At 40.7% G+C, this 57,671-nt stretch carries 59 protein-coding genes and 1 pseudogene (1 of these 60 running past the window's edge); 15 read left to right on the top strand and 45 right to left on the bottom strand.

The features are described from left to right. The 5 genes from treP to MHI53_RS09900 all read right to left on the bottom strand — a co-directional run. Nucleotides 1-1,364: the 5' portion of a PTS system trehalose-specific EIIBC component gene (treP, locus tag MHI53_RS09920; RefSeq protein ID WP_340373360.1), read on the bottom strand. Its footprint begins 88 nt before the window's first position; 1,364 of the gene's 1,452 nt are visible here — the first part of the coding sequence; it begins with the start codon at nucleotides 1,362-1,364; the stop codon falls past the left edge of the window. Between the two features lie 230 nt (nucleotides 1,365-1,594). Continuing rightward, complete coding sequence (locus MHI53_RS09915; protein ID WP_340373359.1) at nucleotides 1,595-2,704, bottom strand: DNA alkylation repair protein; 1,110 nt, start codon at nucleotides 2,702-2,704, stop codon at nucleotides 1,595-1,597. A gap of 333 nt (nucleotides 2,705-3,037) precedes the next feature. After that, nucleotides 3,038-3,733, bottom strand: coding sequence for a DUF4867 family protein (locus MHI53_RS09910; RefSeq protein WP_340373358.1), 696 nt, complete (start codon nucleotides 3,731-3,733; stop codon nucleotides 3,038-3,040). 78 nt (nucleotides 3,734-3,811) lie between these two features. Further along, nucleotides 3,812-4,492 carry a transaldolase family protein gene (locus tag MHI53_RS09905; protein WP_061141724.1) on the bottom strand — a complete coding sequence of 227 codons (681 nt, stop codon included), beginning with the start codon at nucleotides 4,490-4,492 and terminating at the stop codon, nucleotides 3,812-3,814. A gap of 243 nt (nucleotides 4,493-4,735) precedes the next feature. Then, nucleotides 4,736-6,133 (bottom strand): MFS transporter, encoded by a 1,398-nt coding sequence (locus MHI53_RS09900; RefSeq protein WP_061141725.1) that lies wholly within the window; start codon nucleotides 6,131-6,133, stop codon nucleotides 4,736-4,738. A gap of 580 nt (nucleotides 6,134-6,713) precedes the next feature. Between MHI53_RS09900 and MHI53_RS09895 the strand changes: the two genes are divergently transcribed. Next, entirely contained in the window at nucleotides 6,714-7,946 is a 1,233-nt protein-coding gene (locus tag MHI53_RS09895; RefSeq protein WP_340373357.1) for a Gfo/Idh/MocA family oxidoreductase, read from the top strand. Nucleotides 7,947-8,625: 679 nt separating this feature from the next. Here the strand turns inward: MHI53_RS09895 and MHI53_RS09890 are convergent. The 5 genes from MHI53_RS09890 to MHI53_RS09870 form a co-directional block, all read right to left on the bottom strand. After that, nucleotides 8,626-9,528 carry an AEC family transporter gene (locus MHI53_RS09890; protein ID WP_061141850.1) on the bottom strand — a complete coding sequence of 301 codons (903 nt, stop codon included), beginning with the start codon at nucleotides 9,526-9,528 and terminating at the stop codon, nucleotides 8,626-8,628. Between the two features lie 83 nt (nucleotides 9,529-9,611). After that, entirely contained in the window at nucleotides 9,612-11,045 is a 1,434-nt protein-coding gene (locus tag MHI53_RS09885) for an aldehyde dehydrogenase family protein (RefSeq protein ID WP_340373356.1), read from the bottom strand. A gap of 28 nt (nucleotides 11,046-11,073) precedes the next feature. Beyond that, the gene (locus tag MHI53_RS09880; RefSeq protein ID WP_061141728.1) at nucleotides 11,074-11,808 is read right to left on the bottom strand and encodes a GntR family transcriptional regulator; all 735 of its coding nucleotides are present in this window, start codon (nucleotides 11,806-11,808) and stop codon (nucleotides 11,074-11,076) included. A gap of 84 nt (nucleotides 11,809-11,892) precedes the next feature. Continuing rightward, entirely contained in the window at nucleotides 11,893-13,233 is a 1,341-nt protein-coding gene (locus tag MHI53_RS09875; protein WP_340373355.1) for a hypothetical protein, read from the bottom strand. A gap of 173 nt (nucleotides 13,234-13,406) precedes the next feature. Then, the gene (locus tag MHI53_RS09870) at nucleotides 13,407-13,760 is read right to left on the bottom strand and encodes a helix-turn-helix domain-containing protein (RefSeq protein WP_061141731.1); all 354 of its coding nucleotides are present in this window, start codon (nucleotides 13,758-13,760) and stop codon (nucleotides 13,407-13,409) included. A gap of 134 nt (nucleotides 13,761-13,894) precedes the next feature. Between MHI53_RS09870 and MHI53_RS09865 the strand changes: the two genes are divergently transcribed. Together MHI53_RS09865 and MHI53_RS09860 are read left to right on the top strand one after the other, a co-directional pair. Beyond that, nucleotides 13,895-14,536 carry an NAD(P)-dependent oxidoreductase gene (locus tag MHI53_RS09865; protein WP_340373354.1) on the top strand — a complete coding sequence of 214 codons (642 nt, stop codon included), beginning with the start codon at nucleotides 13,895-13,897 and terminating at the stop codon, nucleotides 14,534-14,536. A gap of 64 nt (nucleotides 14,537-14,600) precedes the next feature. Then, on the top strand, nucleotides 14,601-15,239 hold the full coding sequence (locus MHI53_RS09860) for an FMN-dependent NADH-azoreductase (RefSeq protein WP_061141733.1): 639 nt from the start codon (nucleotides 14,601-14,603) through the stop codon (nucleotides 15,237-15,239). A gap of 534 nt (nucleotides 15,240-15,773) precedes the next feature. On the opposite strand, the gene trxB is transcribed toward MHI53_RS09860, so the two are convergent. The 7 genes from trxB to MHI53_RS09825 all read right to left on the bottom strand — a co-directional run bounded on the left by trxB (nucleotide 15,774) and on the right by MHI53_RS09825 (nucleotide 22,919). Beyond that, nucleotides 15,774-16,721, bottom strand: a complete 948-nt coding sequence (trxB, locus tag MHI53_RS09855; protein WP_340373353.1) for a thioredoxin-disulfide reductase — start codon at nucleotides 16,719-16,721, stop codon at nucleotides 15,774-15,776. Between the two features lie 83 nt (nucleotides 16,722-16,804). Next, nucleotides 16,805-17,983, bottom strand: coding sequence for an NAD(P)/FAD-dependent oxidoreductase (locus MHI53_RS09850; protein WP_340373352.1), 1,179 nt, complete (start codon nucleotides 17,981-17,983; stop codon nucleotides 16,805-16,807). Nucleotides 17,984-18,086: 103 nt separating this feature from the next. Continuing rightward, nucleotides 18,087-19,064, bottom strand: coding sequence for an alpha-ketoacid dehydrogenase subunit beta (locus tag MHI53_RS09845; protein ID WP_340373351.1), 978 nt, complete (start codon nucleotides 19,062-19,064; stop codon nucleotides 18,087-18,089). Nucleotides 19,065-19,067: 3 nt separating this feature from the next. Further along, nucleotides 19,068-20,183, bottom strand: coding sequence for a pyruvate dehydrogenase (acetyl-transferring) E1 component subunit alpha (gene pdhA, locus MHI53_RS09840; RefSeq protein ID WP_100532583.1), 1,116 nt, complete (start codon nucleotides 20,181-20,183; stop codon nucleotides 19,068-19,070). Between the two features lie 157 nt (nucleotides 20,184-20,340). Then, on the bottom strand, nucleotides 20,341-20,844 hold the full coding sequence (locus MHI53_RS09835; protein ID WP_340373350.1) for an Rrf2 family transcriptional regulator: 504 nt from the start codon (nucleotides 20,842-20,844) through the stop codon (nucleotides 20,341-20,343). 472 nt (nucleotides 20,845-21,316) lie between these two features. After that, entirely contained in the window at nucleotides 21,317-21,943 is a 627-nt protein-coding gene (locus tag MHI53_RS09830) for a DUF1054 domain-containing protein (protein ID WP_340373349.1), read from the bottom strand. A 364-nt stretch (nucleotides 21,944-22,307) separates the two neighbouring features. Continuing rightward, nucleotides 22,308-22,919 carry an FMN-dependent NADH-azoreductase gene (locus MHI53_RS09825; protein WP_340373348.1) on the bottom strand — a complete coding sequence of 204 codons (612 nt, stop codon included), beginning with the start codon at nucleotides 22,917-22,919 and terminating at the stop codon, nucleotides 22,308-22,310. 422 nt (nucleotides 22,920-23,341) lie between these two features. On the opposite strand from MHI53_RS09825, the gene MHI53_RS09820 reads away from it, so the two are divergent. Continuing rightward, nucleotides 23,342-23,587: an IS3 family transposase gene (locus MHI53_RS09820; RefSeq protein WP_340373347.1), complete on the top strand. Its 246-nt coding sequence runs from the start codon at nucleotides 23,342-23,344 to the stop codon at nucleotides 23,585-23,587. Between the two features lie 74 nt (nucleotides 23,588-23,661). On the opposite strand, the gene MHI53_RS09815 is transcribed toward MHI53_RS09820, so the two are convergent. The 7 genes from MHI53_RS09815 to MHI53_RS09785 form a co-directional block, all read right to left on the bottom strand. Next, nucleotides 23,662-23,991: a PTS lactose/cellobiose transporter subunit IIA gene (locus MHI53_RS09815; RefSeq protein ID WP_061141740.1), complete on the bottom strand. Its 330-nt coding sequence runs from the start codon at nucleotides 23,989-23,991 to the stop codon at nucleotides 23,662-23,664. A 30-nt stretch (nucleotides 23,992-24,021) separates the two neighbouring features. Then, complete coding sequence (locus tag MHI53_RS09810) at nucleotides 24,022-24,360, bottom strand: PTS sugar transporter subunit IIB (RefSeq protein WP_260320170.1); 339 nt, start codon at nucleotides 24,358-24,360, stop codon at nucleotides 24,022-24,024. Nucleotides 24,361-24,387: 27 nt separating this feature from the next. Continuing rightward, a complete protein-coding gene (locus MHI53_RS09805) occupies nucleotides 24,388-25,470 on the bottom strand; it encodes a MupG family TIM beta-alpha barrel fold protein (protein WP_340373346.1) in 1,083 nt (360 codons plus the stop codon). 7 nt (nucleotides 25,471-25,477) lie between these two features. Then, nucleotides 25,478-25,756 carry a hypothetical protein gene (locus MHI53_RS09800; protein WP_340373345.1) on the bottom strand — a complete coding sequence of 93 codons (279 nt, stop codon included), beginning with the start codon at nucleotides 25,754-25,756 and terminating at the stop codon, nucleotides 25,478-25,480. After that, on the bottom strand, nucleotides 25,749-27,077 hold the full coding sequence (locus MHI53_RS09795; RefSeq protein WP_340373344.1) for a PTS sugar transporter subunit IIC: 1,329 nt from the start codon (nucleotides 27,075-27,077) through the stop codon (nucleotides 25,749-25,751). The genes MHI53_RS09800 and MHI53_RS09795 overlap by 8 nt, the downstream gene beginning before the upstream one ends. Before the next feature lie 324 nt (nucleotides 27,078-27,401). After that, nucleotides 27,402-27,728, bottom strand: a complete 327-nt coding sequence (locus MHI53_RS09790) for a VOC family protein (RefSeq protein ID WP_340373668.1) — start codon at nucleotides 27,726-27,728, stop codon at nucleotides 27,402-27,404. A gap of 9 nt (nucleotides 27,729-27,737) precedes the next feature. After that, nucleotides 27,738-27,827, bottom strand: coding sequence for a VOC family protein (locus MHI53_RS09785; protein ID WP_340373343.1), 90 nt, complete (start codon nucleotides 27,825-27,827; stop codon nucleotides 27,738-27,740). A 159-nt stretch (nucleotides 27,828-27,986) separates the two neighbouring features. Here MHI53_RS09785 and MHI53_RS09780 point away from each other — a divergent pair, with 159 nt between their 5' ends. After that, a complete protein-coding gene (locus MHI53_RS09780) occupies nucleotides 27,987-28,334 on the top strand; it encodes a potassium channel family protein (RefSeq protein WP_061141745.1) in 348 nt (115 codons plus the stop codon). Between the two features lie 211 nt (nucleotides 28,335-28,545). On the opposite strand, the gene MHI53_RS09775 is transcribed toward MHI53_RS09780, so the two are convergent. From MHI53_RS09775 to MHI53_RS09760, 4 genes and pseudogenes are all read right to left on the bottom strand, one after another. Further along, nucleotides 28,546-28,812: a CotD family spore coat protein gene (locus MHI53_RS09775; RefSeq protein WP_081092354.1), complete on the bottom strand. Its 267-nt coding sequence runs from the start codon at nucleotides 28,810-28,812 to the stop codon at nucleotides 28,546-28,548. Nucleotides 28,813-29,003: 191 nt separating this feature from the next. After that, nucleotides 29,004-29,873 (bottom strand): cation diffusion facilitator family transporter, encoded by an 870-nt coding sequence (locus MHI53_RS09770; RefSeq protein WP_340373342.1) that lies wholly within the window; start codon nucleotides 29,871-29,873, stop codon nucleotides 29,004-29,006. Nucleotides 29,874-30,094: 221 nt separating this feature from the next. After that, nucleotides 30,095-30,647 (bottom strand): annotated as a pseudogene (locus MHI53_RS09765) (dihydrofolate reductase family protein). A gap of 84 nt (nucleotides 30,648-30,731) precedes the next feature. Beyond that, complete coding sequence (locus MHI53_RS09760; protein ID WP_340373341.1) at nucleotides 30,732-31,532, bottom strand: nucleotidyltransferase domain-containing protein; 801 nt, start codon at nucleotides 31,530-31,532, stop codon at nucleotides 30,732-30,734. A 252-nt stretch (nucleotides 31,533-31,784) separates the two neighbouring features. Here MHI53_RS09760 and MHI53_RS09755 point away from each other — a divergent pair, with 252 nt between their 5' ends. Then, complete coding sequence (locus MHI53_RS09755) at nucleotides 31,785-32,114, top strand: antibiotic biosynthesis monooxygenase (protein ID WP_155645437.1); 330 nt, start codon at nucleotides 31,785-31,787, stop codon at nucleotides 32,112-32,114. A 90-nt stretch (nucleotides 32,115-32,204) separates the two neighbouring features. On the opposite strand, the gene MHI53_RS09750 is transcribed toward MHI53_RS09755, so the two are convergent. Beyond that, on the bottom strand, nucleotides 32,205-32,756 hold the full coding sequence (locus MHI53_RS09750; RefSeq protein WP_340373340.1) for a GNAT family protein: 552 nt from the start codon (nucleotides 32,754-32,756) through the stop codon (nucleotides 32,205-32,207). Between the two features lie 402 nt (nucleotides 32,757-33,158). Between MHI53_RS09750 and MHI53_RS09745 the strand changes: the two genes are divergently transcribed. Continuing rightward, nucleotides 33,159-34,958 carry a LamG-like jellyroll fold domain-containing protein gene (locus MHI53_RS09745; protein ID WP_061141751.1) on the top strand — a complete coding sequence of 600 codons (1,800 nt, stop codon included), beginning with the start codon at nucleotides 33,159-33,161 and terminating at the stop codon, nucleotides 34,956-34,958. A gap of 227 nt (nucleotides 34,959-35,185) precedes the next feature. Here MHI53_RS09745 and MHI53_RS09740 read toward each other — a convergent pair whose 3' ends face one another. Beyond that, a complete protein-coding gene (locus MHI53_RS09740; protein WP_061141852.1) occupies nucleotides 35,186-35,881 on the bottom strand; it encodes a DUF1796 family putative cysteine peptidase in 696 nt (231 codons plus the stop codon). A gap of 484 nt (nucleotides 35,882-36,365) precedes the next feature. Next, nucleotides 36,366-36,758, bottom strand: a complete 393-nt coding sequence (locus MHI53_RS09735) for a VOC family protein (RefSeq protein WP_061141752.1) — start codon at nucleotides 36,756-36,758, stop codon at nucleotides 36,366-36,368. 354 nt (nucleotides 36,759-37,112) lie between these two features. Between MHI53_RS09735 and MHI53_RS09730 the strand changes: the two genes are divergently transcribed. Both MHI53_RS09730 and MHI53_RS09725 read left to right on the top strand, forming a co-directional pair. Further along, nucleotides 37,113-37,640 (top strand): hypothetical protein, encoded by a 528-nt coding sequence (locus MHI53_RS09730; RefSeq protein ID WP_340373339.1) that lies wholly within the window; start codon nucleotides 37,113-37,115, stop codon nucleotides 37,638-37,640. A gap of 321 nt (nucleotides 37,641-37,961) precedes the next feature. Next, on the top strand, nucleotides 37,962-38,432 hold the full coding sequence (locus MHI53_RS09725; protein ID WP_340373338.1) for an NUDIX hydrolase: 471 nt from the start codon (nucleotides 37,962-37,964) through the stop codon (nucleotides 38,430-38,432). A 130-nt stretch (nucleotides 38,433-38,562) separates the two neighbouring features. Here MHI53_RS09725 and MHI53_RS09720 read toward each other — a convergent pair whose 3' ends face one another. Then, nucleotides 38,563-38,937 carry a MerR family transcriptional regulator gene (locus tag MHI53_RS09720; protein WP_340373667.1) on the bottom strand — a complete coding sequence of 125 codons (375 nt, stop codon included), beginning with the start codon at nucleotides 38,935-38,937 and terminating at the stop codon, nucleotides 38,563-38,565. 90 nt (nucleotides 38,938-39,027) lie between these two features. Between MHI53_RS09720 and MHI53_RS09715 the strand changes: the two genes are divergently transcribed. Next, nucleotides 39,028-39,798 carry an SDR family NAD(P)-dependent oxidoreductase gene (locus MHI53_RS09715; RefSeq protein WP_061141755.1) on the top strand — a complete coding sequence of 257 codons (771 nt, stop codon included), beginning with the start codon at nucleotides 39,028-39,030 and terminating at the stop codon, nucleotides 39,796-39,798. A 77-nt stretch (nucleotides 39,799-39,875) separates the two neighbouring features. On the opposite strand, the gene MHI53_RS09710 is transcribed toward MHI53_RS09715, so the two are convergent. The 5 genes from MHI53_RS09710 to MHI53_RS09690 all read right to left on the bottom strand — a co-directional run bounded on the left by MHI53_RS09710 (nucleotide 39,876) and on the right by MHI53_RS09690 (nucleotide 43,493). Then, nucleotides 39,876-40,361, bottom strand: a complete 486-nt coding sequence (locus MHI53_RS09710; protein WP_061141756.1) for a DMT family transporter — start codon at nucleotides 40,359-40,361, stop codon at nucleotides 39,876-39,878. A 17-nt stretch (nucleotides 40,362-40,378) separates the two neighbouring features. After that, entirely contained in the window at nucleotides 40,379-41,077 is a 699-nt protein-coding gene (locus tag MHI53_RS09705) for a cyclic nucleotide-binding domain-containing protein (RefSeq protein ID WP_061141757.1), read from the bottom strand. A 14-nt stretch (nucleotides 41,078-41,091) separates the two neighbouring features. After that, nucleotides 41,092-41,517: a DMT family transporter gene (locus MHI53_RS09700; RefSeq protein WP_061141758.1), complete on the bottom strand. Its 426-nt coding sequence runs from the start codon at nucleotides 41,515-41,517 to the stop codon at nucleotides 41,092-41,094. Nucleotides 41,518-41,944: 427 nt separating this feature from the next. Beyond that, on the bottom strand, nucleotides 41,945-42,688 hold the full coding sequence (locus MHI53_RS09695) for a glucose 1-dehydrogenase (protein WP_340373337.1): 744 nt from the start codon (nucleotides 42,686-42,688) through the stop codon (nucleotides 41,945-41,947). A 49-nt stretch (nucleotides 42,689-42,737) separates the two neighbouring features. Next, a complete protein-coding gene (locus tag MHI53_RS09690) occupies nucleotides 42,738-43,493 on the bottom strand; it encodes a glucose 1-dehydrogenase (protein ID WP_340373336.1) in 756 nt (251 codons plus the stop codon). Nucleotides 43,494-43,789: 296 nt separating this feature from the next. Between MHI53_RS09690 and MHI53_RS09685 the strand changes: the two genes are divergently transcribed. Then, complete coding sequence (locus MHI53_RS09685; RefSeq protein ID WP_340373335.1) at nucleotides 43,790-44,929, top strand: LuxR C-terminal-related transcriptional regulator; 1,140 nt, start codon at nucleotides 43,790-43,792, stop codon at nucleotides 44,927-44,929. Between the two features lie 557 nt (nucleotides 44,930-45,486). Here MHI53_RS09685 and MHI53_RS09680 read toward each other — a convergent pair. The 5 genes from MHI53_RS09680 to MHI53_RS09660 form a co-directional block, all read right to left on the bottom strand. Continuing rightward, complete coding sequence (locus tag MHI53_RS09680) at nucleotides 45,487-46,911, bottom strand: DHA2 family efflux MFS transporter permease subunit (RefSeq protein WP_061141762.1); 1,425 nt, start codon at nucleotides 46,909-46,911, stop codon at nucleotides 45,487-45,489. A 179-nt stretch (nucleotides 46,912-47,090) separates the two neighbouring features. Next, nucleotides 47,091-47,633: a GNAT family protein gene (locus tag MHI53_RS09675; RefSeq protein WP_340373334.1), complete on the bottom strand. Its 543-nt coding sequence runs from the start codon at nucleotides 47,631-47,633 to the stop codon at nucleotides 47,091-47,093. Nucleotides 47,634-47,791: 158 nt separating this feature from the next. Further along, complete coding sequence (locus tag MHI53_RS09670) at nucleotides 47,792-48,259, bottom strand: VOC family protein (protein ID WP_340373333.1); 468 nt, start codon at nucleotides 48,257-48,259, stop codon at nucleotides 47,792-47,794. A gap of 526 nt (nucleotides 48,260-48,785) precedes the next feature. Beyond that, nucleotides 48,786-49,532: a TerC family protein gene (locus MHI53_RS09665; protein ID WP_340373332.1), complete on the bottom strand. Its 747-nt coding sequence runs from the start codon at nucleotides 49,530-49,532 to the stop codon at nucleotides 48,786-48,788. Between the two features lie 202 nt (nucleotides 49,533-49,734). Beyond that, a complete protein-coding gene (locus MHI53_RS09660) occupies nucleotides 49,735-50,505 on the bottom strand; it encodes a GH25 family lysozyme (protein WP_061141765.1) in 771 nt (256 codons plus the stop codon). Nucleotides 50,506-50,808: 303 nt separating this feature from the next. Between MHI53_RS09660 and MHI53_RS09655 the strand changes: the two genes are divergently transcribed. The 3 genes from MHI53_RS09655 to MHI53_RS09645 all read left to right on the top strand — a co-directional run bounded on the left by MHI53_RS09655 (nucleotide 50,809) and on the right by MHI53_RS09645 (nucleotide 54,047). Continuing rightward, nucleotides 50,809-51,270 carry a general stress protein gene (locus MHI53_RS09655; RefSeq protein WP_061141766.1) on the top strand — a complete coding sequence of 154 codons (462 nt, stop codon included), beginning with the start codon at nucleotides 50,809-50,811 and terminating at the stop codon, nucleotides 51,268-51,270. A gap of 501 nt (nucleotides 51,271-51,771) precedes the next feature. Next, nucleotides 51,772-53,301, top strand: coding sequence for an MDR family MFS transporter (locus MHI53_RS09650; RefSeq protein WP_340373331.1), 1,530 nt, complete (start codon nucleotides 51,772-51,774; stop codon nucleotides 53,299-53,301). A 308-nt stretch (nucleotides 53,302-53,609) separates the two neighbouring features. Continuing rightward, nucleotides 53,610-54,047 (top strand): DUF2383 domain-containing protein, encoded by a 438-nt coding sequence (locus tag MHI53_RS09645; RefSeq protein WP_061141768.1) that lies wholly within the window; start codon nucleotides 53,610-53,612, stop codon nucleotides 54,045-54,047. A 156-nt stretch (nucleotides 54,048-54,203) separates the two neighbouring features. Here the strand turns inward: MHI53_RS09645 and MHI53_RS09640 are convergent, their stop codons facing one another. Further along, nucleotides 54,204-54,587 carry a nuclear transport factor 2 family protein gene (locus MHI53_RS09640; RefSeq protein ID WP_340373330.1) on the bottom strand — a complete coding sequence of 128 codons (384 nt, stop codon included), beginning with the start codon at nucleotides 54,585-54,587 and terminating at the stop codon, nucleotides 54,204-54,206. Between the two features lie 40 nt (nucleotides 54,588-54,627). After that, complete coding sequence (locus tag MHI53_RS09635) at nucleotides 54,628-55,107, bottom strand: Rrf2 family transcriptional regulator (RefSeq protein WP_100530394.1); 480 nt, start codon at nucleotides 55,105-55,107, stop codon at nucleotides 54,628-54,630. A gap of 378 nt (nucleotides 55,108-55,485) precedes the next feature. On the opposite strand from MHI53_RS09635, the gene MHI53_RS09630 reads away from it, so the two are divergent. Continuing rightward, nucleotides 55,486-56,406: a methyl-accepting chemotaxis protein gene (locus tag MHI53_RS09630; protein ID WP_061141771.1), complete on the top strand. Its 921-nt coding sequence runs from the start codon at nucleotides 55,486-55,488 to the stop codon at nucleotides 56,404-56,406. Between the two features lie 148 nt (nucleotides 56,407-56,554). On the opposite strand, the gene MHI53_RS09625 is transcribed toward MHI53_RS09630, so the two are convergent. After that, nucleotides 56,555-57,496, bottom strand: coding sequence for an AEC family transporter (locus MHI53_RS09625; RefSeq protein WP_340373329.1), 942 nt, complete (start codon nucleotides 57,494-57,496; stop codon nucleotides 56,555-56,557). Between the last annotated feature and the right edge of the window lie 175 nt (nucleotides 57,497-57,671).

Raw genomic sequence — 57,671 nt, 5'->3', positions numbered from 1 at the left:
ATGAAGGCAACCAGCATCGCCACTGCAAACATTCCCATATGTTTTGGCTGGATGGAAAGGATACCCGGTATCCCGCCTACGCCGATGGAGTTGGCCATCACACCAGATCCGACGGATACGATGCCAGCAAACATTGAACCAATCATACCTGCCAGGAACGGGAAGCCGTATTTCAAGTTAATCCCGAACATGGCCGGCTCGGTTACCCCGAGATAGCATGAAATCGTGGCTGGGATCGACACTTGTCTTTCCTCCTCGTCCTTTCTATTGATGTAAATCATCGCAAGTACAGCCGTTCCTTGAGCAATGTTCGATAAAGCGATCATCGGCCAAAGGTTCGTTCCGTGCAATTCACTCATAAGCTGCAAATCGATTGCGTTTGTCATGTGATGCAAACCGGTGATGACAAGCGGTGCATACGCAAAGCCGAAAACGGCAGCGAATAGCCAACCAAACGATGAAGTCAGACCAGAGTATACAACTGATGAAATGACTGTGCCGATTTTCCAGCCGATAGGCCCTAAAACGGTATGGGCAATGATCACGGTTGGAAGCAAAGCAAAAAATGGAACGACGATCATGGAAATGGAATTATGCACTCGATCTCTCAGGAACCGCTCTAAATAAGCTAAAACGAAGCCTGCCAGTATCGCCGGAATGACCTGGGCTTGATAGCCGATCATATCGACTTGGACGAAACCAAAATCCCAAAACGGGATGTCACTTGCTTTTGTCCCTGCCACTGCATATGCATTAAGAAGCTGCGGAGAAACGAGCGTCAAACCAAGGACAATTCCGAGAATTTGCGTGGTGCCCATTTTCTTCGAAATGGACCACGTGATCCCAACTGGAAGAAAATGAAATATAGCTTCGCCAATCAGCCAAAGGAAAGCATGGACCCCTGACCAAAATTGGGAAATCTCCACAAGCGTCTTCGTGCCATCATCGAACATTTTAATATCCCCGATGATATTGCGGAAACCAAGAATGAGGCCCCCGACGACTATGGCTGGAATCAGCGGTGTGAAAATATCCGCAAGATGGGCAACCAAGCGCTGCAGCCAGCTCATATTCTGTTTAGCTGCCGCTTTCACGTCTTCTTTCGATGCTTCCTGCAAGCCGGCTATCGAAACGAATTCATTATAAAAGGATGATACTTCATTGCCGATGATGACCTGGAACTGCCCGGCTTGTGTAAAGGTTCCTTTTACTAGTTTGATTGATTCAATATTCGTTACATCCGCCTTTGCTGTATCTTTCAGTACGAATCGCATTCTTGTCGCACAATGCGTAACCGTGGCGATATTCTCTTTCCCTCCGACATATTGGAGCAAATCCCCTGCTGGTTCTGTGTATTTACCCATTTGAGTACTTCCCTTCCTTAGAAAGTAAAATATATTAGTCCCCCAAACCTGTACGTACAAGATTTGGTTACGCTTTCATCTTATCCTGTACGTACAGGTGTGTCAACCACTTTTTTTTCAACCATCCTATATCCTTTGAAAAATAAAAAGCCTTTCCCCGAATTCCGCCGGGAAAAGGTTTGAAAATCATACGGTTTTCTTTCGCATTAGGGGCCATACAGCAGTTTTGCTCATGACAATGTAAGCGTGAGATTCGTTTCTGCAACTTCCACTCCATTCACAAGAAGCGAGATCTTGTGGAGGCCCCCATAATGACGGCGTGTGGTTAAATCCTTCCAATTGTGAATTTTCACTCTATCAACGCGCTCTCCAGCTGCAAAATTCCTATCTGCCAGCAGGAACAGTTTTCGGGACGTTTTTTGCTTGGCTTTCACAAAATCGATGGCGTACTCAATCCGAAGCTTCACTGTACTGATGGCTTCCACCTGAAAGCCAAAATGAAGTTCACTCGTCTCCCCGATCTTAATGGAAGCCGGCTCATTTTCAATAAAAGCCGCAGCTACCATCGTCGGGTCACTCCATACATCCGCATAACCAAACATCGCCAGCACCTCGGGATCCGCTTGTTTGACAAGTGATCTGCAGCCTCGCCGGATGATCCAATTCGTAAGGTCGTCCCCGCTCTCATGCCAGCGCTTGGCAATTTGAATGACGGCAGCCGGATGGTCCTTGGCAATATCATTTAAGTTATTGGCCACACTTTTACGAACATAGAGCGAGGGATCGTTTTTCAGGCTTTCCAGCAGTTCCAGAACCGGCTGCGGATCTGCCTTGAACATCGGTAAAAATTGTCCCCAAGGCAGCCTCGGCCGGCATCCTTCACTGGCTAGCCTGCGGACATGCTCATTCTCATTCTGTGCCCATTCCTTCATCTTCGCAATCATTAACACGGGCTCAAGCAGGATGAATGCACGCACAGCAAATTCAGAAGAAGACCTAACGGTGAAACGCTCCAAGGCTTCTAGCGACAGGGGCCAATTCTCCTTATTCAACCCATGCACCTCTACAAAATCCGGGAAAAATAAATATCTGAAGCCTTCACAATCTTTTTCCAATTGATATAAGATATTCAGGGCTTCCTGATAATCACTCGGAAGATGCCTTCCCAGTGTAAGCGAAATATGCCTGATTCGCTCTTTCAACTTCATCTCATCCCATTCCTCGTTCATCACATCTTCTCGAAAAGATTGAGCAGGAAAGGGGGGATGGACGCTTCTCACTTTTTCACTGAATTCACGGATGAAAGCAGCGCTATATAAATCCTTCAATGGTTCAGCCATTTATTTCACTTCTTTTCCTCATGTTTTCTTACCTCATCCATCCACCATAGCATTTTTCTCCATTGAGTAACAACCCTGCTGCCTTCGCAAGACTTGATCCTGTTCTGGAATATTCGGGTCGTCTTCGCCGCTATCTCGGTATTGCATGGAATAACTTTGTCCGTATTCGCCATTTTTCCGACCCCACTTGAATTAATTCGGCCTTCTTCTCCTTTTTTCCGACCAAACTGAAATTAATTAGGCCTACTTCCGGATTTTCCTTATAGAAAGCTTTGGAGAACATAAAAAAGGCGGGACATAAAGCTCCCACCTCTTTTGCAGCTATGAAGTTAGTCATTTGATTTTTATTTTATTTTTCCCATGGAAAATTGAAATATTATCACCATTTATTCCGGCATATGCACCTTTACTTGCCAATTGTTTGCTTTCAGGATGAGCAATCAGCCATTTATTTTTCATGAATAATAGTTTATCCTCTTCCGTTCTTTTTTTTATCTCCTGATTTAATGGCTCATTTGTGCCGGCCGGCAAAATAACGATTGTCTTGAACCCTTCTTCGTTTACTTTACACGGGGCAAAGTGCAAGGTTGTACTATATAACTCTATCGCCGTTCCTTTCGGGATAAAAAACGCCTCTACATTTGTAGAGTCATAACTATTGTCGTGAATATCCTGTACTTTTCCCAATAGAAGAACCATATCTGTCACCGCAATGTTGATTTCACTGCCTTTATGATATTCTAAACCATTCAGCGTTGAGCTCGGACCATTACAATATCCAATTTGAATCGGCATCTCTCCATAAAAGGCAGTTTGAATCCGTTCTTTCACGCTCGTATTTTCCATATCGGAAACTGAAGGAATATAGACATTATGATCTTGAGGAATCTCCATTTCTTTCATATATGTTTGCAGCTCTTGAAAATCATACCCAATGATTATTTTACCGTATGGTGCAAACCTGCTATCTTCAACATGGAAAATGGAAATATGTTTATTTAAACCTCTAATCACTTCATACTTTGACAAGGTCACCCCGCTCCTTTCTTCCATTTTAAAAGGCCCTCAAATTAACATCCATGAGGAACCTTTCAACGTTATTTATTATCATTTCAATACTGGTGCTTCCGTAATTGTGTTGTCCCAGGCATTGCGGAATTTATCCAATCCATAATCAGTAAATGCGTGATGGAAGCTTTCCTTGTAAACATCGAAGCCACAGGTCACGATATGGGCCCCTGCTTTAGCGGCATCAACGATTTGTTTGCCATTCCGCAAAGCGGCCACGATAATTTCAGTTTCGAAATGATACGTTTTATAGATATTTGCGATATCTTGAATGTATTGAGTCGTGTCATCCCCGCTATTTTCCTTCCATCCAACGAAAGGCGATACGAAACTAGCCTTGATTCTTCCAGCTTGCAAGGCTTGGGAAGGAGAAAAAACAAGCGTGACATTCGTAGGGATGCCTTCTTTTTCAAATTCCCTCGCCGCAATCAAACCTGGTTCTGTACACGGAATTTTAATGACGAAATTGGAAGACAATTGTGCAATCTTCGTTCCTGTTTCAACCATTTCTTTTGCATCGTCTAAATGAGGATTAATTTCCACTGAAATAGGAAAGTTCTCAACGCCCTTAAATTCGCTTCCTAATTCATCTAACACGGTAAGGAATGGTTTACCGCTTGACATGATGTGGCGAGGATTCGTCGTTACCCCATCGATGGCCCAATTTTCATAAGCATAACGCACTTCCTTCATAATGGCACTGTCCAAAAAATATTTCATACTTTATTCCTCCTCATGTGTTTTAAACGTATCTACGTTTTACAAAATGTTACTACCTTTGATTCTATAATAAAAAAAAGTTTGCTATCTTTCAAGCTTTTTCTTTACAAATTCTAGTAAATTTTTTTATGCCAAGTGCCCGTTCGTGTTTTAATGTAAAATAAGCTACACTATACCAACATTACGGGCCCTTCAACTTAAATCATCACAGTTTAATCCGGCAGTCAAGTACTTGATTACTTTTTACATAGGTATACCTGATTTACGCTCATTAAGATCTTTTACGATATTATTGTATTTATCATCAGATAGTTTATAAAAGAATGCCATAACAATAATGGTTGCCATGGCCAATGTACTTGGATATATGAACATAAGCCCTCTAATCCCTTCTACCACATTGGCATTTTGCACGGCATTGGGCACATACCCGACTAGCCCTAAAACAATACCTGGGATAAAACCTGCGAGAGCCTGAGATAATTTGCGACAGAAAGTGAAGAATGAATAAACCACACCTTCCGATCTATTGCCTGTTTTCCATTCCCCGTATTCAACCGCATCAGAAACGAATGCCCAGTTCAAACTATTGACAAATGCACTTCCAAAGAAGGCAAAACAAGCTAAAATGATAAATATTACGGCATTATCAGCAAAAATATAAGCTAATAAATCGCCAACTGCCCAAATTGCGCAACCAAGTATATACGTGTATTTCTTTCCGATTTTTTTAACCATGAACGGAACTAGTGCTACACCTATAAACACACAGCCAATGCTGAAAAAGCCCATGTAAGGAACGATTGAAACATTTTTCAATACATATTGGCAATAGTATACTTGTACTGCGAGCTTTACATTGAAAGCTGAAAAAGTAAACAAGTTCACTAAACAAAGGATCAAAAGAGGGGTATTTTTTAACAACCCTTTATAACTCTCACTCAGTTTCACCTGAGCTTCTTTTGGCTTCTCGTACACATATCTTTCTTTAACATTCTTATAACAATATAGTTGCAATAGTACACCTAAAAAAGCAAATACCGATACCGCCACTATGTATCCAGTGGATTCACTATTGAAAAGTAAAACGATAGGCATGAACCCAACCGTAGTAATCAATAGGCCCATGTTTGATCCTGCTTGCCTAAACGCAGCCAACTCCGCTCTTTCTACAGGATCTTTGGTCATGGCAGGAACCATTGAACCGTAAGGAATATTCGAAATACTATAAATGGTACCAAATGCCATATAGGTTGCATAAGCCCAAATCATTTTTCCAGTGAGTGAAAAATCAGGATTGGTAAAACTAACGATTGTAATGAGGGCTAACGGTACTGCCGTGTAAAGGATAAACGGCCTGAACTTTCCTTTTGGACCAATTTTTTTTCGATTATCCACCCAAGTGCCTACAGTAATGTCGGCAAAGGCGTCCCATATTTTTGTAATTAAGAAGATTAACCCTGCTGTTGCTGATGGCAGTCCAAGTGCATCCGTATAAAACTTAAGCAAATAGATTTGACCTAGATCAAATAAAAAATTATTTCCTACATCCCCCATTCCGTATGCTATTTTTTCCTTAAGCTTTAATTTCTTAGAAGTATCAACTGGACGTTCCATGTTTTGAATGACTGATTGTTCCATACGTTCTCTCCTTTTAAATACCATTTTTAAAATTAAAGAAATGTCAATTGTCTAATCGTCACGAACCCTTCATAAGAAATGCGCACTCAAATTTCACGTTCTTGTCAGCTGAAAATCTTCCATGGCCTGTGCTCCTTCCATCGTTTTAGAGAAACTCTTTTCTAACATTACTATCTTTTTGAAAAAGTTATTATGTTTTATTATATTATGAAAACGCATACAAAATAGCAAGCCTTTTCCAAATATTTTTTTCATTTATTTGAAAAATTCAATCTCCTTGAGCGTGACTGCTTGCAAATCTACTATCCTCTATCAATAGTTCATATCAGGGTTCCTAAAACCTCTTTCGCGGCACTGGAACGTTTTTTTCAGAATTTTTCTTTTTTTTATAATCATCCCTTGTAATTCTGTAAACGTATTCTTATAATGAACAAAGATACTGATTTTTATTTAAAGGTAACTATGTTTACCCAGGTTACCGCTAGCTCCATATTTTTGGATTACCAGTGAAATCCGAAGGAACATAAAAAAACGGGTAGTACCTATTTATGATTAACAAAATTACATGGAGGTTTTTGATATGAGTACAAAAAGAAAAGAATTAAACAGTAATTTTTTCTCGAGTTTTTTAAATGTTGATTACTTATCCGAAGAAGATAAATACATTTTTAAAAAGGAAAAACAAAAATATAAATTTAACGTGATTGGTGCCGGGATGATAGGTCATGAGCATATAAAAGTTACCATGCTGGAGGGAAGAGCAACCATTCATGGCATTTATGATCTAGATAAGAAAAGTATTGAAAATACGAAAAGGATGTTCTCGGAAAACTTCCCTGGACATGATCTAGTGGAGTATCGGACTCTTGAGGAAGCTTGTCATGATCCGCAAGTAGATGGACTAATTATTTGTACGCCGAATTATACCCATCTTGAGATTGTGAGAGAAGCGGTCAAATCCGGAAAGCATATTTTACTAGAAAAACCAATGGCTACAAATTTAAATGATGCATTGGAAATTAAAGAACTTGCCGATGGTTATAAAGGGATCTTTCAAATCGGCCTACAATATCGTTACAAAGCGATTTACAACGAATCCATTCATGAAGCGATCGAGCGAAAATCAATTGGTGATATTAAAACAATCAGCATTGTAGAACATCGAGTTCCCTTCCTGGATAAAGTAAACCAATGGAATAAATTCTCTAAATATTCAGGCGGTACGCTCGTTGAAAAATGTTGTCATTATTTTGACCTTTTAAACTTATTGGCTCAATCCAAGCCCTCTTTCGTTTATGCAACCGGAGGAAGCGCTGTCAATTTTAATGATTTTGAATATAAAGAACAAAAATCTGATGTAATCGATCATGCAAATGTCAATATCGTCTATGAAAACGGTGTGAACACGAATTTTAATTTGTGCATGTTTTCTCCTATGTTCTATGAAGAAATTACGATATGTGGAGATGAAGGAAGACTAAGAGCCTATGAAAATGATGATTTTTTACCGGTGAATCGGCCAAATACACATCTGGAAGTTTTAAGTGGTGAAAGTAAACCTACAAGAATCTCCACTCCATGTTATCCATCTGTTATCCAAAGCAGTGGACATAATGGCGGAACGTATTATGAGCACAAATACTTCATTGATAATATGGAAGGCGTTTCAACCACGACTGCCACTGTTGAAGAAGGCTTTTGGTCCATAGTCGTCGGAATTGCAGCAGAAGAGTCCATTAAAACAGGAAAAGTAGTATACATTGATGAATTATTAAAGAGAGTTCATAATGAGAAAGCGACTGTCTCTAATTAATTGAATTGGTGCATCCCCCATTTATTGTTTGGTGGTCAGAAGAACTTTGTAATACAGAGGAGCATGAAAATGCGGCACTGCCCTTTATACGGGTAGTGCCGCATTTTTCATATTTCTTACTTTTGAACTTTAGGGGTAGCGCCCACTATCCATCCTCTCCATCGCTTCTGAAATGGCAAGTCACTGAAAAGTACCTTATATAGAAGGAACTAGCATTGATAAAAAAGCTTGTAGACAAGCTGGGGTGGGCATATAACGCTTTAGAGACACTCTCCAAATCCCCCTTCATTTATTGTGTGCAACACAATAAAAGGCAGGCATCGTATATAGTACTGTCTGCGAAGTAATCCTCCTTTTACTCGAGGACGTAAATGGGACGGATGTCGGTATATCTAAAGGTTTGCCTACCCTGGCTACCTCTCCTTCACCAAATTATAAGGGTGAGCTAATGGTAGCCCTCCAATGCTCAGCTTTCAAGAGGGCGGGCGAGGAAGTGGAATGAAACGGTCTAAGTACAGATCCTCCAAAGTTATCAGCAAGCTGAAGTCGACTTTCGTTTTCATTCAGAGCCAAAAGCAACCTTAAATGGTGCACACATATAAAAAAATGCAGGCCAACTCGATTTTATCAAGTTGGCCTGCATTTTGATTGAAAAACATCTATGGGAACAGCTATCACTTTATAAAACAATCATGAATATAATAGGCAATGTTGCAAGACTTAACGAAGTACTGATAAGTGTCGTACTTGAAACGAAATCTGACTCTGTATTGAATTGAAGCGCGTACATCGTCGTATTGGCGGCAGTCGGCATGGCAGCCATAATGATCATGATTTGTTTAACCATCTCATCTACAGGCAAGAAAAGAGTTAGCATATACGCTATTGCTGGTGAAATGGCAAGCTTGATAAGGAGCGACCAAGAGATCCTGGCTTTGGCCAATTGTTTTATTGAAATGTTGGCAAGCTGCATGCCCAGTACAATCATTACAGTAGGAATTGCGGCATCAGCCACTAAGTTGACGGCTTCTTGTACGGAATTGCTAAATGGGATATGCAGGAATTGAAAAAGGGCACCTAAAAGCCCGCCATATACGATGGGCATGCGTTGAACTGCCCGAAGAGCTGAGCGTATCCCATTACCATCCGGACTCCCTTTTGCGGCATAATACACGCCCACAGTACACATCACCACTTGTTGTATCACCATTAACACAATGGCAGATTTTAGACCAGTGGCACCGAAGAGTAATAGAACTACAGGGGTACCATAGTTTCCGTTGTTCATAAAGGACGAAGCCAAGATCATCCCACATGTTTCCGGAGTCGAATACCCGTGAAAATAAGAAATGACATACACAACGGCAATCAAGGAAAAACAAAGAGCAAATGTGTAAAAAGTAAGGTATAGGTAATCAATAGTGAATGGGGTAGTATAAAAAGTTCGAAATACAAGAATTGGCGACATTAAGTAAAGCGCCATTGTTGAGATTGTCTTTGTATCAAAACCGATTTTCTTTTGTCCAATAAACCCAATCGCAAAAATACCGAAAACCGGCAGGAGGATAGTTAAAAACTCCATTTTTGTCACCTTCATTACCTTTTGTTTTGTCATCTACTAAAGGAAAGACCTAGATCCTTCCCACTCTAGGTCCTTTTTTTCAATCATAAATTCAAGACGATGATACGTTCTTCCGTCATTTCTTCCATCGCATATTTTGGGCCTTCTTTTCCGTTCCCGCTTTTCTTCACGCCGCCATAAGGCATATGATCGACCCGGTATGCCGACGCATCATTAACGATAAGTCCTCCCACTTCTATTTCACGAGCCGCTTTCATGGCCAATTGTAAATCGTTCGTGAAGAGCCCCGCTTGCAATCCATAATCAGAATCGTTTACTTTAGCGATCACTTCGTCTATTTCTTCATATGTGGCAATCGATACAATTGGACCGAACACTTCTTGACGACAAACTTTCATGTCATCCTTTACATTCGTTAAAATGGTAGGCAAATAGAATGCGCCGTCACGTTTACCACCAACCTCAATCCGGGCCCCTTGTTCCACCGCTTCCTTCACCCATGCCTCCACTCGCTCCGCTTCAGTAAGACGAATCATCGGTCCAATATCTGTTTTTTCATCCAATGGATTGCCTACTACAAACTCTTCCGTTTTTTCTATTAACTTCGCAACAAAAGCTTCATAGATATCTTGATGGACATAGATTCGTTGGACGGATATACAAACTTGTCCTGCATTATTAAAGCTTTTTTGTGAAACTAAAGTTGCCGCTCTTTCCAAATCCGAATCTTTATGAACGATGGTCGCTGAATTATTCCCTAATTCAAGAGACACTTTACGTAAGCCTGCCTTTGAACGGATTAATTCTCCCACTCGAGGGCTTCCGGTAAAAGTAAACATGTTAACATCTTGATTTTCCAGTAACCATTCACCGATTTTTGCACCATCTCCAGTCAGCACTTGAAGGCGTCCCTTTGGTAGCCCAGCCTCCTCCAATAAGGATGCCAGTTTAATGGCACAGATTGGAGTGACTTCAGCAGGTTTTAAGACTACACTATTACCGGACGCAAGTGCTGGACCGATTTTATGGCAGACCAGATTGATCGGTGCATTAAACGGAGTGATAGCTGCAATGACGCCAACAGGAACACGGATGGTGAAGGCCATGCGATTCTCTGAACCTTGAGCTGATTCAACAGGAACACCTTCTCCATGGATGCGCTTTGCTTCCTCTGCAGATATTTGTAAAGTTTGAGCTGAACGATCCACTTCTCCGCGTGATTCACGAATGGACTTTCCAACTTCAATCGCTAAGATCCTGGCAAATTCTTCGCGGCGCTCTAATAGCAATTGGGCCGCTTTCATTAATACCTCATATCGTTCATACGGTGAAAAATTCTGTTTTAACGCAGCTTTCGCACTCTTTACAGCTTTATCCACATGTTTTTTTGTCGCTACCGAGATTTCAGCAGCCGGTTCTTGTGTATATTTGTTTAATACCATCATTGTTTCTGACGTTTTCTCCCAATGACCCGCCACTAATAAACCATGTTGCTTAACTTGTGTTGAATTCGTCATTCTCTCCACTCCCCCGCTTTATTAAGATTCACCTAAAAAGGTCAATATCATAATGATATTTATCACTTCGATATTTCGTTATAGTAAACTCAAGTGGTTTATCATCGAATCCAAAGCTTAGCCTTGTCATTTCAAGCAAAGCTTCACCGCCGCGAATGCCCAATAAATCAGCTTCGTAAATCGTTGCGTTGATTGCACAGATTTTTTCTTTTGCCCGTTTTAACGAAATTCCATTTCCCTCTAAGATTTCATAAAATTTTGCACTATTCAGGTCATGTTTTTCATACATTTGTCCAATATGTTTGGGCCAGCATGAGCGTTCAATTGCAATAGGAACATCATCTGCGAAACGGATCCTCTCAATCACGAAAACTTCTTCTCCCTCTGCCAGTTGAAGCATTGATGTTTCGTAATATAAGTCTTGTGTGAAATTTGCACGCAGTAATTTTGAATTGGGGGTTAAACCTCTCTCGGTTACTTCTTCCGCTAATCCCTTCAGTCTTCCTAGACTCCCGCCGATAAGGGGTTGGGGCTTTACGATTGTTCCTCTTCCTTGCTTCTTCTCCAATAATCCGTCTTGAACAAGAATGGAAATCGCTTGCCTTAATGTAGTACGGCTAACATCGAATTCTTGCATCAACTCTTGTTCGGTTGGTATTAAAGCGTTTGCTTTCCATACTTTTTCCTGAATGCGCTTCACTAAAATGTCTTTCACCTGTAAATAAAGAGCCACATTTTTATTGGCATCTATCATATTTTTCATGTTGTCCAACTCCTTTAAGCCAGTCTTTACGATAAAGTATATATCATAAACCAGCCATTGCTATAAGGGGCGATCCGGTTTCTTTCAGACATATATTTCGGTTTCTATTTGAAGCATTCGTCCCAATTCAATTAGGTGTTCCGTTACATCTCCATAAACTAACGCGAAGTGGGGTTCGTAGCCTGCATGCATAAGTTTGTAAAGTGTGTCCGTTACATCTGTTTTTAATTCAACTTCCACTGAAGTCCCTGAAAAAGGCTGTTCTCCATCCAATGCATTTCCTTTCATTACCAAAAAACGATAGCCTTCAGGTGTATGGCTTACTCTAAAGATCGATACTACGCCCGGTTTCAAACCAAAGTCCATGGCAAACCCTATTTTACGATTTGGATGTACACCGACTGTTGCCCCTGTAGAAGGGTTTGCCAGTGAATACGCCCCGGCACCGCAATGCCAAAATACAACCGAATTTTTCTTTTCATCCACATGGACTAAATCGCCTAAGTACGGGGCATTGCCACCAGCTAATTCACGTAGAATATACATGGAAACCGATCCGTGAATATCGGATTCACAAGATGTTACCATTCCGTCTTCCGTGAACTGGGATAGCGTTGAGCATGGTGCTGCTCCCAATTCGTTAAAAAAGTCAGGCCAACAACGCATCGCTAATGCATCCAACTCTTGTTGCTGGATATGTTTTTTGATGTATGTTGAAAATTGTGCGAATTTTGTTACGGTTTCATCATTTCGGTTCAACCCAATGACCTGTCTCTCGGCACGTTCAATTTCACCGATCCATGCTTGCTCTGGAAGTTCCACGCATTGTACAAATGCCTCTTGCAAGTCAATCTTATGAAGTGTAACACCAAGTGCTGTTTGCAATTCTCCTTCATTTGCTTGTGAGAAGAAGAAACCAGGTGGATATTCACCTACAACACCAATTTTAAGTTCACTTAATGCCTTGAATACACGCATAACATTAAATTGCCTTAGTAAACGCTTTCTTAAATCTTCTTCATCCGGATTCCCAAATACAAATGCAAAAGGATGTTGATGATTACGCAGGACATTGCTGGTACTGTTCCCACCCGTTAATGAATTAAGACGCAAACGCCCCCCGACGCTTGGTTCGCGTACTGACCAAACGATCACAGGTTGCTTGAAATATTCCAAAACTTTGACCATGAACTCCCCATCTGCAAATGTAACACTTTGATATAAAACCGTGTCGACCTTCACATCCTTTATAGAATCTAAAAAATCTTGAAGATCCTCAACGGAAGTCACGGTTTGTTCTGGTGCTACAAGATGGCTGCAGCTTTCTTCCAACCAATCCATACTTTGCCTGCGATATATTTCAGCTGCTTCAATATCAAATGTTTTTCTACCTATGGGTAAATATAAAACGACCGTGTTAAGCATGTACGAACCCCCTATTTTCAATGACGAAAAAATTCATTATAACCATTATAAGATACATACCTATCTTTATCAACAAAAAGATAAACATCTCACCGAAGAACAAAAAAAGGCTCTTGAGACACAAATGTCTCGAGAGCACGATTGCTAGATTTTTTCCATTAAGTATTGCAGGATTAAGAATTTTTGCTGTTGAAGGCATATTTCTTTCCCCAGTCACCCATACTTTCTAGTATGGGCATGAAACCTTTCCCTGCGTCTGCTAGCGAATATTCTACTTTTGGGGGCACTTCTGGATATACTTTCCTTATGACCATTTGATCTTTTTCCAATTCCCTTAATTGACTTGTCAATATTCCTTTTGAAATTCCGGGGACCAATCTTTGAAGCTCACCAAACCGTCTTGTCTCTTTCAAATGCCATAATATGATAATTTTCCATTTGCCTGCTATTACATTTTGAGCATGCGTGACAGGGCATACTTCTATCTGTTCGTTGGGAATTTCACCCTGAAATGATGTTCGAGCCATGCTAACTACCTCCTTTTCCTAATGGTCTTGTTTTTGTGACTATGTTATTTAAAAATCACTACTTACAAAGTAACGTCTAAAGTAATAATATATGACTATGCTTTATCAAACAATGCTTTTGGGAGGAACAAAGGATGAAAATTGGAATCATTGGAGCAAGCGGCAAGGTTGGAAATCTTATTATGAAAGAAGCGAAAGATAGAGGAATGGACGTAACGGCAATCGTGAGAAATGCTTCAAAAATTACCGAAACGAACGTTACTGTACTTGAAAAAGATATTTTTGCGCTAACTGGATCAGATCTTACATCCTTTGATGTAGTGGTCAATACCTATAAGGCACCAGAAGGCGAGGAACATTTATATGTAGATGCTGGCAGAGTATTGATTAAAGCCCTTAATGAAGCCCCACAGACAAAACTGGTCGTCGTGGGCGGTGCCGGGAGCCTCTTTGTTGATGAAACCCATACAACAAGACTTATGGATACACCAGATTTCCCGGACTTTGTATATCCGACTGCATCCAATGCAGCGAAACAGCTTGAGGAGTTGCAGCAATCAAATTCCATTACATGGACGTATATCAGCCCTGCAGGTTTCTTCGATCCGGAAGGGAAAAGAACCGGCTCCTATCAGGCAGGAAAAGATCATGTCATTTTAAATGGTAAAGGGCAAAGCTACATTAGTTATGCTGACTATGCCATCGCCGTAGTGGATGAGATTGAAACTCCACAACATGTGAATGAACGATTCACCCTTGTTGGTGAAGCAGAATAAATGATAGGGCTTTGATTTTACAGATCGAGGCTACTTTATAAAATTTGGAAAGCGGGTATTGATTATGGCTAAAGTCCTTTATATTACAGCACATCCACTTGATCATACACAATCTTTTAGTTTGGCGGCGGGAAGCTCTTTTATTGAAGCCTATAAACAGAGTAACCCTAACGACGAAGTGGTTCATATCGACTTATATAAGGAGCATATTCCTGCACTAGATGCCGATATATTCAGTGGGTGGGGAAAACTTCAAACAGGCAAAGGATTTGAAGAACTTTCCGATCAGGAAAAAGAAAAAGTCAGCCGTCTTGGAGAGTTGAGTGAACAATTTGTATCCGCTGATAAGTATGTTTTCGTGACACCTATGTGGAATTTCTCTTTCCCTCCTGTAATGAAGGCGTATCTTGATTCCGTTGCAGTAGCCGGGAAGACATTCAAATATACGGCAACCGGACCAGTCGGTTTATTGACAGATAAAAAAGCCTTGCATATTCAAGCGCGTGGCGGCATTTATTCCGAAGGACCGTCAGCTGATCTGGAAATGGGACACCGTTATATTAAAAACCTACTTGTGGGATTCTTCGGTGTCCCTTCATTGGAAGGGATATTTATCGAAGGACACAATCAATATCCTGATCGTGCACAGGAAATTAAAGAAAAAGGGATTCAGGAAGCAAAAGATTTAGCTCAAAGATTTTAAAGGGATCGGTATTATTAAAAAAAGGTATCACTATCGCCACATTCCTTTAGTCGGTAAACTCCAAACAAAAATATGACAGTTTATTGTTCATTACTTAAACTGTCATATTTTTTTAATTTCGAAATGAAATTTTCATTACAGGCAAAGAGAAATGAAAATATACTAATGAAAGTGAAGGTTACCGAATGGCTTTAAAGGAGATTAACAAAGATAAATCCGTTTAAAGCATTCGAATCGTTTCCTTGAAAAAGACAAAGTCCTTCAGCATATGGAGGTATATCGCAAGTCGAAGCTTTGTGCAACTTGAAGATTAAGAAGGAATAGGGATTTGGCGGATAAAGGGACACCTGGAATGGAGTCCCTGAATTTCAACGAAACTCTTTATCAGAGCCTTCAAATTAAATACCTGTCAGCTTCGGAATATAGCTTCTAATCATTTTCAAGGTTAAGGATCATATGTTCAATATGGGACAATACGAACCTTTTGCTGAATACTATCATTACCTTCGCTACTCAATCATCGTATTTTTTTTATCACGCTTTACTCCAATCATGGACTGCACTTCCTTCTACATAACGTTCTGCGTCTAAAGCGGCCATGCATCCTGTTCCAGCAGCTGTAATGGCTTGACGGTACTTGCTATCTTGAACATCCCCACAAGCGAATACACCTGGAACGCTTGTTTGAGTGGAACCCGGTTTTACAATAATATACCCAGTTTCATCTGTATTCAACTGCCCTTTTAGGAAGCCAGTGCTAGGTAAATGGCCAATAGCAATGAAAATACCGTCTGTTTCTATTATCTCCTCTTCGCCAGTTCCATTGTCTTTTATCTTCAAGCCTGTTACTTCATTCTTGTTGTTCGCCATTATTTCAATTGGTGTTTTATTTAAACTCCACGTGATCTTTTTATTTTGCTGTGCTCGATTTTGCATGATTTTTGAAGCTCTTAGTTCATTTCTCCGGTGCACAATACGTACTTCCGAACCGAATTTTGCAAGAAAATGGGCTTCTTCCATCGCTGTATCTCCACCGCCTATAACAACTATCTTTTTATCCTTAAAGAAAAATCCGTCACAGGTGGCACATGTACTAACACCTCGACCAATATTCTCTTTTTCCCCAGGAATGTTTAAGAACTTAGCAGAAGCGCCTGTAGATATAATTAGAGATTGTGTTAAAATATCGCCTAATCCTTCTACACGTAATCTATATGGGGGCCCACTAAGGTCTAAACTATTCACCCATCCTGTCTTAAATTCGGCACCGAAGCGCTCAGCTTGTTTTCTCATGTTTTCCATGAGTTCGGGACCCATCACCCCCCCCACAAAACCTGGATAATTATCCACTTCCCTAGTCATTGTCAGTTGGCCACCTGGTTGACTCCCCTCAATGATAAGGGGCTTCATATCGGCCCTAGCTAAATAAATGGCAGCTGTTAATCCCGCTGGACCCGTTCCTAAAATAACCACTCTTCGCATAATTTACACCTCTGCACCTTACTTTTATTGGAATTTATTTTCTTTTTAAAAAATGGGTAGAATTGAAACGTGAAAATGTAAAATTAATATGCTTTGCTATATAATCCTTTGATATGAGTTAAGTAACGAACATCACTAGCTCCTTTCATTAATGTTGCCGGCAAACCTTTTAATTGCGTTTTATTTCCACCGATTGTACCAACTGCATCTTTACGTCCAAGGCTTGCTAATGTGCCAGAGAATACAGGCATGAACGGTTCCATAGCACCACCGCGTATGGACCTAGCTAAGTTCACACCCACAACTTCACCCATTTGCCAAGCTAATTGAGCAGTTGGTGGATATGCCTTTCCGTCTGTACCCAATACGATAGCACTATCACCTGCAACGAATACATTTTGGTGAGATGTAGACTGTAAAAACTCGTTTACGAGTATGCGTCCCCGATTCACCTCCATACCGGATTTGGCTACTGCAGAGATCCCCTGGACTCCTCCAGCCCATATCATTGTTTTTGTCTCAATTTTTCTGCCGTCTTTAAGTTCAACGGATCTACCATCCATTTTTACAATTGGTATACCAGTAACGATTGTAACGCCACGTTTCGATAAACTTGAATAAGCCCGTTCAATTAATTCTGCAGGGAAGCCTTTAAGAATCGAAGGGCCAGCTTCTACACAGTAAAGAGAAATATCTTTAGGATCAATGTCGTATTTTAAGCATAAACTTGGTATTTTATCAGCATATTCTCCAACAAGTTCTATACCAGTCAAGCCCCCTCCGCCAACCACAATCGTACCGTCCGCTTTATTTTTTGTTTTGCTATAAGCAGCGATGCAACCTTCTACGTGGGCACGTAATCGATTTGCATCATTTACTGATTTAAGTACGAAACTGTGCTTTTCTAAACCAGGGATACCGAAGTAAGCTGTTTCGCTTCCTAGAGCAGTCACTAAATAGTCGTAACTTAATATTGCTCCGTCTTCAAGAGATACTTCACGGCGGTCTGGTCTAATTTCTTTTACCGACGCTATTTTTAAAACAACATTGTAGTCTTTAAGCAATTTATCAAGTGGGAGGGCAACTGCTTGTTCACTAAGGTCTCCTACGGCTAGACGGTGCAGTTCTGTAATGATTTGATGTGTAGCGAACCGATTCACTACTGTAATCCTTGCTTCATCCACGCTTAGGTGTTGACGGGCTGCCATGGCTGATAATAAACCACCGTACCCGGCGCCTAAAATTAAAATATGTTTTGACATATCCAATCCTCCGTCTACAATTATTTGTTTTCCTTTTTTTATATCCTTAAATACGCTATGCAAGGCGAAATTGTTTTTACGATACATGGTGGCTACGTTTCAATTAAAAGTTCATAACTTTTTTAGCTGTTTCGATTACATCTTTATAATTCGGTAACCAAATGTTTTCCGCCTCAGTAAATGCATATACAGTATCAGGTGCTGAGACACGTAATACTGGAGATTCTAAACTTAGGATTGCGCGCTCGTTTATTTCAGCGACCACATGAGCTCCAATACCAGCTTGTTTCTGAGCTTCTTGAACGACTATACAACGACCCGTCTTTTCAACGGATGCTATAATCGTATCCATATCCAACGGGCTAATCGTCCTTAAGTCGACAACTTCTGCTGATATCCCTTCTTTTGAGAGTTCATCGGCTGCTTTTATTGACTCGTGAACCATCGCACCGTAGGCAATGATCGATAGGTCTGTTCCTTCCCGTTTCACATCCGCTTTACCAATTTCTATCGTATACTCTTCTTCCGGAACCTCTTGACGGAAAGAACGATACAATTTCATATGCTCTAAAAATACAACTGGATCGTTATCACGAATCACCGAAATCAACAGGCCCTTCGCGTCATATGGGGTTGATGGTATAACGACTTTTAATCCAGGCTGTTGAGCAAGGAGCCCTTCTAAACTATCAGAATGAAACTCGGGTGTATGAACTCCCCCACCAAAAGGTGCACGAATGGTGACTGGGGCCGTCCAACGACCGCCATACCGATATCGCATGCGGGCAAGCTGTCCATTTAGGGAATCCATCGCTTCGTATACGAAACCGAAGAATTGGATCTCAATGACAGGTCGGAAACCAGTTAGACCCAAACCTATCGCAAGGCCGCCTATACCTGATTCTGCAAGAGGTGTATCGAAAACTCGCTCTTCCCCAAATTCATTTTGTAAGCCTTCAGTTGCGCGGAATACTCCCCCATTGACACCAACATCTTCACCAAAAACTAAAACATTTTCATTATTCTTTAACTCTGTACGGATTGCATCGGTGATTGCTTTAATCATCGTTATTTGAGCCATGGTCTATTTCGACTCCTTTTCTTTATAAATTTCATATTGTTCTTGTAGATTACCTGGCATTTTTTCGTACATATTCTCGATCAAATCAGTAACTTTTTGTTTTGGGTATTGGTCGGCTTTTTGTATTGCAGCTTTTATATCTTCTTTTGCTTGTTCGATTACCTTTTTTTCTTCTTCTTCATTCCAAAGGTCTTTTGCTTCTAAGAATTTACGGAAGCGTACTAAAGGATCTACCTCGTGCCATTCATTATCTATTTCTTTTGTACGGTAACGTGTCGGATCATCGCCGGACATGGTATGTGGTCCATAACGGTATGTTAACGTTTCAATGAGAGTGGGGCCCTCACCCTTAACTGCCCGTTCTCGCGCATCCCGAACTGCTGCATACACCGCAAGTGGATCCATACCATCAACTTGAACACCTGCTATACCAACTGCTACCGCTTTTTGTGCAATAGTAGCTGCGGCAGATTGCTTTTCAACTGGAGTCGAAATCGCATAACGGTTGTTTTGAACAACGAAAATCGCTGGTGCTTTGAACGCACCTGCAAAGTTCATTCCTTCATAAAAATCGCCCTGTGATGCACCACCATCACCGGTATAAGCAATTGCGACTGAATTTTTCCCGCGTTTCTTGAAACCTAAAGCTACACCGGTAGCTTGAATATACTGAGCACCAATAATAATTTGTGGCGCTAAGCAGTTAACACCTTCGGGCATTTGATTTCCATGGTAATGTCCACGAGAGAATAAAAATGCTTGATATAACGGTAAACCATGCCAAATAATCTGTGGAACATCACGATATCCGGGTAAAATGAAATCTTCTTTTTCTAGAGCAAATTGAGAAGCTATCTGTGAAGCCTCTTGACCAGCTGTTGGTGCATAGAAACCTAATCGGCCTTGACGGTTTAAAGAGATTGAACGTTCATCTAAAATACGTGTGTACACCATTCGCCTCATCAGTTCTTTTAATTGCTCTACAGTAAGATCTGGCATAGCATCTTCATTGATGACTATACCTTCTTCATTAAGGATCCTAAATGTTTCAAATTGCAGCGCAATCTCATCAAATTGCTTTTTCGCATTTACAACGGTATTTACTGATTCAGTCTTCATTTTCTTCCCTTCCTTTTCTTTATTAATTCGTGCTACACCACATACATTACAGATACCTATTATCTGTAATTATACGTAAAAAAACTCATTTAAGTCAGTACAGCTAATTTTAAGGCTCCCATAGTACAGGAACTCAGTAAAACGTGAACAAGACCCCCTATCTAAGTTCCAGGGCTTTTCGGAACCAATCTACTCCTTCTGAATGTCTGTCCTTCAATTTCAATTTTAAAGTATCATTTAGCTCTAAGATGGTTTTGCTCTTGAGATAAACCTTCATCTTCTCCTCAGCTTCTAACATAATGACATTAATTGTACAGGGTCCACAATGAATGGGGTCTTGAACTTCTTGTCCTTCAGACAAGATGCACTTTTGCCTGATGTTTGCGCACTGAAAAAAAGGCTGCTCTCCTTCAATTGCTTCTATAACATCCCAAAAATCAATCTTACTTGGGTGTTTAGCTAATTCGTACCCACCTTTAACGCCAGGCATGGAACGTACGATGCCCGACTTCTTTAATTTAGTGAAAATCTTTGATAAATACGTTTCAGAAACCCCTTGAAATGTTGCTAGTTCCTTAACGCCGACGGACCTCCCTGTAGGTAAATCCACAAAATAAGATAGACAATGCAGAGCGTATTCGACTCCTTTGCTGAATTGCATGTAAATAACCTCCAACTAAAAAAAATAGGGTCTAAAATCAATTTTCATTGTCCTAGTTTGGATACTATCAAGAAAAGAAAAAGTTTAACCGATGTTTTGGTTATATCCCTAATTTTCACAACTGAATTTCTTAATCTGTTCAGTTTTGTCACATAGGATTAGAACCATTCGTGATTTTCCGTTCAGATATGAAACATATATCAGACAGATTGTTCTTTATATCTATAATGGTAATGCATTACTGATGCCAGACCCTGTACCTATACAAGCTTTTGGCTATGTGTTGCTTATATATTCAGGAAACTGTTCAAAAATTAAAAGTCCCATAGAAGCCATGTCTTTACAGTTTCCCATTTACATTGTAGTTTTAACCGTATGCTTTAACGGTTTTCGGTAATTCATGGTGTGTAGGTCTGTAGTACGCTGATACAAGGCTAGTTCCAGCCTTTCAAAACGAGTAGTAAGCGTTTTTTTATTGAAGCGATATTTTATAAAGTGGAAATAATGTCTTGAATGTATCACCAACTAATGAAATGAACTTATCACCATCCTTCAAGATTGGATCATTAGATTGAACATGGCGACCAACAAGGAACTCTGCCTTTTTCACGTCTCGAAAGCGCTCTAACGATTTTTCCAATCCTTCTTCACCTAGATTAAAAATTGATTCGGATTCTTTTTTCATATGGTCAATTGATAGGACATAATCACTCGGAATCAGCTCGCGAATACTATCAATTTCCTTGAGAAAATTACTCGCAATTTCCTTCTTGTTAGGTAATTCGTAAATGAATGCAAGCCATATGAAAACATGGTCATCGAATAAGCCTACTTGAAAATGCGGAAGCATTTTATATCCTTGTTTGTTTGCTGATATCGCTAGCCAAGTGTCTTTCGGAGCATTAACCGTTCGTCGTGCGTGTTTTGCAATATGCAAAAACATTTCATTTCCAGCTATTATTGACAATTCATCCGTCAGTGTGTCGCCCATTGCTTGAAACTTCGGCCGAATACGATCTTTTATTGCTTCCATTCTAGTTTCGAGTCCTTCAATTGTAAACGTGTCAAAATCAGTTTGATCAAATCCATTGAAATGCATGTACCAAACACTCCTTTACTATATATATATTTTTGGCAGCATCTTTTCTATTTTTGGCTAAATCCGTTCTTTCATTAATTGCCAGTAAGATGTTATCAAAAACATCGTTTCAAGTTACCTTTTCAAACTCTTGGGTTTAAACGGATGAGAAAAATTTATTCATCTCCTTGAGTAGACAATTCAATTGCTCCATATTTATATAGGACTGGATCATACCCCAAAGAGCGTAATACATCATATTTTCAGATTTTTTAATCACATTGAATATGGCAGCTGACCCTCCTGCCGAACTTATCTTAAAATGACGACCAATGCCGGTTTCAATGAATGAGTCATCTTTTTGCCAAGTCCCTTCTCTTCATTATTAGAAATCGGAGGCAACCTTTACTACCATGTCCAAACCATCTTCTATGATTCCTTGTGAAAGACCAGGATATTGTGTATGACCTTCAATCACGACCGTTTCAAGTTCAGTAATGCCGAGGTAATGAAGCCAATTAGTTACAAAATTAACGGCCATCTCCTTTGATGCCATATGTTCAGAAGAGTAATCCGAACCACGAGCACATAAAATAGCAACTTTTTTGTTACTAACTTGAGTTTTTCTTGCTTGGGAAAGGTAAGAAATATAGGTTATTAATGGAGCAGGAACTGTGTAATACCATAATGGAAAAGCGAAAACTACCTTTTCTGCATCCAAGAACTGCTTTAAGTAGTGTTCAACAATATCTGTAGCTTTTGCTTCTTCCGCTGTTAACTCTAACCCTTTGCTCCGCTTGAATCCTCCTGTAATAGCTGCATTCCCATAATACGGAAGGTTAATATTGAATAAATCTAATTCAACAATCTCTTCATTTCTGGTCGTTTCTTTAAACGTGTTTAAAAATTTATTATACATTTGCACACTAATTGCTTGATCCTCAGGACGATCGTTATTTTTTACAAATAAAATTTTTGACATTGTTTTTTCCCTCATTTGTTTTTTATTTTCCCAGCAACTGAACCAGTATGGGTTTTATATCGTCGTTGGTGGTGGTCTTCCACTCTTGATAAATTCTTAAATACTATCAAAATGATATTAGATATCTACATTATCTATAATTGATGATAAAAAAACGTTCCCCTATACGCTTAATTGAATGTTGATTTCTTTCACTCTCCTCATTTCCTTCCTATTCTTCAAATTCATTTATGATTTACAATTAGAGATATCATATATCTGTATTATATATTATTATTGATTCATGTCAATGAAGATGCACCAACTACAGATTTTGGTAAAAATTCAGCTTTGTTCCTTTCCACAGCCATTATCAGCTAAATCTAGATAGACCACCGATTAACATTGAATTTCAAGGCTGCGGCTATTTTTCTTCGTCCGTTCCCCACCACTTATCCTTGATCGTTTTGGACAAGTTTCCTTTACTTGTTAACCTTCGCTCCAACCAAACCAACAGCAGTTATCGAAAATTTGTTTGGCATGTTAAAGTCCAAATGCTTTTTCTCCAAGATTTTGAAAGTATGGATCACTTTGAAAAGGAATTAGATGATTATATTCATTTCTATAGCCACGAACGTATGAAGGAAATATTAAAAGACCTGAGTCCGATAGAAAACCGAACTCAGGTCTTAGAAGCTGCTTAAACTATAGGTCTAACATTATTGGGTCAGATCATTTTTCAATGACTTTTTAAACCACCAAGCGCGCCAACCCTCACTTAATGAACCTTTTGTATTTTCTCATGTAATTCCACGATTTCCATCGCTAAATCTTTTGTTGTCATGGAAGTCATCAGGTGATCTTGAGCATGAATCAGCAGCATTGGTATGTCGAAATTTTCACCATTCACTTCCGCTTGGATCAAGGCGGTTTGGATTTTATGTGCCGCCACAAACTCTTGCTCCGCTTCTTTCAGCTTTTCTTGTGCATTGCTGGATTTGCCTTGCTTTTGCAAGGAGATGGCTTCCATTGCGCAGCTTCGGGCATTCCCGCTATGGAGGATCAATTGAAAAGATAGTTCAGATAACGCCTCTTTCGTTTTCGCCATATTAGCACCCTCTCATCTCTTCAAAGTGAATTATTTGGATATTAATTGAATGGCTGTTTTCAGCACTTCCTTGCCATTGCATGATCCGTAGTGCATCGGATTTATGGTATCTACCGGCACGCCCTTTTCATCTCCGATTTTCCTAATATCATTAAGTAAGTAACGAACCTGCGGCCCTAACAAAATCACGTCCACATCGTTAATATGATTTCTCACTTCCGTAGTGGCTACTGCCTGGATTTTCGCATTCACTCCTTCTTCCGATGCCGCTTTCTCCATTTTATTAACCAATAGACTTGTAGACATTCCTGCAGAACAGCATAATAGTATATTCATTACATTTTCCTCCTCATAATTCCCTTGTTTTATTTGTTTCCTGTCAAACTTTGCTCCAGCTTAGTTAATCAATCTGAATGAGCTCCATGGTTTAATATAATCCAGTAAAAAACGTTCTTCCTCCACTACTTGTGCAACAAGGTTTTTCCGTTCATCCAAGGGCATGTCCCGTAAAATGACTTGAAGCTCTCCTTTATATTTTCCAAAGGAATCATTGCCGATGAAAACGCCCCCTTTTTGCTGTGGAACACTTTTCCGAATCGGAAAATTTTCCTTTCCGTATTTTTTCCTTACTTCAACTGATCGGACCATATACTCACTAATATCACCACGGCGAATATGTATCTCATCCAAGGTGACTTGATGCTCGATGGGAGATGCATCCGAATGGAGCTCCACTTTCAACTCAATCATGTCCCGCTGTAAAGCTCCCAGCATTTTCAATTCCGCTTCACTGGCATAAGCGTTTCCAATTATCACATCATCAATTAAGTTTGTGGCCCATAAATGCTTGGCTTGCACATCAATGGAAAGTTCACGATGCTGTTCCAATGTGCACAATCCATCGTTGATGTTCCACGGCCCTATGTCACCCGTTTGTGAAGTAACAAATGCCGCTGTCCGGATGCCATGTTCTTTAAATCGCTTGCTGCAGGAGATGAAGAACTCATAAGGCAGACCCGTGAATTTTTGCGGATAAAAATTATGGCACCCAATGACTTGATCCTTATTTGCTTGATGCGTCAAAATATTCGTTAAATATTCGACATCATTGCTCATATTCAATTCAATTTTCAATCCATAAGGATTAAACGTCATTTTAGCTTCCTTCAAGCCATCAAAGCCCAAATCGAGACGAACGCCGTCCGCTCCCATTTCTGCGAAAAATCCTAAATCATCATAACTTATATTAAAATTGGCAAAAACAGCCGGCGCAACATCAAGGATGACTTCCATATCCAGCGTTTTCGCATAAGAAATGATATCTTTATATTCTTCCATGACGACTTCATAAGGTTTTGAAACCGATAATAAGCATGTGAATATCCGCTCAAACCCATAGCGATGGGCTAGTTTTATATACTGCTTGTCGAGATCCGGTGTAGAGTGTTCCGGATAAATCGATATTCCCAATCTTCTCATAGCTCATTCACTCCTCATTTTCTTTCCATTGAACCCGCCTTGCCTGTAACCTCATTAAATAGTCACGGTAGCGTGAAGATACCATTACAGAACAAACAATCGTTGGCATTATAACAATTAAATAATGGGTTGACCCTAATGCGCTAAACAAAATGATGGAAATGCTAATGATTAAAATGGTAACGCCGACTGATTTCCAAGGTGTTATCCATTCAGCTAGCTTCGTTCGCGAAAATAGGATTTGGGCACCGACAAAGGATAGCAATGCCCCTATTATTTCAAGCATATTTAATGCCTGCCTTTTTTTCTTCCGCTCCATCTTCGCTTTTATTTTCATCACGCAGATGCTGCTTTTCGAACATCTTGAAAAACGGAAAATAAATCATTAATGAAATGAAGAAATTCAATATAACTAGAACCCCAGCCATGATGGTCCAATCCGTGCTGATTACAGCGGCTATCGGGCCGAAGACCGTAAACGGAAGCTTGGCCATGATCATGGGAATCATTCCTAATTGAAAGAACGTGTAAGAAACGATGACATTCACCAAAGGAGCAACAATGAACGGGACCATCAATATCGGATTCATGACGATAGGTGCCCCGAAGATGACAGGTTCGTTAATATTAAAAATCCCCGGAACAAAAGATAGTTTACCCAGCTCTTTCAAATACTTCGATTTTGAAAATAGGAATAGTACTACAAGCGATAAAGTCGATCCTGCCCCGCCAATCCAAACGAACCATTGAATGAATTGTTCGGTAAATAAATTGGGCAGATTCGCCGCATTACCGGTTCTTGCAAACGCATCCATATTTTCGAGTATCGCGGAATCCCACATTGGTCGTATGATCGGTCCCAATATGGCCGGTCCGTGAATACCAAGCGACCAAAAGAAAACGATGAGGAAGACGGTAAGCAAGCCGCCTATTAAACTATTACCGACCAATAAATTTTTGAGAGGAGACACCAATGTCGTGATGATCGAATTAATATCAAACCCTAAACCATAACGAATGCCCCAGAAAAGAAGGACCACGACCAATGTTGGAATCAGGGCTGCAAAGGAGTTGGACACCATTGGCGGGACACTTTCCGGTAATTTGATTTTGATGTCCCGTTTTATGAGAAAATGAAAAATTTCAACGGAAATCAATGAGGTGACGATCGCTCCGAACAAAGAAGCTGCACTTAAAGCGCTAATAGGTAACCATCGCCCCGCATCAATCACCCCTGGAACAGTTTCCATGACTTGGGTAGGCACCACACATGTAATCAAAAAAGCTAAGACTGATAGAAAGCCTGCACTGAGCTGATCTAATTTATAATGACCAGCAAGAGCCGAACCCACCCCAAATGCAGCATAAAGTGCCATCGCCCCAACTGTAAATCGGAAAGGTACATCCAATGCAGCTCGGTAAGGAGCGATCCATTCATCATACCCATCAATTGGGAAATTCAATAAAATAACAAAAAACGAACCGATAATCGTTAAAGGAAGTGTTGCAAGGACACCGTGCCGGATTGCTAGCAGATGTCTTTGTGATCCAATTTTATTTGCCACTGGAAGCACCTTCGACTCGAGTACATTCATAAAACTATTCAATAATCTTTCCCCCTTTATGTAAAAAGACTGAAAAAACACATTATTCAATAATAAACATTATAACGTTATACTTATTATGTCAATCCTTTTTTATATGGAGATCATGGGATTCTAAATCAAACGAAGGGTGTCATTATCAAGCCTTTTTTAAGCAGGTAAGGATGGGAGGTGGTGGCGAACAATAGATAGAAAAGAATGAATAACGCATGAAAAAAGCAGGGAATTGTTTAAATAAAAAAGGAAGCATATCCCCCTCAAGGTCTAGTGCTTCCTTCATTTTGATACTCAATCAGTTTGTTCCGGCCATGTTCAAAAAGGCGTTCGTCATTCTTCCAAGTCCCACTGCGGATTCCAGACCACCTCCCAAAGATGGCCATCAGGGTCTTTAAAGTGACCGGAATATCCTCCCCAAAACGTATCGTGTGCCGGATCGGTTATTTCGGCTCCCGCTTTATATGCTTGCAGCAATGCACGATCAACTTCTTCCTTGCTTCCTACATTATGGCCAATCGTGAATTCAGTGGAGCTTGCCTGCGACAATGGAACCTTAGCCTCATGGGCTATATCGCTTCGCTTCCAAATGGCAAGTTTTAGGCCTGCTTGCAAGTCGAAAAAGGCAACGGCTCCGTGCTCGAATTCCTTCCCTATAATCCCTTCCGTTTAAAAGCCCATTCCATCTTGATAGAACGCCAGCGATTTTTCCAAATCATCCACGCCTAACGTAAGCACAGTAATACGCGGTTTCAACATATTTCCCCCCTTTTTGAATCTCCCCATGGTAACCACTACAATCGCACCTCCTTCTTTTTTTGTCAAACCAATCTAATTTCCTGTATAGTGAAAGGATTAGCCAGGATTGAACAATTACTGCCTAATCTGAAATGAAACAGAAAGGAATTTTGATTACCCATGATATCATTTATCCTTACCCTAAAACGTTTTTTAAAAGCGCTATGGTCCGCTTTTAAAATGAAGAATTTCCAAGTTCTTTTCGCCTTGGTCCTGGTCATGTTACTTTCCGGAACCATTTTCTATGTTAAGCAGGAAGGGCTGACCGTAATTGACTCTCTTTATTTTTGTGTTGTCACTCTAAGTACCGTTGGCCACCCCGGTTTTGAACCGCAGACGACGTTCGGAAAAGTGTTCACGATGATTTATATTGTCGGCGGCACTGGGTTATTCATGGGCTTGATTGGTTATCTTGCCTACGCCATCATAAAGAAGCGGGAAAGCGAGAACAAAGAAAGCAGGAAGTGAAGATATGAGGAATGCTCAATCTGAAAGGCATTCCTTTTTGTTCATCAACATTCATTATTTATGTATAACAATCGGTTCGTTTTTTTCTGTTGGCACTCCCTATTTTCATCCATTTCACGGCAATTTTTACGGTACCTGCCCATTTCAACCGCTTCGCTGCATCCCTTTAATAAAAAAGCACCCAGGAATGGGCGCTCCATTACATCCTTATTCATCTGTCCCAGAAGGGTCTGCATCTATTATTATTGTTCGGGTTACTGCCACAATTAACGTTTTCTTCAACCGTTTCATAAACGTCTCTCTCATATACAGGATAGTAATGCTCATTTCTAACCACAGTCCTATTAACATTAATCACTTCCGTTGGATGAATATGCTTCACGACACGCCGATTTGTTCTCGTATTCACCACGGTCCTTGTAGGATCTGTAATCACTTCTTCCCTTTGTTCACGACATCTTCTACAATTACAACTCATAAAAACACCACCTTTTTTTTACTTCTTTGTAGCTTATGATATTAGGTGGAAACTTGTACTAAGCAATAACACTATTTTTTGAATGCAAAAAATCCCCCTCTAACAATTTAGAGAGGGAGTATCTGCCATTACATGTATATGCATTTGTCTAATATGTTGGTATATCTTCGTTCAAAGGAAAATCAGCATAGTTAATTGGGCTCAACATGAACATGTACATCATACACCCCATGTTCATTCATCATCACTTTTTCTACATGTGTTGCAATATCATGTGCTTCTTTTATATCCAATGTGGAATTAACAAGAATCACAACATCGATGACTTCATTATTGCCATAATTTCTCCCTTTAATTTCTTTTATACCCTTGACCCCATTCACATTTGTAATGACATCTTTATAGAGATGGATTTTATTTTCATCGAATCCGTCTGAAAGCTCATGAGAGGATTGGCTGAATATTTCCCATGCTGTTTTGCATATTAAAAGCCCAACGATGATTGCCGTCAGCGGATCAAGCCATGGCATGTTTAGTTGGGAGCCGAAGATTCCGATAGCGGTTCCAATACTTACCCAAGCATCTGAAATATTGTCTTTCGAAGCGGCCATAACGGCTTTACTGTTAATTTTGAGAGCCAGCTTTTTATTATACCGATATACAAAATACATGGCGATTGCTGATAAAATTCCCACATACCCTGCCATGGTGTCAGGCGACTCCTTGCCCCCGTCAAGCATGGACGAAATGGCATCGATCAATACCTGCACACCAACGGCAAACATGATGAATGATGCCACCATGGAGGCAATCGTTTCACTTTTCCAATGACCATATCCATGATCTTTATCGGGGGGTCTTTGGGCTAGCCTTAATCCAATCAATACGGCAATGGATGCGATAATATCAGTCGTATTATTCAAACCATCCGCTTTTAGAGCAGCTGAGTCACTTATGTATCCAATAACCAATTTTATAATAGATAGACAAATATAAGCAATGATACTAATGATTGCACCACGTTCGCCTAATTTGAGGTCATAATATTTCTGTTCTTCCATTCAACTTCCCCCCACAATTAAGTACTTGATTATCATACCAACTTAAAATTGGGTGGGTCTATAGCAACCTTTTTGTATCGTTTTATATATGTAAGCGCTAGGTAACTATGTTGGATGAAGCAAACTATCTGAAAAGAATAAATATAGTTTCTTTCATCAGCGGGTCAATAGATTTTAACAACAAAAAAAGGGCCGCTGCCGCAACCCGATCACTGATTCCCCTAGGTATAGATAATTTTGTATGTGGGTTTGATCACACCGTTTGGATACTGCGTCATTTCAATTAAATCCAGTTTAAGCAAAGGCTTGACGCTGCCGAAAAGGGGGATGCCTTCCCCGATGATGATGGGGGTTCACTTTCAGTACCAATCGATCGATGAGTTTATGCTTGATTAAATTCCCGGCAAGTTCGCCTCCGCCGCATAACCATAGCTTACCTTCCCCTTGCTGCTTGAGATTTTCAATGAATTCCACGGCATTTCCCTTGATGAGCTCCACTTCCTCGTTCGATTCGAACTGAAGGGAATTTGAGAAAATATAATGCTTCAGCCCCTTATAGCCAGGTTCACCCGGTTTTGCGCCGAAATGAAAGCCAAACTCATATGTTTTCCGCCCCATCAATACGGCGTCATATTGCTGAATTTCCGTTAAAAAATCCGGGACATGCTCTCCTTCGAATAAAAAGAGGGAATTACTGGTATCTCCATCGATTATGCCTTGGTCCGCAATGAAATGGTCCAGCGATACTGCCACATGATAAATCAATTCAGCCACGTTAGACATCCCTCCGTATTTGTTCTGAAATCGTGATCTAAACACAAATCAATTCATTTAAATCTTCTGCTATGAAAACTAAGATCAAGTAGCCATTTTTATCATCTTTTTAATCAGATCTTCATTTGGTTCGATGTCCATCAGCATACTTAGGCACTTATTCAATCTAAGGAATTCCGGGATCATCTTTCCCATCGTTTTCATGATTTCACTAGGATTGCGATCGCTGCCCCATTCATTTAAGAGGTTTAATTTCTTTTCATCCAATTTACTTCTTTTTCCTTCCATTTTCGTCCATGCTCCATAGGAGCCGTCTAAATGCTCCCCCATTTCCATATACCAGCCATGGACGATGTGCCAGCGCACTTTATCGAGATTAGATCGTGCATATAATCTCTCCCCCCTCATAACAGCTCGGTATGTTTCATGGATAAAAGCAAGCAGTTTCCCCCGCCAAAGTTCCACTTCCTCCACTGTAGACTTGTAAGCAATGTCTGCCGATGCCTCAACAACCTGACTCACGATATTAAAGGGATCATGGCGGATTTCAATTTCCTTCATCCAGATGGAAGGTACAACTTCCTCAGGTGAATGATACCAGCTATCGACTTTGACGAAGGTATCATAATGTGTGACGATATATGGTGAAGATGAATGGTGATCTTCATGAAAAGCGGCATTCCCCCAGCCATTGGCTCGTTGCATTTTTCCCTTTAAGTAAGCTGCTTTCCGCTCTCGGATGACAACCGTATGCAGATCGATATCAGAGTAATCATCAAAGTTCCCTTTCGCTAATGACCCCGAAAGGTATATGGCCAAAACATCCCGGTCAGCCGATAGGTCCTTTATTGCATGAAGCAACAAAATATCACGATGCTTGGGCAAATAGGAGTCTCTTTCCAAATGTTCACTGAAGAATCCCACACATAAAACCATCTCCTTTTTTTAACAAACCTTCAATGTACTATATTCGTTCCAAAATAAATAATCTCCTTCCCCCTCTTGCATAATGGACCAAACATATCTTGAACTCCACGACCCACCCCATTGCTTGGTTTGCCGGCTTCTGAATGTCCCTATCCCTGCATATCCTGATAGGTTATGATTTTAAAAAAGTCAGTTAAAGGGGGAAATCCATTGATGTTTTTTGCAAATACACCCGAACCGCCTTACTACGCTTGTATTTTTACGTCAAACAGAAGTGAAGGAGATGCGGCAGGCTACGATTCAACCGCTGATTTCATGGTTGAGCTTGCCTCTCAGCAAGAAGACTTTTTAGGAGTAGAGAGCGTAAGGGATCAAAACGGTTCAGGAATCACTGTATCTTATTGGAAATCCCAGGATTCAATCAAGCGCTGGAAGGAGAATGCTTTACACAAAAAAGCTCAGGAAAAAGGCATGAAAGACTGGTATTCCTCTTATTCCGTACGTATTTGCAAGGTTGAAAGAGAGTACCGCAACAAGTGAGAAAACTTAGGACCTCGTTCCGGCATCAAGTTCATAAAAAAGACCGCTTTACAGCGGTTTAAAAAAAAAGCATGGATTTGTTTCATGACGTTAGATGATTTTCAAATCTTTTTTTATTAGGGAGTACATCAATAAATCATCAAATTTCCCACAAGTATATTCATAATGCCTAAGCAAGCCCTCTCTTTTAAAGCCTTGCTTTTCCACCAGTCTTTGGGATGGAATATTGGCGGGCTCGATTAAAGCCTCGATCCTTTCCAATTGAAAATGATGATAGCCATACCTGACGACGGCTTCCAGAGCTTCACCTGCTATGCCTTTTCCCCAATGAGCTTGATTTAGTTCATAGCCAACTTCTGCCCGGAAATGTTTAGGGGCCCTATTAAAAAATCCACAGCTCCCGATCACCTTCCCGTTATCTTTCATCGTTATTCCCCATCTAATTCCTGTACCTTCTTTGCGGATGGACTGATACCAACCGATTTCCTCCCACACTTCATCGACTGTTTGGAAAGGCTCCAATCCCATATGCTTCACGACCTCGATATCAGTTAGATAGTCAAGCATATCACCCGCGTCCGCTTTTGTTGCTTCACGCAATATCAATCTTTTCGTCTCAATAACCGGGAATTTGTTTTCCATATTTCTCCTCCTCTGTTACCATACGCACCTTCCAAGCTACTGTATAGGATTTGCCTTCCAAGATGTCTCTTTCTTACGACCGTCAAAATAATTATCCATATATTAAAGTTGAATTTCTTCACGGATATAGCGATTTTTTGATTCCTTAATGCCGTCAGTTTCAGCCGCTTCACAGCTTATATAGAACTTAAGTGTCATTATCTTCCTGATATCAACAGGTCGAATAGGCCTTTTTTACCTATCCTTAATAAGTTAACAAGAAGATAAGCAAACTAAATGATATTGCGGTATAAATCTTCTTTCCTTACATAATTCGTTAAAGATATCAGGATGACATAAGGAATAACAATATAGCGGCTATTCAAATAGTGCTTTATCTAATTGTAATGGGGTGCATGTTTTATGAAAATGAAAAAAGCATTTATTGGTCTAACACTATTATTCATGATTGTTCCCGGCATTGCCAATTCGGCAAACTCCATACATCCCGATGCTGAAAATGATCGAGGCACGATCCTGGCTGATTGGAAATTCACAAGACAGCATGTCAAAAGTGGTTCAATCGATAAAGGAAACTTAATGATCGAGGATACAAGCAAGCACGGAAACGATCTGGAGATGGCAACCATCGGGGATGCTGCCTCCCCTGAATTAAAAGGATTGATTCAATGGTCTGAAGAAGATTATCATGATCGTGAAGGGGTGGATAGCCTAAAATTCGCTAATCAGGAAAACGGGCCTTCAGGACGATACTTCAAAACCAAGAAAAACGCACCGATCAATTCAGAGAAATTCGATAATGGATTCACAATCGAAGCTATTTTTAAATTACCAGCTAAAACTAAAACCAACAATGGGTTAGGACTTTTCTCCAGGCAAGGAAAAGCGGTCGACCTTAATAAAATGGACGGCGACAAGAAACTTCTTTCTGCCCTTACTTTATCAAGCGATCAAAAAATACATTGGACAAGCCACCCTTCCAATCTAACTTATAATGTAAGCAATTGGTCAAGAGCGTTAAATGCGGATGAATGGTACCACTTGGCTGTAGTCAATGATGGCAGCGCGACCACCTTGACTTTAAATAGCATAAGTGATTACGGAGAATCGGAAAAGGCTATAGGCATTGCGGGATTGACTGGGAAGGGCTGGAACATCGGAGCATCCGAATGGAGCAATAAATTGGATAAACTATTTGCGGGGAATATCGAGGAAATCCGGATCGCCAATAAAGCATTGACTGAAAAAGAATGGCTTGTGAAGGATCCCCGTGACGATGATCCCTTCGAAGGCTCTAATAAATCAATGCCCCTTTTGACGAATAAAAAAAATTATAATTTCGTTTTCATTCCTGATACTCAGAAATATTCAAGCCAAAACCCAGAGATTTTCAATAGCCAGATGAATTGGATTTCCAAGAACACGAAGAAGAACCATATCATCATGAATTCATTCGTAGGTGACATTGTCGATAGTGATACGGAAAAACAATGGCAAAACTCACTTTCAGCCATTTCGAAATTGGATAAGCAGCACATCCCCTATATGATGGCGGCAGGAAATCATGATTATGCGGCCGGAAACCCATTCCTAACACACTATGGACCGCACCGTTTTCAAAATAAAGCATACTATAAGGGCTCATCCCAATCCGGGTACAGCTCCTTTGCAATCGTTAAGGCCGGTAGTTATCAATACTTGGTCTTGATCGTTGATATGAAAAACCTTCATAAAGACTTGCAATGGGCGGAAGGTGTCCTCGATCAGCATCAGGATAAACCGACAATCCTCGTTTCACATGATATCATTTTCCCTGATGTGATTAATAACGAAACCATCGCCGCTGAATCGGCCAATGGCCGGCTGATATGGAAAGAACTCGTAAAGGATCATAATCAAGTTTTCATGACGGTCAATGGACATTATTTCGGCATTGCTCATCAAGTAAAGAAAAACAGAGCGGGGAATGATGTCATTCAAATGGTGGTCAATTATCAATCGGATTATCGTGGCGGGAATGGCTGGCTAAGACTTGTCGAATTCAATGAAAAGAAAAACCAATTGTTTTTCCGGACCTATTCCCCATATGTAGACGAAATGACTAAAAAGGAAAGAACCTATATTGATTATAAGTTTTTAACAGGTGCAAATAACTCATTTATTTTGGATTGGGATTTCAAACGGCGTTTCACCTTTAAATGAGCCCTATCCCCAGACATCCGTTAAAGAAGGAGAGCATGTTTAACCAAAACATGCTCTTCCTTCAATTTGCTAGTGACCAAAAGAGGGACTACTCATGTCTAATGCTCGAGCAGGCACCCCTATTTGAATCATTTATCTGTCCATTTCTTGATCGTATTCGTCGTAATCCGGCTGAAACTCCGAATCATTTCCCCAAACCATAATCCTGTCAAATAATCACGGTTACCTTAATTCTTCCAGTAGTCCGTTATGGCCAGTCCATCATAAACATGATCCCACATGGAATCATCATTAGGGCTTTGGCTTGGAACCTGTGTCGTACAAATCCCGTCAATTCCCCAGTCGATTTCCTTAACACTCGGTATATCTGCTATTGGATCAAGGAACAGGATGTTACATTTTCCAGGTGTCATACCTGCTAAGATAGATCGCAATTCAAGTGCTTCCGGAATGCTTACTGCCCCCCACCGGATAAATAGAACGGATTGGCTGTTTGCAAGTATTTCAATGAATTTTCTTATTCGGTCATTAAGCTTTTCCTTATAGGCGGGGTAAAGTTGTCTCCAATCCTGCTCCTCAATGATTGGGAAATCGTGTACCGAGATAATATTATACGTGCTATCCTGAATAAAATGCGCGTTTTGCTTCTTCCTGCCCTCGTCCGCAAATACGGCATCTCCATCATCAAGATACGCGGCAACACCATCTATACGCTGCATTTGCTTAATGTCCATAAACCCATCAAATCCGTTCTTCAACAATTTGTTTACATCGGATAATGAATTAGATACGACCCAATCAAGCGGGAATGAAAACCTCCTTAAATTATGCCGCCTTAAATTAAGTGAAGGACCGCACCAACTGCCCAAACTTATTATGACATCATATTTCCCTTTAATATCTTGTAATTTCAAGTCAGCCATCCTCTCTATTATTTTCCCTTCATTCACCGAGCATTCTCAAGGATGTTAGTGTCCGTTTATTCTAATCCCCCTTCTTTTCCTCTTTGTTCAGGTATTATATAGACAATCCAGCCATAACGATGCTTAAGCTCATCTGCCATCAGCTCTGCCGTTTCCATGTCAGTAAATGTGCCTGTTATTAAACGAAACCGAGCTTCTTTTGGACCACTGTTTTTATCTCCATTCTTGCATTCTTCCTTTATTTGCTTGTCCCTCCTTTTTATATCTTATGAATCCTGCTTGAATACTGTATACTACAGAGCAGTCCTTGACAGCCCATTTTAAGTCCATGACAAAAAAAGAAGCCGCAATCGACATGCAGCTTCCAAAATGCAGACAAACCCCTTGGATACCAAAGTTTGTCTGCTTTTTTTAGGTTCAAGTTGAACGGGACCTCCTCGCACCTGACCAATCGAATTTGTTTATCTTTCTAGATGGATTCCATTCAGCAAGACTTTTCGTATAATTCCAGAGGCAAATCATCGGGATCACAAAAGAACGTAAATCTTTTTCCGGTTATCTCGTCAACCCGGATGGGTTCGACAGAAATATTCTCTTTGCATAACTCTTCGACCGCTTGATCAATATCCTCCACTTCAAAAGCCAAATGCCTTAGCCCGCTTGCTTCGGGATAACTTTGTCTTAAGGGACTTTCCGGAAAGGAGAACAATTCCAACTGATATTCCCCCCCGACCAGTAAATCCAATTTATACGACTTTCTTTCTGCACGATAGGTTTCCTTCTTAATTTCACACCCTAGGATATTTACATAGAATTTTTTTGATTTCTCATAATCCGTGCATATGATTGCTACATGATGGATTTTCTTTACCTTCATTTGCTTCCTCCAATAAGTTTCGTTTTATGAATTTGCTTTTTTTAGGGATCACCCTATCAGCCTAGTATCTTCTTCTATATTTATCACTTGAAACCCTTTATGCAAAGGACGCTTTCATGAAGCAAAGAACACTAATTTCACAATTAGGGAAATATTCATTAGCTTTGAAATACTCTTTGGCCATAGCGTTCTGTTTCAATAAGATGCAAGCAGTATAAACATGATTGTTTTACGGTGATACTAGTCCCGGCTGGAAATTAGGCAGCCCAAATTCATTGTCCATCTTTGTCCATGTAGGACATAATCTTTATTTTTACATATTTTATAGTGTACCTAAAAGGGAGGATTTTCGGAATGTATAACTATAACTACGCCTTTCATCAAAACAATGTACCATATTATTACGATAATTATTATGCTAATATGCCTTATCATTACGCAGAAAGAGTGCAATCTTTAGTACCTACTGCAACGATACAAAGTCATTTAAAAGCAGGCCGCCAAGGGCATTGTTTCAGGGGGTTTTGGGGAAATTCGACACACACATTCATTTTGATGGGGTTTAACACCACAACTGGCATGGTTCAAATCCTTGAGGATGGTTTGCCAAACGAGGTTCATCACAATGATATCGTTGGATTACAATATTTAGGTCTACAATGTCCGCCTGTACAACAACCCGGACAGCAGGGTGGACAGCAAGGCGGACAGCAGGGTGGACAGCAAGGCGGACAGCAGGGCGGACAGCAGGGCGGACAGCAGGGCGGACAGCAGGGCGGACAGCAGGGCGGACAGCAGGGGCAGCCTTTCCCAGGGTTTCCTGGTGGGCAGCAAGGTGGGCAAAACTGTATTTTTTATAATGGAAAATGGTACTGCTCCTAATAATTGAAGAAAGCTATCATTCACTTTTTTTGATGTAGCTAGGAGAAATATGTGACGTAGCTATCGAGATCCAATCTTCATCCGGATCTCCATGGTTGCTTTGTTTTGATGCCAATGATCACATCATCCATACATTTCCCCACCCTTTTCTTACTGCCAGACGTTTGGAGGAAGAATTGGGAGGATATCCTGTTACATGATCGTATATTTAATTTTAAAAATAACGAAACTGTCTGAATTTCCCTTCCCTGCTATTTTCCACTATAATCATGAATTTACTTTATACTTAAGATTGATTCGATTTACGGAGGAGGTAAAGATATGAATTCCCAGCGAGTTGATGTTGTATATTCATTACTATTTGATGCGGCCACAAGTAAAATACTGATGGTATTCAATAAGAAAGGCACTTGGACATTGCCAGGAGGGGGAGTTGAAGCCGGGGAGACTTTGGCAGAAGCGGCTATAAGAGAAGTCAAGGAAGAAACCGGGTATGACATTGAAGTCGGCAATATTGTAGCTTTGAATGAGAGTCTCATAGATGAAAAGCATGTATTCTTTTTTACTTATCTTGGATACATCGTAACTCGGCCTAAGGAAATTCCACATGAAGAAAATATTATGAAAGTTGAATGGATGGACTTGGAAAAGGCAGACCGCCTAATGCCTTATTATCCAGAAGGGGTTTCAAAGCTCATTAACGAATCTGGAGCAAGTTATATTTTGCAACAAAATAAAATTTGCGGAAATTCTGATCGTGAAAAATATGATAACCGTTTCCATTCCTTTTGAGTATGTTGAAAGTCAACCCTATTAAGATTGAGATGAACAGTATTAACGATACATAAGTACATAATTTCAAGAAAATGGCGCATCGTTCGTTAATACTGTGACCAGCAGAAGGAACACTTTTTGTGCAGGTCTAGCTGTTTGACGGATTCAAAGTGGATAAGTGCTGTTTATATGCCGTTATTTTCTTATCAAGCATTGCTTCAGTGACTTTCAATGTTTCAATCTGGGCTTCGATGCTTCGGCGATGGTTCTCTAATAGATTCAAGCGGTCCATCGATGTATGGTCTCCTTCTTTGAACAATTGGGTATATTTTTTTATTTGTTCGATGGGCATTTGCGTTTCCCTCAGTTTTTTTACAAACTCCATCCATTTAAGGTGTGAATCGGTATATTGCCTGATTCCTTGAGCATTTCTTTCCAGTGTTATGATTTCTTCTTTTTCGTAATAGCGTAAGGCATGTGTGCTTATTCCAAGCTTTTGCCCCACTTCACTTATCGTGTAAATAAAAAACACCTCATCATGACTAATTGTTGACTTAGAGTGAACTCTAAGTAATACAATGACATCCTATCATAAATTAATGGAGGTATACACATGAAATATACGGTTATCACGGGAGCAAGCTCCGGTATTGGATATGAAGCTGCTTTAGCCTTTGCATCCCGAGGGAAAAATTTAGTTCTCGTTGCCAGGAGAAAACAAAATTTGGACGAACTAAAAACAAAAATAGAGCAAATGAATAAAGAATTGGATATCGTTGTTCATGCTGCCGATCTATCGATTACCGAGAATGTTTATGGACTATATGAAAGTCTTAAAGACCTCCAGATTGAAACATGGATCAACAATGCAGGTTTTGGAAATTTCGATAAGATCGGAGAGCAAAGGCTGCCGAAAATCGAGAAAATGCTTCACCTGAATATTGAGGCCTTAACAATATTGTCCTCCCTTTACGTTCGTGACTATTCAAATACTGAGGGCACACAGCTTATCAATATCTCATCAGGTGGTGGATACACCCTTGTTGCAGATGCCATCACTTATTGCGCCACTAAATTTTATGTCAGTGCCTTTACAGAAGGGCTTGCTCATGAACTTAAAAGCCAAGGTGCTAAAATGCAAGCCAAGGTGTTGGCTCCAGCTGCAACTGAAACGGAATTTGCCAAACGCTCCTTTGATGTTGACGAATTCCATTATGATGCCACTTTACCGAAGTACCATACAGCAAAGGAAATGGCTGAGTTTTTGATTCAGCTGCATGAACATGACAAAGTGGTTGGAATTGTAAATGGACAAAGCTATGAGTTTGAACTTAAAGATCCCCTTTTCCCATATGCTTCTCGAACAACGAATGCCAATTCCTAAAACTTGAGATCCATCCCCCTAATTAACGCGTTGTCCCAATGCGTTAATTAGGGGGATGTTCTTCTTAATGGGATACGTTACAGTTGAGCTTTTTCAGGTAAAATACCCCGCTTATCGGTTTTCTGGATAACGTTCCTTTTCGTCTTAAACATAATGATTCCCGCTACCATGATTCCGATACCGAACAATTTATTCATGGTAAAAGGAGCCGTCTCAAACCCGAACCAGCCATACGTGTCGATAACAACCGCCATAATGAGCTGGGCGACAAGTACAATGGAGATCGCATATGCCGGGCCTAAAAGCCGGATCGCCTGCATGATGCAATAGACGAGCATGACACCCAAGACCCCACTTGATAGATAAAGCTTATTCACATGACCGAGCGCCAACAGGCTCGTATCATCCATGATCATAAACATGGTGAACGATGATACGAAACCAAGTCCCAGCACGAGTGTGGTTGTCGCCCAAGAACCTACCTTTTCACTCACTTGGGCATTAAAGACCGTTTGCAGACTGATGAAGACCCCTGCAATAACTCCAAACAAAATTCCTTGCATGCATGTATCCTCCGATCTCATTCATAAATATTGCCATCTGCCCTTTCCCGGAGCATCGGCAAGTCTTCAATATACAGGGACCCTTGCCTCCGTTCGATGATTCCTTCTTCACACAATTTATGAATGACACGATTTAAGTGCCGATAGCTGGTACCTATGAGATCAGCAATTTCCATTAGATTGGACGTGCCCATTTCCTTATGGAACATGGAGCCGTCCCCTTCCGAGGAAAGAGACAATAGGTAGCTTGCCAGACGTGTTTCGACTGGATGGAGCCTGTTCAAACTAGCAGCATGGGATTCCGTGTAAAACTTTTGGGTAATGATCTCCAACAAAAAGTTCAGAAACTCCGCGCGGTTGGATTCCATCGCCCTTACCTCATCAAAATGAATGCAAAGGACCATTCCTTCACTGACTGCTTCGACAGTATGGAGGACGGGCATCCCCTTTACATATTCCACATCGCCGAAAAGCGCCAATGGTGTTTTGAACCGAACGATCCATGCTTTTCCTTCCGGAGAAGTGGTAAAGATCTTCACCTTTCCCTTCACCAGGAAATACATGTGCTGAATATCTTCACCTCTTGCACACAAAATTTCGCCCTTTTTGAATTGGTAAAGAGATATTTTTTTCTTCATTCCCTCCGAAAAAACCCTATTCAGCTGAAATTGATCGAGATATTCAAGAATCCGGCGGCCATCATTTATTTTTTTCAATGTACATCACCTTTTTACCATTTAAATAGGATTACCCCCACTAACATCATAGCCATTCCAATCACTTGTTGAAATGACACCTTATGCTTGATCATACCGAATAGTCCCTTAGTGTCTATAAGGAATGCACAAAGAAGCTGTGCAATTAAAATCGTGGCGATTGCAAGAGACATGCCCAGGACATTTATCGATGTCATTTCCCCGAACACGATCACGACCCCGAGAATGCCTCCAAGCAAATAAAAATAAGGAACCTCACGAAAGCCCTCCGCTCTGCCATCCCGGGCAATTAAATAAATGATGATCGACAAGATAAATCCGACTAGATGGACAATCGCAGTCGTGTGCCAACCGCTAATGTCCTCGCTCATTCTTGAATTAAACACCCCCTGCAACGAAATGAATATACCAGCAATAATCGAAAATAGTATCCCTTTCACCCTTCCTCCTCCTTTCTGGATTGCTTGTACTCATTAAAATACAGAACTGGAGCTTCGCGAAAGGACATATGTCCCTTATGATATTTATGTTCCCTATATATCCTTCCTATACATTGCCAAACAGCACCTCCCGGAGGTTCTCGGTCAACTAGGTTTTTCTGCAATTCATATGCTCTTTTTTTAAAAAAAGATACTTGGTTGCTTTTCACAAGTAATGCGGAATGGTTGGCTTCTCTCCAAACAACCTCAATCGTTTCGTATTTATAACGAGGATCTTTACGAAAAGAGCCTAAAAAAGAGCCCTTCCTTACGATAAGCGATTTACATCGCCTCCCATAGGGAAGAAGCTCCATTATTTATTTACGTAGTCCGTTATTTCGGTGAACGGACGATTAAGCAGTTGTTTTCACCCTTCAGAAAAAGGCTTTTATACTGCTGTATAACCGCCATCGACAATAAGGCTTGTGCCTGTGATAAATGATGCATCATCACTTGCAAGAAAGAGAACTGCTTTAGCCACTTCCTCGGCTTTGCCCAACCGGCCGATCGGATGTAAATCGATCAAATCTTGCCTTAAGTCACCCTGTGCTGCCGCAATGAGCGGTGTATCAATATACCCTGGGCAAACGGCATTGATGCGTATCCCTTCTCTGGCATAAGTCGTACCTAAAGTTTGGGTTAGTAGCTTGACCCCGCCCTTTGCAGCGGAATACGCCGTTACCCCAGGTTTTCCGGCATGGCTATGGATGGAGCCTGTATTGACGATGGCTCCGCCTGTCCCTTGTTTTTGCATTTGCTGTATCGCATATTTATCTGAAAGGAAGACGCCTGATAAATTGATATCAATCGTTTTTTGCCATTGCTCATAGCTCAACTCATGGATGTTTCCATCCCTTGCAATACCCGCATTCGCAAACATGATATCCAGCTTCCCGTATTGGCTGACGGTTTTTTCAATCATATTCTTTATGTCCGGTTCACTCGTCACATCGGTTTTGACAAAAAGAGTATCGTACCCTTTTCCATTTAACGCATCAGATACTGCTTGTCCATGATCAGCAAAGTCAGCAATGACAACCTTTGCACCCTCTGCTGCAAACAATTGCGCCGTGCTGGCCCCAATTCCACTTGCTCCGCCGGTTACGATTGCCACTTTATCTTGTAATCTCATTCCAAACACTCCTTCGGTTTTAATTTCTTTTCACTGCAGTGGCAGCCCCTTAGCGAGCTGTCGCTCCGCCATCAATCACAAATTCCGTGCCGGTCGTATAGGAAGATTCATCGGAAGCAATGAAAAGCACCGTATTCGCCACGTTTTTGACAGTACCCAGATGTCCTAACGGAAATTCTTTACCCAATTCATCTTTTGAGCTGCCCGTTTGCTCTGAAGCATAGTCTGCCATCCCGGTATCGATATATCCTGGATGAATCGAATTCACTCTGACTCCCGTTGAAGCATATTCAATGGCAGCGTCTTTTGTCATGACCCGGACCGCCCCCTTGCTTGCTCCGTAAAGAACATGTCCCGGCGCCCCGATCAAGCCTGCAATGGATGATGCATTGATGACCGATCCTTTATTTTGTTTCGCCATCAATGGCATGATATGTTTCATTCCCAAAAACACGCCAGTCACATTAATCGACATGAGCCGGTTCCATTCCTCCAGTTCAATCTCCGTAACCGGTTTAATGATATAAATGCCCGCATTATTGAATAGAACATCGACTTTCGCAAATGCATCAATCGTTCCCTTTGCCACCTTCTTCCAATCTTCTTCGCTGCTGACATCGTGGCGAATGAATATCGCTTCTCCTCCGATCGCTTGAATGTCCTTTACAGCTTGATCTCCGGAATCCTGGTTAATGTCAGTAATGACGATTTTTGCTCCTTCACTAGCGAATAATAAAGCGGTTTCTTTCCCGATGCCCGTTCCCCCGCCAGTAATGATAGCCACTTTGTTTTCAAGTCTTTTCATTTCATCAGATCCCCCTTTATTTTTTCCCATGCTCCAAATCCCGAAAAAATCTGGAATCCTCTTCCCTAGAGGTTTCCCTTGGCGATGAATCGTATACAAGCAATGAAAGCCGCGATAACCCTTTCAATGAAAGGGTTATGACCATTAATAAGCTTCCTTTAATAAACTTCCTTGTATGTCCATATCTATATTTTACTCCTCATATTCTGAAATACTATCCTATAAAATGCTGTATAATAAGAAGATATCCCCCCCTTTTTATAGGGGTATTCAGTTATTGAGGAGAAGAACTTCCCATGACCCAATCCATCCATCCTTATGAAGAGATAACGTTTCAACAATTCGTGTTATTCATAAAAAGCCATAATAAGCAGATTGAAGAGAATATAAATATATACTTGAACCTGGAGCCATTCATCAATGAACCTGAACGAATCACGATCCAAACATTATTGGATTCATTCTTACTCTTTTTATCCTCTCAAAGCATCGAAGACATCAAGGATTCTCATGAAAACCATATCGACACGTGGCTGCAATCGCATTTATCGATGATAAATGCGAATCATTTCAGCATGTTTCGGCTAATCTTTGAAAAAGCCATCGTTACCTTGATGGTCAATCTGAAACATACCCATACCATCTCCATCTTAATGTATCTATTTTCGATTTACTCCCAGCTTATCCATAGCTTTAACAAATGGAATGCTGACAAGCCAAAGCAATATTCCAAAACCGGGCAGGAAAATGCTGAACTTATCAGGCTGCGCTTACTGGACCAATTGGATGAACTTTTAATCCACTCAGCAGGCGTCAAGGATTTTGCCCATATCCTAAAAAAATGCGAAGAGTTCTTTCATTATAAAAGATGTGTTTTTTATGCTTATATCCCTTGGTCCAACCAATTCCACGGCACCATCGGGTTGGAACTTCCAAAGGTACAAAGCATGAGAGGCCAGCTAAGCGCAAAGCAGTCCTTGGTTTTCAATTCGAAAAAGCCTGTATTTCTAAAGGATCCGCATCCTTACATCAAAGAGGAGCATATAAGGTTATTCAACCTGTCCTCCGTCATTTTTGTACCGATCTTTCATGATCGGCAAGTGTTCGGTTGGCTGACATTCGATCAAATAGGGGTGGAATTCGATTATGTGAAAGAAGATCTCCTATTGCTCGAGCAGGTTGGAAAAAGGCTAGGTTTATATTTATCCAGGAAGGATGATGAGGTGATACAGGATACAGACCTCCAATTGACCGAACGGGAGTCCATGATTTTGAACTTGCTTGCAGAGGGACATAACAATAAGAAAATGGCCGATTTATTGCAATTAAGCGAGCATACGATAAGGGACTACGTGAGCAGCTTAATGACGAAGTTCAAGGCTAAAAACCGAACTCAAGTCGTGGTTCATGGATTTCGCAATGGTCTCCTGAAATAATACAAATGATTTATGAAAGCTGCTGCACATCTATCGGAAATAAAGCCCCCCCATTTTCAAACAATGGGGGAAGCTCGGAAACCGCTTCCCGCTTTCTGCACTATCCAATAAAAAAAAGACCGGAATTTTCAAAACGGTCTTTGCTCCAAACCAATGATATTGACACATCCAAGCGATGATCCTGATTTTCTTATTGAAACTGTACGGAGCTATATGTTCAGGACATTATTCTTCATCATACATCGATAAAGTTTCCAATCAATAAATTGGATATTCGGTCTCCTTCCTCCCCTTTTATAATGCGAATGAAATGCGTGGATTCTTCCAAATTCTCCAGTACAATATAGAAGAAACTGGTCCTTTTCACAGAAGTATTCGCAGAATTCAGAACCGATTATATGGCGGATTAAAGATTCCAATTGGAAATCCATTCTAATTTTCATGTGTACTTTTTTATAAAAAGAAAAAAAGATAAAGAGGGAGAACAAATCATGGATGACTTGTTCCCCTCTTTATTAGCGTCCCTGGATATGCATGACAATGGAATGTGACGCGATTCAATTCTTTAATTCTTCTCTTTCTCTGAACTCTTTTCCTGCTGGTTTTTGATCCGTTATTTTAAAAGAAATGAGGAGGCTAATCAGTGAAAGTACAGCGATGACAATAAATGAGATTTGCGCGCCATACATATCAGGATGTATGATCTCGGGACGCGCTTGAGCATTTTCGGTAGCTGTTGTCATAACAGTTACAAGTATCGCTGTACCTACAGAAGCGGCAATCATTTTCATCGTATTATCCATAGCTGCACCATGAGCAATTAACCGTTTAGGAAGCTGGTTTAAGGCTGCCGTTGAAACAGGCATCATAACCATGGCCAATCCGAACATCCGAATGCTATACACGACCATAATAAATGTGAAGCTTGTCGAAGGACCAACATCCATATAAGTAAAGGAGGAAGCGGTTATGATGAGTAATCCACCCATAACCAACCACCTCGCCCCAATCCGATCAAAAATACGTCCAATGAATGGGGACAGTAATCCGGTAATGAGGGCTCCAGGGAGTATAGCTAACCCAGCTTCAAACGCAGTAAATCCGCGCATATTTTGCATAAATAGCGGGATGAGTGTTTCGGCTCCTATCAGCCCCATAAATGTAATGGCTCCAATAATGATAGCATACGGAAATAATGAATACGTGAACACTCGGAACTCCAGCATTGGATGCTTCAATCTCAATTGCCTTTTGATAAACCAAACAAGTGAAATCGTTCCAATGCCTAGGGATATGATCGTACTCCCGTCTGTCCAGCCATAATTACCTGCCGCTGTGAATCCATACAATAATCCACCGAAACCCATGGAAGATAAAACAATAGAGAGCACATCCACTTTTGGTCGTGTAACTTCTGTTACATTTTTTAAAGCGAAGTACGCAACGATGATATCAATAATAGCAACTGGAAGAATGATAAAGAATAATACCCTCCAAGAGTAGGTCTCCGTAACCCAGCCCGATAAAGCGGGACCAATAGCAGGGGCGAAGGAAATGACCAGCCCAACCAACCCCATAGCCGCACCCCGTTTTTGAACCGGGAAAATCATGAGGAAGACTGTTTGCATTAAAGGGAGCATGATACCGGCACCGCTCGACTGAATGATCCGTCCTAGAAGCAGCATCCCAAAACTAGGGGCTAGCCCCGCAACCAAGGTACCAATAGCAAAAATCCCCATGGCTGAAAGGAAGAGCTGCCTGGTGGTAAAGCGCTCCAGTAAAAACGCGCTCACAGGAATCATAATCCCATTAACCAGCATAAAAACGGTAGTTAGCCACTGTGCACTATTGGCTGTAATATCCATTTCCTTCATTACAGGTGGAATCGCGGTAATCATTAAGGTTTGATTCAAGAGCGCAATAAACGTACCCGCAAGCAACAGGGCAACAATTGTTGAATGTTTTCTATTTGTTAAATTCAATTATGGACCTCCTTTACGATTGGAAAAAAAACATACTTTTGTAGATTACATGAATTCACCTCAGGTAACCACCCATTTGCTTTTATACTAACCTGCCTCTTTTTAGTTCCATAAGAAAATAGCTGCCTTAAAGACAGCTTCCTTCAGTTAACACACCCTTTAGTTCCATTAAGGGATGACTACATGCTCCAATCCTTGGCTAACATACCGTAAACGATATGGTCAACATAATGGGTATACAGCCATTCTGCTTGTCTGATACAACCTTCATTAACAAAACCTAACCTTTCAGGAATCCCCCTGCTTTTCTGATTCTCCAAGGCAACCCTAACCTCCACTTTATCCAGTTTCAATTCTTTGAATGCATAATCAGTCAATGCCTTAGCCACCCTTGTCATCATTCCATTTCCTTGATATTCTTCTCCGAGCCAATAACCCATATATGCCGTTTTATTTGACCAATTTAATTGGTTATAACCTGCAACGCCAACAATTTGTTCCTTATGCATAATACCTGTATTGACGCTCTTGTTTTCAGCAAAATCTCTTAAACAAACCTGAATGAACCCTTTTGTATCTTCAAGTTCTTTTGTATGATCCAACCAAGGAAGCCATTCTCGCAGATATTCTCTGGATTTATTAGTTATTTCGAAAACTCTTTCTGCATCATTTGCTTCCAACAGCTTCAATGATAACTCCTCATCTATTTTATGTAAGAACATACTGAACCCCCTGGTCTTTCTATTGTAATGTTAAATCACTTTTTTATTGCGGAGCCACCCTGCCCCATAAAAAGAGCTGTCTTCAGCTAAAGCACCCGTTTGTCTAGAAGGATCAGGATTGCCACAGCACCCCCTTTTACATCTGAAGCGGAACTGAATTAGCTCGGATCAGCATTTCGTCTATACCAATCCTCCAATGAGATCTCTCCAAGGGATTGTTCAAAATCCAATCTCAAAGGAGCAATCAACTCAAGCGAATTTCCGTCTGGGTCGTTAAAATAAATAGCTGCGTGAGCCTGTGGATTGTTATCAAGAACTAAAGGTTGGTGTTCTTCGGTTAAGTCAAAGGCTGTACGAATCTTGATACCCTTACTATTCAACCAAGCTTTTGCTGATGTCATGTCCTCCATATCCATTCGTAAAGCTACATGTCGTATGGAAGGATGATACGGAATTCCCACTTGGTTTGCTTCCCATAGACCAAGCCAACTTTTGCCTTTCTCAAGCCAGAAGAAAACTACTTTTTCACTCTGATAGGCAATTTCCAAATCCAATTTTCCATAAAATTTCATGGAGTTTTCAAGATTACTTACAGGTAAATGTGCTTCGTAAAGACCTTTTATCATTTCTCGTCCCACCTCGTTTATGGTATCTATAAATTTCTAATATTTACTGTATCATACTAAATTTGGATTCAGAAGAAATTAGCTCGAATCAAATCATCATAATTTTTGGAATTGAATCAGGATTTTGTTGAACTAACATGCCCCATCCATTCCATAAGAAAAAGGCTGCCGCAGCAACCCCTGCTATTGAAGTAATGCACCACCCTTTAGTTTATTATCATTTATTTTAAAGATGCATGAAACAAATAACAGACATTGTGAATTGCTTGCAGGGAGACATAACAATCGAGCATCCGATAAGGGAGTAAGCGAGCAGCTTAATGACCATATTCAAGGCTAAAAACCGGTCCCCCATTATCAAATAATGGAGCCAAGCTCAAAAACCGCTTCCTGCCTCCTGCACTTTCCAACAAAAAAAGACCGAAATATTCAAATCGGTCTTTACTCCAAACCAAATGCCATTGATCCTTCCAAGCACTGACCATGAACTTCTTAATGAAACTGAACGGATCTATTGGTCAGGATATTATTCTTCATCATTTTTTGCCGTTTTTTCTTTAGACAAAAACCAGCCACCCAAGGCGATAAGAAGCATGACTGACCAAAAGATTATATTCCAGATGGGGCCCTCTACAAACTCGTGTGAAATGATGTGCACGGATGGATGCGCGAGGGTATGCATAAGTAACTTGACCCCAACCCAGCCGACAAGTAACATGGCTGCAGTCTCGAGACTCGGGCGCTCCGTCAATATCTTAACGAAGTAACCTGCTGCAAAGCGGATGACAATCAAGCCCGCTATCGCACCTAGCAGGATCACGATGAATTTAGCTCCATCCATGCCACCGATATTCCCCATCGGCGTATCCGGCAACGCCAAAACAAGAGCGACTGCCGCTAAAATCGAATCAACGGCAAAGGCGATATCGGCCAATGCTATTTGCGCAACGGTCATGCGGTAGCTTTTCCCTTTTTTATCATTTTCCTCATGATCCCTTTTCAGTAAATGTTTTAAAGAAATGAAAATCAAATACGCTGCACCGATCGCTTGAACTTGCCAAACGTGGAAAAGGTACGAAATGATGAAAATGGCACCAATCCTAAATATAAAAGCTAAAAGCAATCCGATATTAATCGCTTTTTTTTGCTGCCCCTCTGGCAAATGCTTTGACATGATGGCTAATACCAATGCATTATCAGCAGATAATAAACCTTCTAAAAATATTAAAATAATTAACACCCATCCATACTCCACTAATAAAGTAAGTTCCATATTAGCCCCCTAAGTGATTCATTCATAAACCTATAAGAAAGCTACCCTGTCTTAGATCCCAATTCGATCGAAGGATAAAAGTCATTCCGGCTTTTTCTTCACTAAATATTGTCCCATTGAAGCGGATTTCTTATTCAAACTCTCCTGTCACGATACTCGGCAACTCTATACTATATTCCTTTATGCTTACACTAAGTTCCAGTCACTTAATCCATAATTTTTGACCGATATAAATTTTGTTTGGATCTTCAATCCCGTTAAGACCGACTAACGACGATACGGTCGTTTCATATTTTTTGGCAATCCTGCTAAGCGTGTCGCCTCCCTTTACGATGTATATGGAGGATGGTTCTTCGTATTCACTCGACCTAGCGGGTGCCTTAAAGGCATTTATAGTCTTGGAAAAATCTCGATAGGCAATATTTAAATCCACCTTCGTCCCGATACCATCCACTTTTCCTGAATCGGAATGCTGCCAAATGTCTGCGCTCCGTCCCAGAATGCTGTTGTAGCGGGCAATCCACAAGGGATAATTAGCCAACCTTGATTCATCCAACGCATTTTCAAGAAAGGATTTTCCCGTATAAAGCATGGCAGCATGCCCGGCTCGTTCCACTGCTTCCAGAAAAGCAATGGCCGCATCCGTCAGTGCATGTTTTCCTGTCGCTTTTTTATTCTCTTCAAGGTCAAGCACCAGAGGATAATTTAAAGCAATGGAACAAATCGCATCCAAAAAGTAGGCGGCCTCAGTCCTTGCTTCTGCCACATTGGAAAATTTGGCATAGTGATAAGCCCCCACCTTCAAACCCGCCGCCAAAGCTTTGGGGGCATTTTCCTTAAAATAGGAAAGCTTAGAATAATTCGTTCCCTCCGTTGCTTTGATGAAAACAAACTGAACTCCATCCTTTGCAACCTTTCCCCACTGGATTGCACCCTGCCAATGCGATACATCAATGCCCTTTATATGTGTCATCTAATCAAGCTCCTCTTGTTCAATCGTGTGGATATGTATTCGTTCGCAACAATCATATCTGATTATGTTATCAAACTCTTCTCTTCTATTTTAGGTATTCGTTTTATTATCCATACCCCATTTCCCGTCCTCTAGACACATACTGTACGGATAGCATAGACTGGAAACTTTCAAGGAAGAGGGATTGTTTCCATCGTGTAATCGCTAATCTCTTTCATCTGTCATTTTAGCGTAACGAATATAACCCATACAGGCTTCATATGATGAGGGGAACAATAGTTGAAAATTAAAGGAGGATGTGTAATGAGTAAGCAAGTGGTTGGAATATATGAAAACGGTGAAGAAGCAGTAAAAGTGGTAGAAGAGCTTTTGATACAAGGGTATAAACGTGATGAAATATCCATTGTTGCAAAAGATCGCAAGGAAACAAAAGTGATTGAAAGAAAAACGGGTACGAAAGCCGAAGAAGGATTAGCTACAGGTGCCGCCACAGGGGGAGTTATTGGCGGGGCGGCAGGTCTGCTTGCCGGTGCGGGTGCATTGGCCATTCCAGGAATCGGACCCCTGCTTGCCGCTGGACCGATTGTATCTGCACTGGCTGGAGTGGCGGTAGGGGCAGGAACCGGTGGATTGGCTGGTACCTTGATTGGATTGGGCATTTCGGAAAGAGCCGCGGAAAGATACGAGACTGGTATTAAAGCCGGGAAAGTTTTAATATTAGTGGATAATGATATTAAAGAAGGTCCCCCTACTTACAGGAGATGAAGGTAACATACACATAATCATTTTCCATTAAGCCTTGTTTCATGAATGTAAGGGCAACAAGTAAAAATATTGATGACTTCATTTTCTTTAGATTATTTCGTGGCCGTCCTTCATCGGAGGGCTTTTTTTGTACATCATAATTTTATTACGAATGGAAAGGATTATCGTTTCGGAACGATTTTTTATCGCAACTAGTGGCGGACTCTTTGACTAATTAGAGTTTGACAAAACTCATACATCCTTTTAATATATATTTATCTTGATAACAAAGATATTTTATAATCAAGAATCTCGAACAATTTTAATTTCATTTGATGGCATTGCCTTTACTTGATGGAAAGGAGCATGATCCCGAATTTGCAAAAACAATTTCAAGCGGCGGAATCACCCATTTCTCCCTGAAGACCAGCACCATATACGGTCCTGGTCAAGCAATTTTGCATAGCACATATATTTTATTCAGAAAAATTTTTGTTGGGTGAATTGGAGGAATCATAAGAGATGGAAAAGAAAAATAAGGTGGGGGTCATCATAGTGGCGTTGCTGCTGGCAACCCTGATGGCCTCAATGGATAACACCATAGTGGCTACGGCAATTGGAACGATCGTAGGAGATTTAGGGGGCTTTGACAAATTAATGTGGGTGACTTCTGCCTATATGGTGGCAGAAATGGCTGGTATGCCGATTTTCGGCAAATTATCGGATATGTATGGACGAAAGCGTTTCTTTATCTTCGGCCTCATTGTTTTCATGATTGGTTCTGCATTATGCGGTACAGCAGATTCGATCATTCAGCTAAGCATTTACCGGGCAATCCAAGGTATCGGCGGCGGTGCTCTCGTGCCCATTGCCTTCACGATCATGTTTGATGTGGTTTCTCCGGAGAAACGAGGCAAAATAGGCGGTTTATTTGGTGCCGCGTACGGTATTTCCAGTATTTTCGGTCCGCTTCTAGGTGCATATATTACGGATTATATCCATTGGTCGTGGATTTTTTACATCAATTTACCAATAGGGCTGATTGCATTCATCATGATTTCGTTTTTCTCCAAAGAGTCCGTCGAGCATTCCAAGCAGAAAATCGACTATCTTGGCGCGTCAACACTTGTCGCTTCCATTCTTTGTTTGATGTTTGCCCTGGAACTTGGAGGAAAGGAATATGCATGGAACTCCAGTATGATTTTTGGTTTATTCTTTGCCTTTGCCCTGCTTATGATTGTTTTTATCTTGGTCGAACGACGGGCAGAGGAACCTATCATTACCTTTGGGATGTTCAAAAATCGCCTCTATTCAACTAGTAATGTAATGGCCATATTCAGCGGTGCAGCTTTCATTACGGCCTCTGTCTACATTCCGATCTTTATACAAGGGGTATTTGGCGGTTCTGCTACGAATTCAGGCCTTGTCCTTCTTCCCATGATGGTAGGGTCTGTCATTACAGCTGCAGGCGGCGGTTTCTTATTGTCCAAGTTTACTTACCGGACCATCATGATAGCGACTTTAGCGCTTCTCGTCGCAGGAATCTCATTGCTCACGACATTAACAACCGATTCCACTCGCTTCACCGTCACGATTTTTATGATTTTAATCGGTCTCGGAATAGGATCTTCCTTCTCTGTCTTAAGTAATGCAGCAATCCATGGGTTTACCTCAAAGCAGCGCGGATCTGCCAGCTCAACGCTCAGTTTTACGCGTGAACTGGGAATGGCATTGGGCATTACCATATTCGGCATAATCCAAAGCCATCTGTTTACAAATAAATTAACCTCCATGTTCAGCAGCGGCGGTACTGGGCAGGATGGTTTACAATTAGGGGATCCTAGTAAAATCTTGACTCCTGAAACTCGTGAAAAGATTCCACCCGAAATCTTGGATAAAATGACAGAGGCATTGTCCTCATCACTCGTTCATACGTTTGCATGGGCAATCATCCCATCCGTCCTCGCGCTTGTGGCCGCAATTGCCATGAGCAAGGAGAAATTCGATCCAGCATCCGAACTTGAGGAATTTTCAGATTTACACGAACGGTAAAAAGCAGCAAAAAACCGAAACGTAAAGGTTGAATGGTCTTTCCATTGGTTGCATGGCTTACTGTCTTATTCAATCCCTTGTCAAACAAGGGATTGACTATAAAAACGACAGGCCTTAATGCTCTCGTTTACGTTCCGCCCCACCCGGGGCTATAGGCAACAACGTCTTTCTCGGCTTATGACCCTCATGAAACCTACACTTTAAATATCCTTTTTACCCCAAGAATAATCCAGGAAAAAAATGCAGATGGGCCAAATAATTATTCCTGTAAATGGAATGCTAAGATTATTATGTAAAGGAGTGATAAAGTGGAAAAACAAAACCAAACGATTGAGACGCTGAATAAATTTTTACAAGGGATATACATGGGCGTACATAGCTATGAACACTTTATAAAAAAACTGCAACAAACTTCATTGAAAGATTCATTCATTTCCATTCAGAAAGACCAAAAAAACCATGCAGCCATCATTTCTGAGCGAATTCAACATTTGGGCGGAACACCTGTAACGAGTGAAGGAATGATTGGAAAGGTTGAAGGCGCAATCGGAAATTTATTCGAAAGGAACCACACTGATGAGGAAATCATCAAACATGCCATCAAAGGTGAAAATATTTATGGGATTAGAATGTCCGAGGACCTCGTAAGGGATAAGCTTGATGAAGAAAGTCTTGGCCTGGTCCATAAAATTCTTGATAAAGACCGGGAACACGTGGATTTCCTAAAGTCTCTTTTACATTCCTAGATCGATGAAGCGTGCTAATTTCAACTCTCTTCAAGGAGCCTTATTTCATTTTGAGTGTTCATCGGCAGCATATATAACCTGCCTCTACTATTATGTAAGCTACTGACTCATATCAGTAGCCCCTCACATTTTAACCAAGCATGGATGTTGTGTTTGTCAATTTTTATAATTGGCAAACATGTCCGTGTTGTCCGGAATATTTTCTAAATAACTGATTTTGCCATCATCATTCAATCGAGCTATATCTTTGCCAGTTTGCGTGAATACCGTTCCCGATGACCGTTTGCCACACACCGCCCACGGTGTTTCAAAAAGATCGGTTCCTTCCACTTTTCTCCATCCTTCAAACATATGTTTAATATCACTATTTTCTTGGAATACCATCTTAACGAACAACTTCCAGTTTTCCATTCCCTTTTTTTCATGACCATTTAGGATGAAAACAATATCGTCCGAAAATAATGACACCAATTCTTCCATAGCTTTTTCACTTGTTCTTGATTGATCGAATAAATCAAAATATTTCTCTAAATTTTTCATTTCCATAATCTCCTCATCACGATGATATAATGCTTAACCTCTATAAAACCATTTTTTCATTCACCACTTTTTTTAACATTTGCAAATTTTCCTTAGGACATTTTTTGTTTATTTCTTCAGTCAGAGATGCGATGGTTTCACGTTTGAGAATGGTTTTCCACGATGTCTCCGCCTCTTCCATCAAATCTGACAGCAAGCAAATATCCTTCTCCTTCAAATTAAGCATGTCATGAAAAATGCCACTTGATGAATATAGGGACTGCTTCCCTTCTACTGCAAGATAAACGTCATATATACGTATATCTTCAGGACGTTTTTTTAATTTAAACCCCCCTTTTATACCGGGAACGGAGGTCAGCAGATCAGCACTGACTAATTTCCTTAATATCTTTTGGAAATAAGTTGCTGATCCCCCTAATTGCTGACTGATCACGTCTCCAGACAATACAGCTTTTTCGGGGAGAAAATTAAGCAGCAACATGGCATAAACGGATTGCTCGACCCCTGTCTTCATATGCAATCAACATCAACTCCTCTATGTTTTTCTAGTATGAAAATTTTGTACTCCTGTATAAAGAGGATAAACATTATCCACTTTATACACATAATACATTATTATTTTAATAAAGTAAAATTCGTGCCCTCTTAACCTATGGCACATATAAGGCATTGATGTGCATGAAAATAAAATTTCAATGCACAGAACACCTAAAATTGTTAATATCCCTTGAAATCAGTACGATAAACTAACGAATGGTTACTTTTTTCGAATGGCAACGGATATGGGGTGCTTAGTATGTAAGCCTTCACATTCCTGTCAAACAGTATTCCCCTTCTTTTTGCATGTCAATTGTTTGTCAACGACACAAAACATTCTTATAAAGGCAGGTTTGCAACGATGTTAAAAATGAAAAATCTCAAAAGTACACAATTGTTGGAAGAAAGCGCTGTATTAGCCGCCATCGAAAGATCACTTTCCATGATTGAATTCGATAAAGACGGGCACGTACTTTGGGCGAATGAAAATTTTGCTAAAACGATGGGATACAGAGTGGATGAAATGCCAGGTCTCCATCATAAAAGATTTTGCACAGAGGACTTTGTAACAAGTATCGCTTATGAGCAATTTTGGAGAAATCTACGCAACGGAAAAAGCTTTCAGGAAAAAATAAAACGCATCACGAAATCAGGACAGGAAATATGGTTGGAGGCTACATATACGCCTGTCCTCGATCATATCGGAAAGGTTTGTGCCGTAGTAAAAATAGCAACGGACATTACAGAAAGAGAAACGAATGCGAGGGATGTGGCATTACGACTGCAGAAAATGTCCGAGGAACTGCATGAAAAAGCTGAACTTGGCTTCACAAGAAGTCAGGAAGCGTCCGTTGCAACCAGTAAGCTTGTGGCTGGATCAAAAGAGAATATGGAAATCCTCGAATCTCTGAAACTCCAAGCCCAATCGATTAGGAGCATTGTAAAGACGATCCGTGAAATAGCTACCCAAACCAATCTCCTTGCATTGAATGCTGCAATAGAAGCCGCTCGTGCCGGAGAACATGGGAGAGGGTTCAATGTAGTGGCAGGTGAAGTCAGAAAGCTTTCAAACCGGGTTCAAGACTCGATTCAGGAAGTCAATTCCCATGTAGAAGGCATTACGGCGGAAATAGCTAAAATTAGTAAAGTAACCGCGCAATCAGAAGAGGGTATCATAAATAACCAGACATTCAACGAGCAGGTTGTCATGGCGTTTAAAGAAGTGGAAAGCGCCTCTACCCAGCTGGATAGGGAGGTTAAATCCTTTAAAGAGATATTCTGAACCTTTTTGATCGTATCGATAATGTAATGTTCAGCTCAATTTGTTTCCGTCCTACTCCTAGTAAGGCTGATACTGGGAGCATCGCTCAAAGCGCTTACTTTCATTTTCTGACCAGAAGATACCTATTCAGCTTTAACATAAAACCAACCTAGAGATAATGGAATTTAGTCAATATGAATAGGAATAATGGAATTGAAATCATGGATATGATTGTCGTGATTATCGTTGTAATGGCTCCCAGTTTATCGTTCGCACCATATTTGCCGAACAGGATGGGAGCTAAAGTAAGAGCAGGCATCATCGCTTGGATTAATAAGGTTTCCGAAAGGAGTCTGTCCATTTCCATCATTTTTATTAGCGCAAATACAACCAGAGGCAAGACAACTAGTTTAATGGCGGCCGGAATGAATATTTTGCTTTTGGCAGACAGGAATTGCGATTTGGTTATGGACATGATCAACAGCCCAATGTAAAACATCGCTAACGGTGATGCCAATGCAGCCAATTGGTTTGTTAAGCTGACAAAAATATGGGGTGGGTGATAATTTGCAAAAGCAAAACTCAACCCAAGCACTATCGCCACTGTAGGCATATTGAGCATGGACTTCATAGAGGAAAGCGAGAAGGATTTGGATTTTTGCAGGATCATCACACCTACTGTCCAAATGACCATATCCATGCCGGCATCGAAAATGGCTGCATACATTGCCCCCTCTGGTCCTAATAGAGTGGCACATAATGGAATGCCGATAAATCCGGTATTCCCCAAGCCTGATAGCAGGGAAATTTCCCGACGGAATGCGTTTCCAGGGCTGCAAAGGGTAACCAGCAACCCGCCAATTCCAATTCCAAAAAGGTTGATCGCTAGAGAAAGAATAAAAACGATCAAGATATTCCATAACATCTCTTGGTTGATATCCACTTTGAAAATACTTGATAAGACGATACACGGCATGGCCACATTAACGATAATCATCGAATACGTTTGCTTGTTGTGTTCATTAAGGGGGTTCAGGTACGAGAGGATCACCCCCACTAAAATCATTAAGCCGATCAAAAGTACCGATTCAAACACAATAGAGTAATCCACTTCTCATCCACATCCTACCTTATGATCAAAAGCTGCTATAAAGCTTAAAAAAAAACAAACTAACATCTCCATGATCAAGTTTCACCAATGCTGATTACGTAAGTAAACCCTGAATATGAAAAAAATACCTCATTACAAGTCACGTATGTTCTGGAGCAAATCATATCATGATGAA

Source organism: Peribacillus sp. FSL E2-0218 (assembly GCF_037992945.1).
Taxonomy (GTDB): Bacteria; Bacillota; Bacilli; order Bacillales; family DSM-1321; genus Peribacillus; species Peribacillus simplex_B.
Note: the sequence above shows the minus strand (reverse complement) of the source record. Positions and strands in the feature narration are given on the sequence as shown.

Excerpts from the sequence above, each read along its gene's own strand:
- MHI53_RS09905 (WP_061141724.1), bottom strand. The coding sequence starts at position 4,492 with ATGAAATATTTTTTGGACAGTGCCATTATGAAGGAAGTGCGTTATGCT.
- MHI53_RS09780 (WP_061141745.1), top strand. The coding sequence starts at position 27,987 with ATGATATCATTTATCCTTACCCTAAAACGTTTTTTAAAAGCGCTATGG.
- MHI53_RS09640 (WP_340373330.1), bottom strand. The coding sequence starts at position 54,587 with ATGAAAAATTTAGAGAAATATTTTGATTTATTCGATCAATCAAGAACA.
- MHI53_RS09835 (WP_340373350.1), bottom strand. The coding sequence starts at position 20,844 with ATGCAATTCAGCAAAGGAGTCGAATACGCTCTGCATTGTCTATCTTAT.
- MHI53_RS09825 (WP_340373348.1), bottom strand. The coding sequence starts at position 22,919 with ATGAGGGAAAAAACAATGTCAAAAATTTTATTTGTAAAAAATAACGAT.
- MHI53_RS09665 (WP_340373332.1), bottom strand. The coding sequence starts at position 49,532 with ATGGAACTTACTTTATTAGTGGAGTATGGATGGGTGTTAATTATTTTA.
- MHI53_RS09750 (WP_340373340.1), bottom strand. The coding sequence starts at position 32,756 with ATGGAAAACAAATTCCCGGTTATTGAGACGAAAAGATTGATATTGCGT.
- MHI53_RS09830 (WP_340373349.1), bottom strand. The coding sequence starts at position 21,943 with ATGCATTTCAATGGATTTGATCAAACTGATTTTGACACGTTTACAATT.
- MHI53_RS09865 (WP_340373354.1), top strand. The coding sequence starts at position 13,895 with ATGAAAATTGGAATCATTGGAGCAAGCGGCAAGGTTGGAAATCTTATT.
- MHI53_RS09775 (WP_081092354.1), bottom strand. The coding sequence starts at position 28,812 with ATGAGTTGTAATTGTAGAAGATGTCGTGAACAAAGGGAAGAAGTGATT.
- MHI53_RS09660 (WP_061141765.1), bottom strand. The coding sequence starts at position 50,505 with ATGACACATATAAAGGGCATTGATGTATCGCATTGGCAGGGTGCAATC.
- MHI53_RS09885 (WP_340373356.1), bottom strand. The coding sequence starts at position 11,045 with ATGACGAATTCAACACAAGTTAAGCAACATGGTTTATTAGTGGCGGGT.
- MHI53_RS09845 (WP_340373351.1), bottom strand. The coding sequence starts at position 19,064 with ATGGCTCAAATAACGATGATTAAAGCAATCACCGATGCAATCCGTACA.
- MHI53_RS09670 (WP_340373333.1), bottom strand. The coding sequence starts at position 48,259 with ATGATAAAAGGTCTTTACGAAGCACATTTACCTGTAAGTAATCTTGAA.
- MHI53_RS09800 (WP_340373345.1), bottom strand. The coding sequence starts at position 25,756 with ATGCTTGAAATAATAGGGGCATTGCTATCCTTTGTCGGTGCCCAAATC.
- MHI53_RS09725 (WP_340373338.1), top strand. The coding sequence starts at position 37,962 with ATGAATTCCCAGCGAGTTGATGTTGTATATTCATTACTATTTGATGCG.
- MHI53_RS09685 (WP_340373335.1), top strand. The coding sequence starts at position 43,790 with ATGACCCAATCCATCCATCCTTATGAAGAGATAACGTTTCAACAATTC.
- MHI53_RS09695 (WP_340373337.1), bottom strand. The coding sequence starts at position 42,688 with ATGAGATTACAAGATAAAGTGGCAATCGTAACCGGCGGAGCAAGTGGA.
- MHI53_RS09895 (WP_340373357.1), top strand. The coding sequence starts at position 6,714 with ATGAGTACAAAAAGAAAAGAATTAAACAGTAATTTTTTCTCGAGTTTT.
- MHI53_RS09770 (WP_340373342.1), bottom strand. The coding sequence starts at position 29,873 with ATGGAAGAACAGAAATATTATGACCTCAAATTAGGCGAACGTGGTGCA.
- MHI53_RS09915 (WP_340373359.1), bottom strand. The coding sequence starts at position 2,704 with ATGGCTGAACCATTGAAGGATTTATATAGCGCTGCTTTCATCCGTGAA.
- MHI53_RS09745 (WP_061141751.1), top strand. The coding sequence starts at position 33,159 with ATGAAAATGAAAAAAGCATTTATTGGTCTAACACTATTATTCATGATT.
- MHI53_RS09900 (WP_061141725.1), bottom strand. The coding sequence starts at position 6,133 with ATGGAACAATCAGTCATTCAAAACATGGAACGTCCAGTTGATACTTCT.
- MHI53_RS09650 (WP_340373331.1), top strand. The coding sequence starts at position 51,772 with ATGGAAAAGAAAAATAAGGTGGGGGTCATCATAGTGGCGTTGCTGCTG.
- MHI53_RS09785 (WP_340373343.1), bottom strand. The coding sequence starts at position 27,827 with ATGTTGAAACCGCGTATTACTGTGCTTACGTTAGGCGTGGATGATTTG.
- MHI53_RS09850 (WP_340373352.1), bottom strand. The coding sequence starts at position 17,983 with ATGTCAAAACATATTTTAATTTTAGGCGCCGGGTACGGTGGTTTATTA.
- MHI53_RS09690 (WP_340373336.1), bottom strand. The coding sequence starts at position 43,493 with ATGAAAAGACTTGAAAACAAAGTGGCTATCATTACTGGCGGGGGAACG.
- pdhA (WP_100532583.1), bottom strand. The coding sequence starts at position 20,183 with ATGAAGACTGAATCAGTAAATACCGTTGTAAATGCGAAAAAGCAATTT.
- MHI53_RS09860 (WP_061141733.1), top strand. The coding sequence starts at position 14,601 with ATGGCTAAAGTCCTTTATATTACAGCACATCCACTTGATCATACACAA.
- MHI53_RS09715 (WP_061141755.1), top strand. The coding sequence starts at position 39,028 with ATGAAATATACGGTTATCACGGGAGCAAGCTCCGGTATTGGATATGAA.
- MHI53_RS09875 (WP_340373355.1), bottom strand. The coding sequence starts at position 13,233 with ATGCTTAACACGGTCGTTTTATATTTACCCATAGGTAGAAAAACATTT.
- MHI53_RS09655 (WP_061141766.1), top strand. The coding sequence starts at position 50,809 with ATGAGTAAGCAAGTGGTTGGAATATATGAAAACGGTGAAGAAGCAGTA.
- MHI53_RS09735 (WP_061141752.1), bottom strand. The coding sequence starts at position 36,758 with ATGAAGGTAAAGAAAATCCATCATGTAGCAATCATATGCACGGATTAT.
- MHI53_RS09815 (WP_061141740.1), bottom strand. The coding sequence starts at position 23,991 with ATGGCGAAAACGAAAGAGGCGTTATCTGAACTATCTTTTCAATTGATC.
- MHI53_RS09675 (WP_340373334.1), bottom strand. The coding sequence starts at position 47,633 with ATGTTCTTACATAAAATAGATGAGGAGTTATCATTGAAGCTGTTGGAA.
- MHI53_RS09730 (WP_340373339.1), top strand. The coding sequence starts at position 37,113 with ATGTATAACTATAACTACGCCTTTCATCAAAACAATGTACCATATTAT.
- trxB (WP_340373353.1), bottom strand. The coding sequence starts at position 16,721 with ATGCGAAGAGTGGTTATTTTAGGAACGGGTCCAGCGGGATTAACAGCT.
- MHI53_RS09740 (WP_061141852.1), bottom strand. The coding sequence starts at position 35,881 with ATGGCTGACTTGAAATTACAAGATATTAAAGGGAAATATGATGTCATA.
- MHI53_RS09805 (WP_340373346.1), bottom strand. The coding sequence starts at position 25,470 with ATGAGAAGATTGGGAATATCGATTTATCCGGAACACTCTACACCGGAT.
- MHI53_RS09630 (WP_061141771.1), top strand. The coding sequence starts at position 55,486 with ATGTTAAAAATGAAAAATCTCAAAAGTACACAATTGTTGGAAGAAAGC.
- MHI53_RS09870 (WP_061141731.1), bottom strand. The coding sequence starts at position 13,760 with ATGGCTCGAACATCATTTCAGGGTGAAATTCCCAACGAACAGATAGAA.
- MHI53_RS09890 (WP_061141850.1), bottom strand. The coding sequence starts at position 9,528 with ATGGAGTTTTTAACTATCCTCCTGCCGGTTTTCGGTATTTTTGCGATT.
- MHI53_RS09880 (WP_061141728.1), bottom strand. The coding sequence starts at position 11,808 with ATGAAAAATATGATAGATGCCAATAAAAATGTGGCTCTTTATTTACAG.
- MHI53_RS09710 (WP_061141756.1), bottom strand. The coding sequence starts at position 40,361 with ATGCAAGGAATTTTGTTTGGAGTTATTGCAGGGGTCTTCATCAGTCTG.